General features: G+C 58.5%; 56 protein-coding genes and 1 tRNA gene (1 of these 57 running past the window's edge). 36 read left to right on the top strand and 21 right to left on the bottom strand.

Features of this window, described 5'->3' with window-relative positions; genetic code table 11:
* Positions 1-22: 22 nt before the first annotated feature.
* From KORM41_RS17120 to KORM41_RS17110, 4 genes are all read left to right on the top strand, one after another.
* Entirely contained in the window at positions 23-2806 is a 2784-nt protein-coding gene (locus KORM41_RS17120) for a bifunctional aconitate hydratase 2/2-methylisocitrate dehydratase (RefSeq protein ID WP_068151081.1), read from the top strand.
* Between the two features lie 166 nt (positions 2807-2972).
* Positions 2973-3104 (top strand): hypothetical protein, encoded by a 132-nt coding sequence (locus KORM41_RS22400; protein ID WP_269448987.1) that lies wholly within the window; start codon positions 2973-2975, stop codon positions 3102-3104.
* 66 nt (positions 3105-3170) lie between these two features.
* Positions 3171-3941: a type 2 periplasmic-binding domain-containing protein gene (locus KORM41_RS17115; protein WP_068151078.1), complete on the top strand. Its 771-nt coding sequence runs from the start codon at positions 3171-3173 to the stop codon at positions 3939-3941.
* 9 nt (positions 3942-3950) lie between these two features.
* Positions 3951-4196, top strand: coding sequence for a DUF3303 domain-containing protein (locus KORM41_RS17110; RefSeq protein WP_068151075.1), 246 nt, complete (start codon positions 3951-3953; stop codon positions 4194-4196).
* Here the strand turns inward: KORM41_RS17110 and KORM41_RS17105 are convergent.
* Positions 4193-4999, bottom strand: a complete 807-nt coding sequence (locus KORM41_RS17105) for a type 2 periplasmic-binding domain-containing protein (protein WP_068151072.1) — start codon at positions 4997-4999, stop codon at positions 4193-4195. The genes KORM41_RS17110 and KORM41_RS17105 overlap by 4 nt on opposite strands.
* The gene (locus KORM41_RS17100) at positions 4980-5252 is read right to left on the bottom strand and encodes a BolA family protein (protein WP_068151069.1); all 273 of its coding nucleotides are present in this window, start codon (positions 5250-5252) and stop codon (positions 4980-4982) included. The genes KORM41_RS17105 and KORM41_RS17100 overlap by 20 nt, the downstream gene beginning before the upstream one ends.
* Before the next feature lie 155 nt (positions 5253-5407).
* Here KORM41_RS17100 and cobS point away from each other — a divergent pair, with 155 nt between their 5' ends.
* The 3 genes from cobS to KORM41_RS17085 are packed head-to-tail and all read left to right on the top strand — an operon-like array spanning position 5408 to position 9297.
* Positions 5408-6415, top strand: a complete 1008-nt coding sequence (cobS, locus tag KORM41_RS17095) for a cobaltochelatase subunit CobS (protein WP_068151066.1) — start codon at positions 5408-5410, stop codon at positions 6413-6415.
* Positions 6416-6436: 21 nt separating this feature from the next.
* Positions 6437-8296: a cobaltochelatase subunit CobT gene (gene cobT / locus KORM41_RS17090; RefSeq protein ID WP_068151063.1), complete on the top strand. Its 1860-nt coding sequence runs from the start codon at positions 6437-6439 to the stop codon at positions 8294-8296.
* Between the two features lie 5 nt (positions 8297-8301).
* Positions 8302-9297: an esterase-like activity of phytase family protein gene (locus KORM41_RS17085; RefSeq protein WP_068151061.1), complete on the top strand. Its 996-nt coding sequence runs from the start codon at positions 8302-8304 to the stop codon at positions 9295-9297.
* A 73-nt stretch (positions 9298-9370) separates the two neighbouring features.
* Here the strand turns inward: KORM41_RS17085 and rpmB are convergent, their stop codons facing one another.
* From rpmB to KORM41_RS17070, 3 genes are all read right to left on the bottom strand, one after another.
* Positions 9371-9658, bottom strand: a complete 288-nt coding sequence (gene rpmB, locus KORM41_RS17080; RefSeq protein ID WP_068151058.1) for a 50S ribosomal protein L28 — start codon at positions 9656-9658, stop codon at positions 9371-9373.
* Between the two features lie 136 nt (positions 9659-9794).
* Positions 9795-10310, bottom strand: a complete 516-nt coding sequence (locus tag KORM41_RS17075) for an O-acetyl-ADP-ribose deacetylase (RefSeq protein ID WP_068151056.1) — start codon at positions 10308-10310, stop codon at positions 9795-9797.
* Complete coding sequence (locus KORM41_RS17070; protein WP_068151054.1) at positions 10307-12064, bottom strand: amidase; 1758 nt, start codon at positions 12062-12064, stop codon at positions 10307-10309. Before KORM41_RS17070 ends, KORM41_RS17075 begins: the two co-directional genes overlap by 4 nt.
* Positions 12065-12255: 191 nt before the next feature.
* On the opposite strand from KORM41_RS17070, the gene KORM41_RS17065 reads away from it, so the two are divergent.
* Positions 12256-15165, top strand: coding sequence for a helicase-related protein (locus tag KORM41_RS17065; protein ID WP_068151050.1), 2910 nt, complete (start codon positions 12256-12258; stop codon positions 15163-15165).
* A gap of 129 nt (positions 15166-15294) precedes the next feature.
* Complete coding sequence (locus KORM41_RS17060; protein WP_068151047.1) at positions 15295-15687, top strand: RNA-binding S4 domain-containing protein; 393 nt, start codon at positions 15295-15297, stop codon at positions 15685-15687.
* Between the two features lie 6 nt (positions 15688-15693).
* Here KORM41_RS17060 and KORM41_RS17055 read toward each other — a convergent pair whose 3' ends face one another.
* Complete coding sequence (locus KORM41_RS17055; protein WP_068151044.1) at positions 15694-16149, bottom strand: hypothetical protein; 456 nt, start codon at positions 16147-16149, stop codon at positions 15694-15696.
* 228 nt (positions 16150-16377) lie between these two features.
* Between KORM41_RS17055 and fdxA the strand changes: the two genes are divergently transcribed.
* The 3 genes from fdxA to KORM41_RS17040 all read left to right on the top strand — a co-directional run bounded on the left by fdxA (position 16378) and on the right by KORM41_RS17040 (position 18709).
* A complete protein-coding gene (fdxA, locus tag KORM41_RS17050) occupies positions 16378-16713 on the top strand; it encodes a ferredoxin FdxA (protein ID WP_068151042.1) in 336 nt (111 codons plus the stop codon).
* 422 nt (positions 16714-17135) lie between these two features.
* Complete coding sequence (locus KORM41_RS17045) at positions 17136-17633, top strand: CarD family transcriptional regulator (RefSeq protein ID WP_068151039.1); 498 nt, start codon at positions 17136-17138, stop codon at positions 17631-17633.
* 194 nt (positions 17634-17827) lie between these two features.
* Complete coding sequence (locus KORM41_RS17040) at positions 17828-18709, top strand: RNA polymerase factor sigma-32 (protein WP_068151036.1); 882 nt, start codon at positions 17828-17830, stop codon at positions 18707-18709.
* A 63-nt stretch (positions 18710-18772) separates the two neighbouring features.
* Here the strand turns inward: KORM41_RS17040 and KORM41_RS17035 are convergent, their stop codons facing one another.
* On the bottom strand, positions 18773-19564 hold the full coding sequence (locus tag KORM41_RS17035) for a thermonuclease family protein (RefSeq protein WP_068151033.1): 792 nt from the start codon (positions 19562-19564) through the stop codon (positions 18773-18775).
* Positions 19565-19668: 104 nt separating this feature from the next.
* Here KORM41_RS17035 and KORM41_RS17030 point away from each other — a divergent pair, with 104 nt between their 5' ends.
* A complete protein-coding gene (locus KORM41_RS17030; RefSeq protein ID WP_068151030.1) occupies positions 19669-20601 on the top strand; it encodes an aminotransferase class IV in 933 nt (310 codons plus the stop codon).
* Complete coding sequence (locus KORM41_RS17025; protein ID WP_231727315.1) at positions 20601-21359, top strand: sulfotransferase-like domain-containing protein; 759 nt, start codon at positions 20601-20603, stop codon at positions 21357-21359. Before KORM41_RS17030 ends, KORM41_RS17025 begins: the two co-directional genes overlap by 1 nt.
* A 21-nt stretch (positions 21360-21380) precedes the next feature.
* On the opposite strand, the gene KORM41_RS17020 is transcribed toward KORM41_RS17025, so the two are convergent.
* On the bottom strand, positions 21381-22919 hold the full coding sequence (locus tag KORM41_RS17020) for a sensor histidine kinase (RefSeq protein ID WP_068151027.1): 1539 nt from the start codon (positions 22917-22919) through the stop codon (positions 21381-21383).
* A gap of 167 nt (positions 22920-23086) precedes the next feature.
* On the opposite strand from KORM41_RS17020, the gene KORM41_RS17015 reads away from it, so the two are divergent.
* Positions 23087-23163 (top strand) — tRNA-Arg (locus tag KORM41_RS17015).
* Positions 23164-23182: 19 nt separating this feature from the next.
* Here KORM41_RS17015 and KORM41_RS17010 read toward each other — a convergent pair.
* From KORM41_RS17010 to KORM41_RS16975, 8 genes are all read right to left on the bottom strand, one after another.
* Entirely contained in the window at positions 23183-23725 is a 543-nt protein-coding gene (locus KORM41_RS17010) for a hypothetical protein (RefSeq protein WP_156432032.1), read from the bottom strand.
* A gap of 433 nt (positions 23726-24158) precedes the next feature.
* Positions 24159-25574, bottom strand: a complete 1416-nt coding sequence (locus tag KORM41_RS17005; RefSeq protein WP_068151021.1) for a Dyp-type peroxidase — start codon at positions 25572-25574, stop codon at positions 24159-24161.
* Positions 25574-26149: a hypothetical protein gene (locus KORM41_RS17000; protein WP_068151017.1), complete on the bottom strand. Its 576-nt coding sequence runs from the start codon at positions 26147-26149 to the stop codon at positions 25574-25576. The genes KORM41_RS17005 and KORM41_RS17000 overlap by 1 nt, the downstream gene beginning before the upstream one ends.
* Positions 26146-26802 carry a hypothetical protein gene (locus KORM41_RS16995; protein WP_068151016.1) on the bottom strand — a complete coding sequence of 219 codons (657 nt, stop codon included), beginning with the start codon at positions 26800-26802 and terminating at the stop codon, positions 26146-26148. Before KORM41_RS16995 ends, KORM41_RS17000 begins: the two co-directional genes overlap by 4 nt.
* 11 nt (positions 26803-26813) lie before the next feature.
* On the bottom strand, positions 26814-28052 hold the full coding sequence (locus KORM41_RS16990; RefSeq protein WP_068151012.1) for a cytochrome P450: 1239 nt from the start codon (positions 28050-28052) through the stop codon (positions 26814-26816).
* Positions 28053-28176: 124 nt separating this feature from the next.
* Positions 28177-29076 (bottom strand): patatin-like phospholipase family protein, encoded by a 900-nt coding sequence (locus KORM41_RS16985; RefSeq protein ID WP_068151009.1) that lies wholly within the window; start codon positions 29074-29076, stop codon positions 28177-28179.
* A 30-nt stretch (positions 29077-29106) separates the two neighbouring features.
* Complete coding sequence (locus tag KORM41_RS16980) at positions 29107-30834, bottom strand: diguanylate cyclase (RefSeq protein WP_082720024.1); 1728 nt, start codon at positions 30832-30834, stop codon at positions 29107-29109.
* Positions 30835-31187: 353 nt separating this feature from the next.
* Entirely contained in the window at positions 31188-32159 is a 972-nt protein-coding gene (locus tag KORM41_RS16975; RefSeq protein WP_068151003.1) for a hydrogen peroxide-inducible genes activator, read from the bottom strand.
* 162 nt (positions 32160-32321) lie between these two features.
* On the opposite strand from KORM41_RS16975, the gene KORM41_RS16970 reads away from it, so the two are divergent.
* A complete protein-coding gene (locus KORM41_RS16970; RefSeq protein ID WP_068151000.1) occupies positions 32322-32954 on the top strand; it encodes a carbonic anhydrase in 633 nt (210 codons plus the stop codon).
* Positions 32955-32989: 35 nt separating this feature from the next.
* On the top strand, positions 32990-34636 hold the full coding sequence (locus KORM41_RS16965) for a SulP family inorganic anion transporter (protein WP_068150996.1): 1647 nt from the start codon (positions 32990-32992) through the stop codon (positions 34634-34636).
* Between the two features lie 68 nt (positions 34637-34704).
* Here KORM41_RS16965 and KORM41_RS16960 read toward each other — a convergent pair whose 3' ends face one another.
* Entirely contained in the window at positions 34705-35568 is an 864-nt protein-coding gene (locus KORM41_RS16960) for a crotonase/enoyl-CoA hydratase family protein (protein WP_068150993.1), read from the bottom strand.
* Between the two features lie 122 nt (positions 35569-35690).
* Here KORM41_RS16960 and KORM41_RS16955 point away from each other — a divergent pair, with 122 nt between their 5' ends.
* Positions 35691-36209, top strand: a complete 519-nt coding sequence (locus KORM41_RS16955) for an Mpo1 family 2-hydroxy fatty acid dioxygenase (RefSeq protein ID WP_068150988.1) — start codon at positions 35691-35693, stop codon at positions 36207-36209.
* A 2-nt stretch (positions 36210-36211) separates the two neighbouring features.
* Here the strand turns inward: KORM41_RS16955 and KORM41_RS16950 are convergent, their stop codons facing one another.
* Positions 36212-37669: a phospholipase D-like domain-containing protein gene (locus KORM41_RS16950; protein WP_068150985.1), complete on the bottom strand. Its 1458-nt coding sequence runs from the start codon at positions 37667-37669 to the stop codon at positions 36212-36214.
* A gap of 154 nt (positions 37670-37823) precedes the next feature.
* Here KORM41_RS16950 and ccmA point away from each other — a divergent pair, with 154 nt between their 5' ends.
* The 12 genes from ccmA to KORM41_RS16890 all read left to right on the top strand — a co-directional run bounded on the left by ccmA (position 37824) and on the right by KORM41_RS16890 (position 46675).
* Positions 37824-38507 (top strand): heme ABC exporter ATP-binding protein CcmA, encoded by a 684-nt coding sequence (ccmA, locus tag KORM41_RS16945; RefSeq protein WP_068150981.1) that lies wholly within the window; start codon positions 37824-37826, stop codon positions 38505-38507.
* Positions 38504-39196 (top strand): heme exporter protein CcmB, encoded by a 693-nt coding sequence (gene ccmB / locus KORM41_RS16940; protein ID WP_231727314.1) that lies wholly within the window; start codon positions 38504-38506, stop codon positions 39194-39196. The genes ccmA and ccmB overlap by 4 nt, the downstream gene beginning before the upstream one ends.
* Positions 39197-39271: 75 nt before the next feature.
* Entirely contained in the window at positions 39272-39991 is a 720-nt protein-coding gene (locus KORM41_RS16935; RefSeq protein WP_068150973.1) for a heme ABC transporter permease, read from the top strand.
* Entirely contained in the window at positions 39991-40170 is a 180-nt protein-coding gene (gene ccmD, locus KORM41_RS16930) for a heme exporter protein CcmD (RefSeq protein ID WP_068150971.1), read from the top strand. Before KORM41_RS16935 ends, ccmD begins: the two co-directional genes overlap by 1 nt.
* Positions 40170-40649 carry a cytochrome c maturation protein CcmE gene (gene ccmE / locus KORM41_RS16925; protein ID WP_068150966.1) on the top strand — a complete coding sequence of 160 codons (480 nt, stop codon included), beginning with the start codon at positions 40170-40172 and terminating at the stop codon, positions 40647-40649. Before ccmD ends, ccmE begins: the two co-directional genes overlap by 1 nt.
* The gene (locus KORM41_RS16920; protein ID WP_068150963.1) at positions 40646-42616 is read left to right on the top strand and encodes a heme lyase CcmF/NrfE family subunit; all 1971 of its coding nucleotides are present in this window, start codon (positions 40646-40648) and stop codon (positions 42614-42616) included. The genes ccmE and KORM41_RS16920 overlap by 4 nt, the downstream gene beginning before the upstream one ends.
* Positions 42617-42618: 2 nt before the next feature.
* A complete protein-coding gene (locus tag KORM41_RS16915) occupies positions 42619-43149 on the top strand; it encodes a DsbE family thiol:disulfide interchange protein (protein WP_068150961.1) in 531 nt (176 codons plus the stop codon).
* Positions 43146-43610 carry a cytochrome c-type biogenesis protein gene (locus KORM41_RS16910; RefSeq protein WP_068150958.1) on the top strand — a complete coding sequence of 155 codons (465 nt, stop codon included), beginning with the start codon at positions 43146-43148 and terminating at the stop codon, positions 43608-43610. Before KORM41_RS16915 ends, KORM41_RS16910 begins: the two co-directional genes overlap by 4 nt.
* On the top strand, positions 43607-44695 hold the full coding sequence (gene ccmI, locus KORM41_RS16905) for a c-type cytochrome biogenesis protein CcmI (RefSeq protein WP_068150955.1): 1089 nt from the start codon (positions 43607-43609) through the stop codon (positions 44693-44695). The genes KORM41_RS16910 and ccmI overlap by 4 nt, the downstream gene beginning before the upstream one ends.
* 152 nt (positions 44696-44847) lie before the next feature.
* Positions 44848-45207 carry a hypothetical protein gene (locus KORM41_RS16900; RefSeq protein WP_068150954.1) on the top strand — a complete coding sequence of 120 codons (360 nt, stop codon included), beginning with the start codon at positions 44848-44850 and terminating at the stop codon, positions 45205-45207.
* A 49-nt stretch (positions 45208-45256) separates the two neighbouring features.
* Positions 45257-45781, top strand: a complete 525-nt coding sequence (locus tag KORM41_RS16895) for an NUDIX hydrolase (protein ID WP_068150951.1) — start codon at positions 45257-45259, stop codon at positions 45779-45781.
* Positions 45782-45886: 105 nt separating this feature from the next.
* Positions 45887-46675, top strand: coding sequence for a sulfotransferase domain-containing protein (locus KORM41_RS16890; protein WP_068150947.1), 789 nt, complete (start codon positions 45887-45889; stop codon positions 46673-46675).
* Here the strand turns inward: KORM41_RS16890 and ispZ are convergent.
* Positions 46672-47304: a septation protein IspZ gene (gene ispZ / locus KORM41_RS16885; protein WP_068150944.1), complete on the bottom strand. Its 633-nt coding sequence runs from the start codon at positions 47302-47304 to the stop codon at positions 46672-46674. The genes KORM41_RS16890 and ispZ overlap by 4 nt on opposite strands.
* A gap of 107 nt (positions 47305-47411) precedes the next feature.
* Between ispZ and KORM41_RS16880 the strand changes: the two genes are divergently transcribed.
* The 6 genes from KORM41_RS16880 (at position 47412) to rlmN (ending at position 53478) form a co-directional block, all read left to right on the top strand.
* Positions 47412-48713, top strand: coding sequence for an MFS transporter (locus KORM41_RS16880; protein WP_068150942.1), 1302 nt, complete (start codon positions 47412-47414; stop codon positions 48711-48713).
* Positions 48714-48821: 108 nt separating this feature from the next.
* On the top strand, positions 48822-49388 hold the full coding sequence (locus KORM41_RS16875) for an RNA methyltransferase (protein WP_068150939.1): 567 nt from the start codon (positions 48822-48824) through the stop codon (positions 49386-49388).
* 60 nt (positions 49389-49448) lie between these two features.
* Positions 49449-49970, top strand: a complete 522-nt coding sequence (locus tag KORM41_RS16870) for an invasion associated locus B family protein (RefSeq protein WP_068150936.1) — start codon at positions 49449-49451, stop codon at positions 49968-49970.
* Between the two features lie 163 nt (positions 49971-50133).
* Positions 50134-50397 (top strand): hypothetical protein, encoded by a 264-nt coding sequence (locus KORM41_RS22295; protein WP_231727313.1) that lies wholly within the window; start codon positions 50134-50136, stop codon positions 50395-50397.
* A 314-nt stretch (positions 50398-50711) separates the two neighbouring features.
* Positions 50712-52094 carry an MATE family efflux transporter gene (locus tag KORM41_RS16860; RefSeq protein ID WP_068151158.1) on the top strand — a complete coding sequence of 461 codons (1383 nt, stop codon included), beginning with the start codon at positions 50712-50714 and terminating at the stop codon, positions 52092-52094.
* 166 nt (positions 52095-52260) lie between these two features.
* Entirely contained in the window at positions 52261-53478 is a 1218-nt protein-coding gene (rlmN, locus tag KORM41_RS16855; protein WP_068150931.1) for a 23S rRNA (adenine(2503)-C(2))-methyltransferase RlmN, read from the top strand.
* A gap of 280 nt (positions 53479-53758) precedes the next feature.
* On the opposite strand, the gene KORM41_RS16850 is transcribed toward rlmN, so the two are convergent.
* Together KORM41_RS16850 and KORM41_RS16845 are read right to left on the bottom strand one after the other, a co-directional pair.
* Positions 53759-54493 (bottom strand): 2OG-Fe(II) oxygenase, encoded by a 735-nt coding sequence (locus KORM41_RS16850; protein WP_068150929.1) that lies wholly within the window; start codon positions 54491-54493, stop codon positions 53759-53761.
* 108 nt (positions 54494-54601) lie between these two features.
* Positions 54602-55206: the 3' portion of a flagellin gene (locus KORM41_RS16845; RefSeq protein ID WP_068150925.1), read on the bottom strand. Its footprint extends 226 nt past the window's final position; 605 of the gene's 831 nt are visible here — the last part of the coding sequence; its start codon lies beyond the right edge, outside the window; the stop codon is at positions 54602-54604.

Raw genomic sequence — 55206 nt, 5'->3', positions numbered from 1 at the left:
ACACTTTTATGTCAGGATAGTCATGGGTTTGTACGCTGAATATTTGAATGAGATCGAAACTCGAAAATCACAGGGACTGAATCCGAAGCCCATCGATGATGGCGCGCTTGTGAAAGAGCTCATTGCCCAGATCATGGATCAAGGCAATGAACACCGGAAAGATTCACTCCATTTCTTCATCTATAACACCCTGCCGGGCACCACCAGCGCGGCTGGCGTGAAAGCCATGTTCCTCAAGGACATCATCCTCGGGACGGCTGCTGTTGAAGAAATCACCCCAGACTTCGCCTTCGAGCTTCTGTCGCACATGAAGGGTGGCCCGTCTGTTGAGGTTCTGCTCGATCTTGCGCTCGGTGACGATGCGGCGATCGCGGCCCAGGCGGCGGACGTCCTGAAGTCGCAGGTATTCCTGTATGAGGCGGATACTGACCGCTTGGCAGCTGCCTACCAGGCCGGCAACGCAGTGGCGAAAGAGCTTCTGGAAAGCTATGCCAAGGCTGAATTCTTCACCAAGCTTCCGGACATCGAAGAAGAGATCAAGGTTGTCACTTACATTGCCGCTGAAGGCGATGTGTCGACTGACCTTCTCTCTCCTGGTAACCAGGCGCACTCCCGCTCGGACCGTGAGCTGCACGGTAAATGCATGATCTCGGAGAAGGCACAGGCTGACATTCAGGCGCTGCAGAAACAGCACCCTGATGCGCGCGTGATGCTGGTGGCGGAAAAGGGCACCATGGGCGTGGGTTCATCCCGGATGTCCGGCGTGAACAACGTGGCGCTCTGGACCGGCAAGCAGGCCAGCCCATATGTTCCGTTTGTGAACTTTGCCCCCATCGTTGGCGGTACCAACGGTATTTCGCCAATCTTCCTGACAACAGTTGGCGTGACGGGCGGTATCGGCCTTGATCTCAAGAACTGGGTCAAGAAGCTGGACGCAGACGGCAAACCGGTTCTGGATGCAAACGGCGATCCGGTGCTGGAGCAGGTCTATTCTGTCGATAACGGCACGGTGCTGACGATCAACACCAAAACCAAGAAGCTCTATAGCGAAACCGGCGAAGAGCTTGTTGATATCTCTTCTGCACTGACAGACCCGAAGGTTGAATTCATCAAGGCCGGTGGTTCTTACGCTGTTGTGTTCGGCAAGAAGCTGCAAACATTCGCAGCCGAAACGCTGGGTGTTGAGGCACCTGCAGTTTATGCGACCTCCAAGGAAGTATCGCATGAAGGCCAGGGCCTGACGGCTGTTGAGAAAATCTTCAACCGCAACGCTGTTGGTTCCACACCGGGCAAGGTGCTGCATGCCGGTTCCGACGTTCGCGTGAAAGTGAACATCGTTGGCTCGCAGGACACCACAGGCCTGATGACCTCCCAGGAACTGGAGGCGATGGCCGCGACTGTGATCTCGCCAACCGTGGATGGGGCTTACCAGTCAGGCTGTCACACCGCGTCTGTGTGGGACAAGAAGGCACAGGCCAATATCCCGAAGCTGATGAGCTTCATGAACAAGTTTGGCCTGATTACCGCGCGCGATCCGAAGGGTGTTTATGCGCCCATGACCGACGTAATCCACAAGGTCCTCAATGACATCACGGTGGACGACTGGTCTGTGATTATCGGCGGCGACAGCCACACCCGCATGTCCAAAGGCGTGGCTTTTGGTGCCGACAGTGGCACCGTGGCGCTTGCGCTCGCAACCGGTGAAGCCACCATGCCGATCCCGGAATCAGTGAAAGTGACCTTCAAGGGCACGCTCAAGAACCACATGGACTTCCGCGATGTGGTGCACGCGACCCAGGCGCAGATGCTGAAGCAATTTGGCGACAACGTGTTCCAGGGCCGTGTGATCGAAGTGCATATCGGCACCCTGTTGGCTGACCAGGCCTTCACCTTCACCGACTGGACGGCGGAGATGAAAGCCAAGGCGTCCATCTGTATCTCTGAAGACGAGACGCTGATCCAGTCGCTTGAGATCGCGAAAAGCCGTATCCAGATCATGATCGACAAGGGCATGGACAATGCGGCCCAGACCCTTCAGGGCCTGATCGATATCGCCAACAAGCGGATCGCCGAGATCAAATCCGGCGAGCGTCCTGCGCTCCGCCCAGACGATAACGCGAAATATTTCGCGGAGTTCGTTGTGGACCTGGACCAAATCGTTGAACCAATGATCGCTGACCCTGATGTGAATAACGCAGACGTATCCAAGCGCTATACGCACGACACGATCCGCCCTGTTTCCTTCTATGGCGGCGAAAAGAAAGTCGATCTCGGCTTCGTTGGCTCCTGTATGGTGCACAAGGGCGACATGAAAATCGTGGCCCAGATGCTCAAGAATATCGAGAAGCAGAACGGCACGGTGGAGTTCAAGGCACCGCTGGTGATCGCGCCGCCAACCTACAACATCGTTGACGAGTTGAAGGCTGAGGGCGACTGGGAAGTCCTGCAGAAATATGCAGGCTTCGAGTTCAACGACGACGCGCCAAAGAACACGGCTCGCACCAAGTATGACAACACGCTCTATCTTGAGCGCCCGGGTTGTAACCTCTGCATGGGCAACCAGGAAAAGGCGGAGAAGGGCGACACCGTGATGGCAACATCCACGCGCCTGTTCCAGGGCCGTGTTGTGGAAGACAGCGACGAGAAGAAGGGCGAAAGCCTGCTCGCGTCCACCCCTGTTGTGGTGCTTTCCACCATTCTTGGCCGCACGCCAAAGATCGAAGAGTATGAAGCCGCGGTTGAGGGCATCAACCTCACCCACTTCGCACCGCCGCTTGGTAAACCACCGGTGACGCATCAGCTCTAAGATATCGGGCAGTCCCTTGATTGCCTGACATCAAAAATTAGCCGGCAGCGTGTCTCCAAATGCGCTGCCGGTTTTCATTCCGGCGTTACCAAATCACCTCATTTTTTTCATCTGTCTGCCTTAATTGGACGCGAGACTGATCGCGTCATAATTAAGGAAAAGACCCATGGCGGATATGGCAGGCACAGATTTTTTGATGGCGCTCCTTCTTCTGGCGACAACTTTTGGGGGGCTGGTGTTTTCCCGCCACCATGCCAAGCGTTACTTTATGAGCACCAAGGGGCCAAAGCCCTATTGATGGCATTTTAGCCGTGGGTCTGGTAGCATTACCGCAAAATGCGATCATGACGCTCAGGGGAATTCAATGAAACTCGGCGGACGCTTTCAGGCAGGACTGGCGCTGTTGCTGAGCTCCCTGACGGCTACCGCATCCGACGATCAACCTATCACAATCACCTTTTATGATTTTCCGCCCAAGATGCTGATGCAGGACGGTAAGATGTCCGGCATACGGTTTGACGAGATGAACCGCATCGCCGATGAGGCGGGGCTCAGTGTTACTTGGGTTGAAACCACGTTGAAGACGGAAGCCGACCTTTTGAATGCCGGTCTCAGGAAGTTTTGCGCGACGGGCAGGGCATACAATAGCGAAAGAGCGAGGCTGTGGACCTATGTGCCCTATGCGCTGGACCTGCTGCCAAGGCATGTTCTGGTGGCAAGCCGCGTGTCAGCCGCGAAGGTCGTGCAACATGGCTCGGTGAAGACGATGCTGTCTGACAGCAATCTTCGGGGTGTTTTTGTTAAAGAGTTCATCTACGGCCCGAATGTTGATCCGTATCTGGACAGTGCAAAGGCCGAAGTCTCTTATCGGCCGCAACAAATTGAACAGGCGCTGGATATGGTGCGGATGAAGCGGGCGGACTTTACCCTTGTGCCCATCCATATCTGGGATGCTTTTCGGAGCAAGTTTGACCAGCCCCTCGACCTCATTGCCATTGACGGTCTGGGCACGATTGAAGAACAGAATCTCTATGTCGTCTGCAGCCGAAGCGTTGCCCCTGAAATCGTGAATGCACTATCGGGCGCGATGCGGCGACTGGGGTATAAGCCGGTAACGCTGCCGCCGGTGCAGTAGGATGGTCAGATGCGTTATATGGTGATTGAAAAATTCAAAAACGGGGCCGGGCCGGTCTATGAGCGCTTTCATGCGAAGGGCCGCATGATGCCCCTGGGGCTTGAGTATATCGACAGCTGGCTCGCGGAAGACCGCCTGGTCTGCTACCAACTGATGGAAACGAAGGACCCGGATCTGTTCAAGGCCTGGACAGACAAGTGGGGCGACCTGGTCGACTTCGAAATCATCCCTTTGGCGGCAGAGCGCAGGCCCTAACGCAGTTTTGGCAGCAGGCTTTCCAGCGTGCCCGTCTCCTTCAACTCCGCAAGCCGACCATTGATATGGCCAACCAGTTCTGCAACATCTCCGCCGGACCAGCACATCATGCTTTCTTCAAGCTCCAGCAGGGTGAAGCTGGCGTCATAGGCAAAGAGCGCATGAGTTTTATCCTGCAGCAGGGCCACGTCGTTATCATAGGCGAACACATGGTTCACGCGCCCGTCGCTCAAGAGGCCAAGCGCTTCCTCGGCTGTACCGACCTTAACGAAATCGCTTGCCTTCAGCGCGTCTGAATGGAAGCGCAGGTCGAAAAACAGAACCTGGTCCACAGCGATTTTCTGGCCCTGAAGGTCTGTAAAGCTACGCGCAGGTGCTTCATTGCCGCGCGTGAAGGCATGAACCTCCAGCACATTGAAGGGCGCTGAAATATGCAGGCTGGACCAGTCAGTGGGTGAGATGGCCGTGTCGCGCGGCCTCGCATGCCCCGGCGCGCTGACGCCGCCGAAGATGCATTGATATTCGCGGCGAAGCCACAGGCGCGGCCCGCGGTACCCCGGCAGGATGGTGACAGTGTTGGCGACCGGCGCGTCCTCGAGGAGCGCATCAAGCAGCTGCTTGTAGGGCAGTGCTTTCCCGGGTTCAATCAGTCCCGGCATTTCCTGAACCACAATGGAAATGGGCTCACCCGCGCGGGCGGGTGCCGCCAGGGCCAGAAGCCCCGCCGAAAGCCCAACAAGCCCGAAAAGTATGTGATGCCTGACCCCCAAAAGCCGCCAATCCTTAATCTGTGTCCGGTACATCCGCCTGGATCGACAGCGCGTGAATTTGCTCTTTCAGCTCATCCGCCAGTGCATGCATGACCATGCGTTGGCGCGTAACCCGGTTCTTGCCTTCAAAGGCTTTTGATTTGATCACTACGCGGAAATGGCTTTCGCCGCCGTCGCGGTATCCTGCGTGCCCGCGGTGGCCTTCTGACTCGTCAATCACCTCAAGATGCGTGGGTGAAAGGCTGTCATTCAGTTTTTTTACAATTGTTTCGGTGACTTTGCCCATAAACGCCTTATTTTCTCTACACAAAAGGTTGAAGAATTTTCGCCCGATCCCGGTGGTTTTCGGTTGACCCAAAGGGCCTGAGACCCCACTGGTAATGCAAATGCTCATTCTTTAGAATGGCTTTCAAGAGTTTATAAGACAAGAGGATGTCTCGTATGAGTGCCGCGACTGCTGAGAAATTGCCCAATCTGACCCTTCCGGAAAAAAAGGTTTCTGTGCGGGAGACGTTCGGGCTTGATCTCGATATGGAAGTGCCTGCGTTCGAGGAACGGAACGAGCATGTGCCTGATATCGATGAAGCCTATGTGTTCGATCACGACACTACGCTGGCCGTTCTTGCAGGCTTCGCCCACAACCGCCGGGTGATGATCCAGGGCTATCACGGCACGGGTAAATCCACTCATATCGAACAGGTCGCGGCGCGCCTTAATTGGCCGACGATCCGCGTAAACCTGGACAGCCACATCAGCCGGATCGACCTGGTGGGCAAGGATGCCATCGTGCTTCGGGACGGCAAGCAGGTCACCGAATTCCAGGAAGGCATCCTGCCGTGGGCGCTGCAAAGCCCGACTGCGATCGTGTTCGATGAATATGATGCCGGTCGCCCGGACGTGATGTTCGTGATCCAGCGGGTGCTGGAAGTGGAAGGCAAGCTGACGCTTCTGGACCAGAACCGCGTGATCCGCCCGCATCCGGCCTTCCGTATTTTCGCCACGGCTAACACCGTGGGCCTTGGCGACACCACAGGTCTTTATCACGGCACGCAGCAGATCAACCAGGGCCAGATGGACCGCTGGAATATTGTGGCGACCCTCAATTACCTGCCGCATGACACGGAAACGGAAATCATTCTGGCCAAGGAGCCAGCCTACAACACGCCTGAGGGCCAGGAGATCATCTCCAACATGGTGCGCGTGGCGGACCTTTCCCGCGCAGGCTTCATGGCGGGTGATATCTCCACCGTTATGAGCCCGCGAACGGTCCTGACCTGGGCGCAGAATGCGGCGATCCTGGGCGGCGACATTGCCTTTGCCTTCCGTGTCAGCTTCCTCAACAAGTGTGATGAAGCCGAGCGTCCGATCGTGGCCGAATATTACCAGCGCTCGTTCGGGCAGGACCTGAAGGAAAGTGCGTCCAATCTTGTGATGGGTGGTGCGTCCTGAGCACCGCCGGAGTAGCTTCTCATGGCAGACGGTAGCCAGTCAGCAAAAGAGACGTTCGAGCATGCGCTCGCGGCCGTGACGCGCGCGATTGCGGAAGACCGTAATCTTGAGGTCAAGTTCACGGCTGACGTGCCGGGGATTGTCGCTGGCGAAGCCCGCGTGCCCTACCTGCCGCATGTGGTGCGGGCGAAAGACGTGGCTGAAGTGCGCGGCCTTGCCGACTCGCTCGCGCTCCGTCACCGCTATCATGACACCAAGCTGCACAGCAAGCTGGCCCCGGGCGGTGCGCTGGCCCGCGCCATTTTCGATTCGGTCGAAAGCGCGCGGGTGGAGGCCATCGGTGCCAGGCAGATGCCCGGTATGAAGGCCAACCTGGCAGCCCTTGCGGAAAAGAAAGCGGTTGAAACCGGGCTCGCGCGCCCAACCGACGATGAAAGTTCGCGGCTGGCCGACGTGCTGGGCCTTCTGGTACGCGAACGGCTCACGGGTGCCACGCCACCGGAAAGCGCCCAGGTTGCGGTTGAAAGCCAGCGCAAATGGCTTGAAGAATCGGTCGGCCATCTTCTGGACCAGCTTGAAACCAAGGTTGAAGACCAGAAGGGCGCTTCAGTGCTGACCCGCACCATCATCGCCGAGCTGATCGGCAATAATGAGGGCGAGAAATCAGACGACGACCAAGAGGATGAACCGTCTGATGACGCTGAGGACGGCATGCCCGATACCCCAGACGGCGAGCCAGGCGAAGACCAGGATGGCGACGCAGACGGCGCCGAAGGGTCTGATGAGCAGGAAGGCGAAACCGCGGAAGATGAGCAGTCCTCCGAAGCCGCGATGGACGAAGTGGACGACAGCGAAGCTGAGGCCGGAGAAGGCAAGCAGGAAGGCACCATTCCGTGGCGGCCGAACCGCCCGCTCGACAATCTGCCGAACACGCCATTTTATAATATCTTCACGGAAGAGTTCGACGAGGTCATCAAGGCTGAAGAGCTGTGTGACACCGAGGAGCTGGAGCGGCTGAGGAAGTATCTCGACCAGCAGATGGCGCACCTGTCGGGCGCGGTGTCGAAGCTGGCGAACCGCTTGCAGCGCCGGCTTCTTGCGCAGCAGCGCCGTCATTGGCAGTTTGACCTTGAAGAAGGCATCCTGGATAGCGGCCGTCTGGCGCGCGTGGTCTCGAACCCCACCAAGCCGCTCTCATACAAGCTTGAAAGCGATACTGAGTTCAAAGACACGGTGGTGACGCTTCTTCTGGATAACTCCGGTTCCATGCGTGGGCGGCCGATATCCATTGCGGCAATTTCCGCCGATATCCTGTCGCGCACGCTGGAACGCTGCGGTGTTCGCGTGGAAATCCTCGGCTTCACCACCAAGGCCTGGAAGGGCGGCCAGAGCCGCGAGAAATGGCTGCAGGCCGGCAGGCCCAAGAACCCGGGTCGTTTGAATGACCTCCGGCACATTATCTATAAAACGGCCGATGCGCCCTGGCGCCGGTCGCGCCGGAACCTGGGGCTGATGATGCGCGAAGGGCTCCTCAAGGAAAATATCGACGGCGAAGCGCTCATGTGGGCGCACAATCGCATGATGGCGCGCACGGAAGAACGCCGCATCCTGATGGTGATCTCTGATGGCGCGCCGGTGGATGACAGCACGCTTTCCGTCAATTCAGGCACGTATCTTGAGAATCACCTACGCCAGGTGATTACCTGGATCGAGGACCGCTCGCCTGTGGAGCTGATCGCCATCGGTATCGGCCATGATGTCACACGATACTATAAGCGCGCGGTTACCATCCTGGATGCCGAGCAGCTTGGCGGCGCCATGACGGAACAGCTGGCGGCACTTTTTGAAGAAACGCCACCCAAACCGAAACTGATCAGGTAGCGCCCGTGAAACAGCATCGTTCCAATATCCTGCTGGCTCTGGTCCTTGTGGTCGCGGGGTTGGCATTTGTCTTTAAAAGCCAGTTGCTTGCGCCAGACCTGGGGGAGGCGCTGGCGGCACCTGCTGGGATCGAGCTGCGGGCTACGCCGGTACCGCTGAATGAAGCCGACCCGGGACAAAAGCGTGTTGGTGCCCTCACGTACGTTGCGGGCTGGGCCCTGACGTCACCGCATGACCGCTTTGGCGGTTTGTCCGGCCTGACGATCTCGGAGGATGGTAAACTGGTTGCCATCAGCGACCAGGGCGATTGGTTCATCGCCGGTTTCAATCCAGCGACCAGTGAGCCCGTCACGGATGCCGAGCTGGTGCCCTTTGATCTCAATATACCCGAAGACAGCAAGAAGAAGTTTGATGCCGAAGGATTGGTTCGTGCGGGCGACGGCTTCCTGGTTTCGTTCGAACAGCGCCACAGGCTGGAAATGGCGAGGCCGGGCGGCATTCCCACGCCATGGGCACCCGCAGCCATTATGGATTTCGCCGGTATTACTGAAAACGGCGGCATGGAAGCCATCAGCTGGACTCAGGATGGCCGCCTGCTGGCATTCGCTGAACGCGGTGTGGATGTGAATGGTCTGTCGCGCGTGTGGCTGGTGGGTGAAGATGGTGTCGATCTGCTCTCTTTCAAGCGCCCGAAGAATTTTGCCCCCACAGATGCGGCCTTGCTTCCGAACGGGGATATCCTGCTGCTGACACGCTTCTACTCGGTTGTCGACGGTGTGGCGATCAAGCTGCTGCGCATTTCGGCAGAAGATATTCGCCCCGGCGCCACGCTTGTGGGGACGGAACTTGCGCACCTATCCCCGCCGCTGACGGTGGACAATCTGGAAGGCCTTGATGTGGGTGTGGCCCCTGATGGCACGACGCTCGTCTATATGCTGTCCGACGACAATTTCAGCTCAAGCCAGCGAACGCTTCTGTTGATGTTTGCCCTTGAAGGCTGAACACTCATAATGAAAAAGCGCCGCAGCATCTCAGCCGCAGCGCTTCATGAAACTTGTGCTTTACCAAAAGGTCTTATGCAGCAGCTTGTTTCTTCTTGATTTCCTTCTTCAGCTTCAGCGCCTTCGCAGACAGGTCTGCGTCGCGAGCCTTGAGGAGGAAGTTGTCCAGACCGTTGTTGTGTTCAACGGAGCGCAGAGCGTGCGTGGAAATACGCAGGCTAACGGAGCGACCCAGAACGTCGGACAGGAGAGTTGCTTTAGTCAGGTTCGGCAGGAAGCGACGACGAGTTTTGTTATGTGCGTGAGACACATTGTTACCAGTCATTACTTTTTTGCCGGTCAGTTCACATACGCGCGACATGATCTTTATCCTTGTTTTTCTATCGGTTTTTCAATGCCTTAGGCATAACCGACGAATCTTTATGACCAAATATCGCTAAGACCGTTTCGGCATTAGCTCGCGGGGTATTAAGCGATTCGCACTGGGGGGTCAAGCCTTAATGGCTGTTTTCTGCGGTTGCCGTGCTGTAGTGATGCGCGTCGGCATCGTTGAAACAGACCATCCGTACATCTGAAAGGCTGGTGCTGGGGTGCTCATCAAGCCAGCCTTGTATGGCGTTCGCAGCCACGCGGGCAGCTTTGTCAATTGGATAACCGAAGATGCCGGTGCTGATGGCGGGAAAAGCGATGGATATGAGCTTGTGCCTGTCCGCAAGGTCGAGGCTGTGGCGGTAACAACTGGCGAGCAAATCGGCCTCGCCCTGATCGCCGCCGTGCCAGACGGGGCCGACTGTGTGGATAACATGGTGGGCTTGCAGGCCGTGGCCACCGGTGATTTTGGCGTGGCCAGTCTCACAGTGTCCGATAGCCTGGCATTCCGCCGCAAGGCCCGGCCCAGCCGCCTGGTGGATGGCGCCACACACCCCGCCGCCCGGTGCCAGTGCCTCATTCGCGGCGTTGACGATGGCGTCCACCTCCAGCTTGGTGATGTCGCCCACAACCACGCGGATCATGATGGCAGGGTCAGGCTTGGGCGGTTCTTGGCGAAATTCAGGTTGCGTTCCAGGAGCCAGCCAAGGCCGATCAGTTGGTCTTCCCGAAGCATATTGCCCCACAGCGTGATGGTGTGCGGCACAGTTCTTGGCTTGCCGGCTTTTATCTCCTGGCCCGCGAGCGGCATGGTGGGTCGCTCTGTCATGCCGACAGGCAGGGTCAGGCTGGGATGGCCGGTATAGTTGGTGGTAATCAGCATGTCGCCCGCGAAATTCGGGCAGACAATGATATCCACTTGCCGGTATTTTTCGGCCATCATTTCCATCACCTGGCGGCGAAAGCGGGTCAGTTGCAGATATTCGACAGCCGAGTGGAAGCGGGCCGCGCGGAACGTGCTGGGCCAGGCGCGGGCCTCCTGCCAGCTGAGCTCATCGTCGCGGCCTGTCAGCGTCAGATCCTCAAACGCTGCGGCAGCCTCCACCTCAAGCGTTCCAAGAAGCGAGCTATAGGGCAGCTTCGGCAGTGAAATCTGGACCAGTTCATAGCCAAGTTCCTTGATCTGGTCGAGCACCATGCGGTCCAGGTCTGTTGCATCCTCGCCGAACCAGGCGGGGTCATAGCCAACGCGCAGCGTTTCCGCCACGGCTTCCCGGCCAACATAGCGGAAGCCCCAGTCGTAGGAGCTCGGGTCATCTTTGTGGCCACCATTGATGGTGCCCAGCACCAGCGCGGTGTCCTCGACGCCCCGGCAGATCGGCCCGATTTTGTCCAGGCTCCAGCACAGCGCCATGGCGCCGGTGCGCGCGACGCGTCCGAAGGTGGGCCTGAGGCCGGTGGTGCCGCAGCGCGCGGACGGTGACACGATTGACCCCAGGGTTTCCGTGCCGATGGCGAACGAACACAGGGCCGCCGCCACTGCAGACGCCGATCCGGCGCTTGAGCCCGATGAGCCTTCGGCCATGTTCCAGGGGTTTCTGGTGATGCCGCCAAACCATTTGTCGCCGTACGCCAGCGCGCCAAGCGTTGTTTTGCCCAGGAGGATGGCGCCAGCCTCTTCAAGCCGCTTTGTTACAACCGCATCTGTCAGGGCCACCCGGTCCTTGTGGGTGGCGGCCCCCCAGGTGGTGCGCACACCGGCGGTATCCAGAAGGTCCTTCAGCGCATAGGGGATACCATGCAGCGGCCCCTTGTAGCGCCCCGACCGAATATCGATATCGGCCCGGTAGGCGGCTTCGCGTGCACTGTCCGTGAGGAGTGTGACAAAGCATTCAAGCTTGCCCGCATGCGCCTGAATGCGCCCAAGGTAAATGTCCGTCAGGCGGCTGGATGTCAGCTGCCCGGTTTTCAGCCAATGGCTTTGTGCCGCCAGTGGAGCGAAGGCGATGTCGTCCGCGCTTGCGGGTATCGGCCCGAAATCAACCGAACCCAGTTCCACGCGGTTTTCCTGTATCAGGTATTTTTCGCCCGGCAGACGGGGGTCGAACACCAAGGCCGGTGCGTCGTCATTATCCAGCGGCACCTTGGCGCGGCGGGCGCGCACCCGGTCGATCATATTCTCAAGCTTGTCAAAAAGTAGCGCGCGCTCTTCGGGCGTATATTGAACGGCCAAAACCCGTTCTGCACCTGCCAGGTCCTGCGGGCGCGGCAATGGGGGTTCGCCGGATTGGGGCGCTGGGGTGTCCTGACCAAGCGCTGCCCCGGCCACGGCAATGCCGCCAAGCGCGGAGGCGCCTTTCAGAATCTGGCGTCTGTTCAGTTTTTTATCCTGGCTCATTCGCTTGCACTTTTTTCTGCACACATGCCCCACAGGGGCTATGGCTGAATTTCCATATTCATTTCAACAGACTAACGCGCACAGTATGAAGGTTCAATTAATGGGTAAAATGCAACCTTATTATTCCGTTGTGCCTATCGGCGCGGTTCTTTAAAACTCGGCCCATTCCATTGTTCCAACAGGCGTAGTTTATGGCTGGCATCATCAAAGCAGTACTTGGCCCCACCAACACGGGCAAGACCCATTATGCGGTGGACCGGATGATGGGCTATGCCTCCGGCCTGATGGGCTTCCCGCTCAGGCTTTTGGCGCGCGAGGTCTATGACCGTGTGGTGGCGATCAAGGGCAAAAATCAGGTCGCGCTGTTGACGGGCGAAGAGCGCATTGTGCCCGAGGGCGCGCGCTATTTCCTTTGCACAGCTGAGGCCATGCCCCGAATGGCCGCCACCGATTTCATCGCGATTGACGAAATCCAGATGGCCGCAGACCCACAGCGCGGCCATATTTTTACTGAACATCTGCTGCACAGCCGCGGGCGTCACGAAACGCTGCTTCTGGGTGCGGAGACCATGCGCCCGCTCATCAGGAAGCTGATCCCCGAAGCCGAGATCATTACCCGCCCGCGCTTTTCAGAGCTGAAGCATATCCGGCCAGCCAAGATGCGCGCCCTGCCGCGCAGGAGCGCCATTGTCGGGTTTTCCTCATCTGACGTTTACGGCATGGCAGAGCTGATCCGCCGGCAGAAGGGCGGCGCCGCCATCGTGATGGGCGCGCTTTCGCCCCGCACGCGGAACGCCCAGGTGGAAATGTATGCCTCCGGCGAAGTGGACCACCTTGTGGCCACCGACGCCATCGGCATGGGGCTTAACCTTGATATCGGGCATGTGTCCTTCGCGGGGCTCAGTAAATTCGATGGCCGCACCTTCCGTGACCTGACAGCTGCTGAGGCCGCGCAGATCGCCGGTCGCGCCGGCCGCTATAAGAAGGACGGGACGTTCTCGACACTCGGGGGTGGGGGTGAACCCATGGATCCGATGATGATCGCCCAGATCGAAGAGCATGAGTTCGAGCCCGTCAAACGGCTTTACTGGCGGAATCACCGGCTTGATTTTTCGACGATTCCCCGGCTTGTGCGCTCGCTGGAGGCGCCTGTCAGTACCGAAGGCCTGCACCGGGTCAGGGACACGGTTGACCTGATGGCGCTGAAGAAGCTGGGCGCCGACGATGAGATATCAAGGCTTGCCACGACCAAGGAATCTGTCGAAAGGCTTTGGAATGTTTGCCAAATTCCTGATTTCCGCAAGCTGAGCGTGGAAGATCATACTTCACTTTTGCGCAAAATATACGTCGACCTGATGGGGCCGGCCGGTACCATCCCGCATGACTGGATTGCCCGGCAGGTCAAGCGGCTTGACAATACAAGCGGCGACATAGATACCTTGGCCGGTCGAATTGCCAGTATCCGTATATGGACATACGTTTCCCACCGGAAAGGCTGGCTTCGGGATGCGGCCCATTGGGCCCATGTAACGCGCAGTGTGGAAGACCGCTTGTCGGACGCGCTGCATGAAAAGTTAACACAGCGATTTGTGGATCGCCGCACGGCGGTCCTCATGCGCTCGCTTAGGCACAGGGATACGCTTAGCGTGAGCATTGATAACGAGACGAACCAGGTTTCTGTCGAAGGACATGAAATCGGCGAACTGAACGGTTTTTCCTTCCGCGTGGAGGCCTCTGCCGCCCCGGACGAACAAAAGACACTGAAGGCTGCAGCGGAAACCGCCCTGCAGGCAGAGCTGACCCGCCGGGCGAAACTGTTCGCCAATGTGGGCTATAAAACGCTCTCCTTCGATTTTTCCGAAGGCCTGGCAAACCCGAAAATCATGTGGGAAGGCGCGCCGATCGCGACCGTTCACGACAGCGGCGCCCTGTTTGGCCCGCGCGTGAAGCTGGTTGCTTCAAGCCTTCTGCAGGGTGAAAACGCCGACCTGGTTGTTGAAAAGACCCAGGAATGGCTGGACACGCGGATCGCTGAAAAGCTTGAGCCGCTTATCAAGCTGGCGCAGGAACTGAACGGCGAGACCGAGGCCCCTGAAGGTGCGGCGCCGCTCTCGGGCCTGGCGCGCGGCGTGGCCTACCGCCTTCTTGAAAACTACGGCGTGATGAAACGCACGGAAGTGGACGGCGACCTTCGCCAGCTGGACCAGGAAGCGCGCAAGGGCCTGCGCCGGTTCGGTATCCGCATTGGTGCGTCCTCGCTTTACATTCCACTTGTCTTGAAGCCACACGCCATCGAGCTCCGCCTGATGATGTGGGCGATGGCAGGCAAGCTGAACGGCCTGCCGGGCCTGCCGACACCGGGCATGGTGTGGGTGGAAACGGAAGCCACGGCCCCGAACACTTTCTATGAACTCGCGGGCTTTACCGTTGTGGGCAAGAAAGCCGTTCGTATGGACATGCTCGAGCGTCTCGCAGACGCCGTGCGGCCGCTGGGCCAGGGCGGCGACTGGTTCGAAGTAACGCCAGAGATCATGGGCCTTGTGGGCCTGTCTGGCGAAGACTTCGCCGAAGTGATGGCGGCTGCGGGCTACAAGCACGAAGTGCGTCAGGTGCCGGCGCCATCCAAAGAAGAAGCAGCGAAGGAAGAAGCCGCGCCAGAAGCTGCTGCTGAAGCAACGCCAGAGGCAGCGCCGGAAGCTGAGAAGGCTGAAGAGGCGACGGCTGAAGCGCCTGCGGAAGATGCCAAGGCTGAGGAAGCCCCCGCAGAAGAAACCAAAACCGAAGAGGCTCCAGCCGAGGCTGCAGCACCAGAGGCTGAAGCAGCCGCTGAAGGCGATGCCGAACTGGTTGAGCGTTATTTCTTCGCCTGGGCACCAAAGCGCAAGGCACGTCCACAAGGCGGCCGCCCACAGGGTGAACGCAAGGGTGGTGGCAAGCCACAGGGTAAAGGCGGCGATCGTCGGGGTAAAGGTAAGGGTGGCAAGCCATCCGGTCCACGCACCCACACGGCGCGTCCACCGAAGCGCGAAAAGAAAGCCGATCCGGATTCGCCTTTCGCAGCCCTCGCGGGCCTCAAGGAATCCCTTGAGAAAAAGAAATAAGCACGCTTTGGTCGTCATTGTTATGGCAGCATGCGCTCTGTAACTACCATCGTCACTCGCCGGCTTGACCGGCGAGTCCATGGATTCGCCAATCAAGTTGGCGAATGACGAAACTGTGGAGCATTCTGAATGACTGAAACGGGCGATAAAATCCGGCTGGACCTCTGGCTCTGGTACGCCCGTTTCTTCAAAACCCGCTCGCTCGCCAGCAAGGTCTGCAAGGCGCATAAGGTGCGCGTCAACGGCGAGCATTCAAAGAAAGCCTCAACCACTATTACGCCCGGGGATGTGCTGACCTTCCCGCAAGGCCCGCACGTGCGCGTGGTGAAGGTATTGGCCTGTGGTGAGCGCCGCGGGCCAGCCACGGAAGCCCAGGCGCTTTATGAAGACCTGTCGCCCATTGAAGAACAGGTGAAGGCCAAACGCGAGGAAGCCAAAACCGCCCCCGCGCTCCGCGAAGCAGGCTCCGGCCGCCCCACCAAGGCCGAACGCCGCGCCATCGACAAGCTGATGGACCGTTAGGCCGCCTTATTCATAAAGTACTACGTTTTCGTGAAACCAGCGAAGGCCACAGCTCATCTCCTGCGACGAGAGGCTGATGGTTGTTTTGTTGACTGTTCCCTTGCGAGGTCCCATCTCGCGCACAAATATAAAACTCCCAGGCGCGGTGCCTTCATACACTCCTTCGCCGATTTCACGGGATAGCTGAGACTTAAAGTTCCCCAGGAAGGCAAAGGGGTTATAGGTGCCGTCAATGGAAATTCCTGAGCATTCGGCTATTGTGAGACGAAGATTCGATGAATCTATGCCGTGAGTGATCTCAATGCCCGTGACTGGGTGATTAATGTGTATAAATGTCCCGCCAAACTTGATGCCACTATCGGCATAGACTTGGCTGTAGGTGTCTTCCTCCGACCAATCACATGCGGACAAGCAAAGGCATAACAAAAATGCTGCTGTGAATGAACGAAGGTTTCGATTCATGAGTGCCCCCATCTTTTAAGAATGTTAATGTTACATCATAACATTAACATGTCCAGTCATACGTTTGGACCGCTAGGCAAGCCAAACATTCGCGTGAGTTAAGAATCGCTTGCACATAAAGGCGTTGCGAGGGGGGATTGTTTTGGGCATAAAGCGAACTAATGATTATATCGCACAGCCGCCTTCCAGCCCGGCTGAATGCGAACAGGCACAGTTAAGGAGACACTCATGACGTATATTGTCACTGAGGCATGTATCAAATGTAAATATATGGACTGCGTTGAGGTTTGCCCGGTGGATTGTTTCTACGAGGGCGAGAACTTCCTCGTGATCAATCCGAACGAGTGTATCGACTGCGGCGTGTGTGAGCCTGAGTGCCCGGCCGAAGCCATCCTGCCTGATACCGAAGACGGGCTCGAGGAATGGCTCGAGATCAACACCAAATATTCCGAGGAATGGCCGAACATCACGGTCAAGGGCGAAACGCCTGCTGACGCGGATGACTGGAAAGGCAAGGAAGGCAAGAAAGAGCTTCTGTCGACCAATCCAGGCAAGGGCGACTGATTTTTCGCCTGATTTATTGCTTTTGCAGCAATGATTCCTGAGGGGCTCGGCCATATCGGCGGGGCCCTTTTTCGTGTAAAATCGTCTAAAATCCAGCAATAGAGCCAAATACAGGCATCTTTCCACTGTCATATTAGTGAAATTTGTGGTATAAGACGGTGATTGACGCGGCAATAAGGGCGCCAAGCCTTTAGCTGTGTGGTGGCTGGAACCGCCTATAATTGAAACGCTTTTTAAAGCCTGTTTGCGCTCCCGGAGCTGGGGCAGCAACGGTTTTTTTTGGCCCAGTGCAGGGTCGGCGCAATTTTATTGCCCGCCCGGACAGCCTCTGCCGACCCCAAATGGGGAAACGTGCATGCCCGAGAGGACGTCCAACCCTACACAGGTAGGCCGGCTAATGTAAAGAAGGACTAAGGACCACTATGGCAAAATCAAAACATCCTTATGCAGTTGGCGACTATATCGTTTACCCGAAGCACGGCGTAGGCCGCATTACCGAGCTTGAGACCCAGGAAATCGCCGGTCTCGCACTTGAGCTCTATGTCATCCGCTTTGAAAAAGAGCGCATGACGCTTCGCGTTCCAACGACCAAGGCGGAAGCCAGTGGTATGCGTCGCTTGTCTTCGGACGCAACGCTCAAGGAAGCCTTCACGACGCTTAAGGGCAAAGCGCGCATCAAACGCACGATGTGGAGTCGCCGGGCGCAGGAATATGAAGCAAAGATCAATTCCGGTGACCTGGTTTCCATCGCGGAAGTGGTGCGCGACCTGCACCGCGGCGCTGACCAGCCCGAGCAATCCTACAGCGAACGCCAGATTTACGAGTCGGCCCTTGGTCGCCTCGCGCGTGAACTGGCTGCGGTCGAAGACATCGACGAAGCCGCAGCAATGGTGAAGCTCGAAAAAGAGCTGGCCGCTTAAGCAAACGGCTCAGACCACGTTCAAAAAGCCCGTCCCTGGTGATCCCGGGGGCGGGCTTTTTCGTATGGAAAGACACAATCCCGTGACAAAGGAACGCTAAACTAAGAATCCCCAAAAAAGTTGCTGCAATTTGAATCTTTTAGGGTCATAATGCGCGACATTAATCGATCACATTAATTCTTGGGAGGGAATGAATGAGTCGTGGAAACTGGGCCACCGGTGATGACCGGAAGCTTATTCGCTTTGCTATGAAGGTCCCTATGCTGGACCGGGATGAGGAAGGCGAACTGGCGCTTTCCTGGCAGCAGGAGCGCGATGAACACGCGCTGAAAAAGCTGACCGAAGCGCACCTCCGCCTGGCCATCGCCGCTGCAAGCAAATATCGCCATTACGGCCTGCCTGTCGCTGACCTGATCCAGGAAGGCACCGTGGGGCTGATGGAAGCCGCCTACCGGTTTGAGCCGGAGCGGGATGTGAGATTCTCTACTTATGCAAGCTGGTGGGTGCGCGCCGCTGTGCAGGACTATGTTCTCAGGAACTGGTCGATCGTGCGCACGGGCACAACAAGCGCCCATAAAGCCCTCTTTTTCAACCTGAAGCGCCTGAAGGCCCGCATGGGTGTTGACCCGGACCGGCCGCTTTCCATGGGGTCCCGCAACCAGATCGCGGACGAAATGGGCGTGCGCCTGAAGGACGTGGAAGCCATGGAAGGCCGCCTGTCGGGTGTTGACCGGTCGCTGAACGCGCCGGTGGCGGATGAAAGCGCCCAGGAATGGCAGGACCTTCTGGTGAGCGAAAGCCCGCGCCCGGATCAGGAATATATGGAAAATGTCGATGGGGCCAAGAAGGCCGCGCTGATCGAGCGCGCCATGGGCAGCCTGACAGAGCGTGAGAGCTTCATCATTCGCGAGCGTCAGCTCCGCGAAGAGGGTGTGACGCTGGCCGTGCTTGGTAATCAGCTGGGTATCTCCAAGGAGCGTGTTCGCCAACTGGAGGCGCAGGCGCTGGGCAAGCTGAAGCAGGCGCTGATTTCTGAGGTGGGCGACCCACGCATGGCGGGCCTTGCCAGCGGCTAGGCCTTTTGCCTCTCCCACAATTCACAGAAGCCGGGCTCGTCGCCCGGCTTTTTATTTGCCGGCTTATGGCGCGATGGTGCGGAGTTGCCCCGGCCCCTGAAGGAGGAGCCTGGGCCCGCCCTTGAAATCGATCCAGCCGCGCACTTCCACGTCCTTGCCTTCCAGCGCCAACGGATCCAACCCGGCCTTGTCAAAGTGCCGCTTGGCGGAGCCCGGGATTTCAATGGTGAAGTCTGTGCGCCAGTCCTCACCGAAATTCAGATAGATGGTGGGCCCAACCTCATTGGCGCCCACAACCCGCCCGCGTACGATCTGGAACCACCCGGTGCGCACATCCGGCCCCAGTGCATCGACCGCCTTCAGGTTATCATAGGCCCACAGGCCCTTGCCGTCCGCGCGGGCCTGGTCTTCGGCCCTATAGAGCACTTCCAGCCCCCGTCTGCGCGTGGGCCGCGGGAAGACAAACACATGGCCGTCTTCAACCAGCATATGCTGTAGCCAGCGCCCGTCTGCCAGCAGCGCATGTGCTACCAATTCGCCTTCGCGATTGGTCTTCGCACCTTCACAGTAAAGCGTGATTTCCTGCCCATCGGTCAGCGCGAGGAGTGCCGCGCGCGCTGCTTCGGCGTGCGGCCAGCTCTTGTAGGGGTCGCCCTTTTTCCATAGCTCCGGCCCCTTGACCAGCGCCAGCTTGACGGTTTGGCCGTCGGTGGTGGTGAAGCGCGCCCCGCCAATGGCACCCGTCCCGGTGACCTTGCCGCAATCCTCCAGGCCCGTTCGGTCAAGCTCGACCGCGCCAGCGGCTTGCCCAGACAGCATCGCGACCAATATAAGGATTGCCCTTGATGGCATCATGTTTCATCCTCCCCCTGACTTGCCCATCGGACCTGGATGACTGTAGCCCTTTTGGGCCAGGCCGAGAAACAGAAAACAAAAGAGAAAGCATAAAGAGAAATCTTATGGCGCACGGTACGCACGACTATGAAGACGACCCCCGCAACCGCGATATTCAGATCAATGTGAACGGCGATTATTTCGCCCGCGAAGACGCCAAGGTTTCGGTCTTCGACAGTGGCTACATTCTGGGTGATGGCGTGTGGGAGGGCCTGCGTGTTCATGGCGGTGTGATTGCGTTCCTCGACCGGCATATGAAGCGGCTTTATGAAGGCGCAAAGGCGATTGATATGGATATCGGGCTGACGCCGGCTGAGCTCAAGGCCCGCCTCTATGAGACCATAGACAGGAACCAGATGACGGAGGGCGGCCATATCCGCTTGATGGTTACCCGCGGTATCAAGGCCACGCCCTACCAGGACCCGCGCGTGACCATCGGTGATCCGACCATCGTGATCATTCCTGAGTTCAAATCGCCGCTCAAGACCACGCTGGAGAAAGGCCTGAAGCTCTTTACCGTGCATGTGCGCCGCGGCGCGCCGGACGTGCAGGACCCGAAGCTCAATAGCCATTCGAAGCTCAACTGCATTACCGCCTGCATCCAGGCCGCCAAGGCGGGCGCGGACGAAGCCCTGATGCTGGACCCGCACGGCTTTGTCGCCACCTGCAACAGCACGCACTTCTTCATTGTGCGTGACGGCGAGGTCTGGACCTCAAGCGGGAAATACTGCCTGGGCGGTATCACCCGCTCCATGGTGATTGAATGCGCGCGTGACGCGGGCATCCCGGTGTACGAGAAAGATTTCAGCCTGACCGATGTATATGGCGCGGACGAAGCATTTGTCACTGGCACCTTCGCGGGCCTTGTACCGGTGGGGGATGTGGACGGCCGCACCATTGGTGATGAGGGCGCCGCCATGCCCGGCCCGATGGTTGAGCGCTTGCGCGGGCTATACAAGGCGCGGATTGAGGCCGAGGTCGCGAAGGGGCGCAGCTGATGACAGACCAGATGACCGGCGAAAGCATCCGCATCGCCATGTGGTCCGGCCCCCGGAATATCTCGACCGCCATGATGCGGTCGTTTGAAAACCGGGCCGATACCATCGTGGTGGATGAACCCTTCTATGCCGTTTACCTGAAGGAAACGGGGCTTGACCACCCGGGGCGTGACCTGATCTTGAAGGAGCAACCCACCAGCTGGCAGGCGGTGGTGGATGACCTTCTGGCGCCCCTGCCGGCGGGCAGAAGCATCTTTTACCAAAAGCATATGTGCCACCATATGCTGCCCTCGATCGGCCTTGACTGGACGAAGGGCTTCAGGAACGCCTTCCTGGTGCGGGACCCGCGTCATATGCTGGCGAGCTATATCAAATCGCGGCCGGACGTGACGCTGAAGGACCTGGGCCTGGAGCGCCAGCTGGAGCTGTTCCACATGGTCGCGGACCGTATCGGCAAGGCGCCGCCGGTGATCGACAGCGCCGATGTGCAGGCGGAGCCAAAAGGCGCGCTCATGCGGCTTTGCGAGGCGCTCGATATCCCATTTGATGCGGCCATGCTTTCGTGGCCCAAGGGGCCGCGCGATAGTGACGGTGTCTGGGCGCCCTGGTGGTATGCGGGGGTGGAACGGTCAACCGGCTTTGCCGGCCGGAATGATGCCTCCCGCGAGGCAGAATTTGAAAAGCTGGACGACAGCCTCAAGCGCATCGCTGACGCCGCCATGCCCATCTATGAGGAAATGGGCCGCTACCGGATTTGACCGGGCCCTGCGCGCAGCTGGTCAGGCCTGATCTTTGGTGCCGTAGAGTGGGAAGCCCAGCGTGACGGTGGTGCCTTCGCCCGGCACGGAGCTGATGGCGAAATCGCCGCCAAGCAGTTCCATAAATCGGCTGACAAGCGGCAGGCCAAGGCCGGTTCCGGTGTGGTTGCGCGCATATTCGCCCTGCACCTGACCAAAGAGAGACAGGGCTTTCTGGATGTTCTCGCGTGTCATGCCGATCCCGGTATCGCGTACCACCAGCTGGTAGCGGCCTTTCACGACATGGCCGGAAACCATGATCTGTCCGCCGGGTTCGGTGAATTTCACCGCATTAGACAGTAGGTTGATCAACACCTGGCGCATGATCCGTTCGTCGCTATAAAGCTCTGCCGGCTCGCAAACTTTGGTCAGTTCGATCTGCTTTTCATTGGCCTGCGCCTGGATGATCTTGCAACTGGCGTCCACCACCAGAATGGGGTCGACCTTCTCGGCATAGATATCGAACCGTTCGGCCTCGAGCTTGGAAATATCAAGGATATCGTTGATGATAGACAAGAGATGCTCGCCGCTTTGGCGGATCAGTGTCAGATATTCCTTGTTCTTCTCGCCTTCCACCTTGCCGTAAAGCTCAAGCGACATCAGCTCGGTAAAGCCAAGGATGGCATTCAGCGGCGTGCGGATTTCATGGCTGGTGGAGGCCAGGAAGGCTGACTTGGCTTTGTTGGCGCCTTCAAGCTCCCGGAACAGCTGGTTGGCACGGCGCATGAAACGCGCCATGGCCAGCACCACAATCAGCAAGAGAATGGCGGCGGGCAGCAGCATCTTACTGATCATCTCTGATCCGGGCGCCGCCGTTTGCCATGTCAGATACCGCACAGGTTTACCGGTGAAATCTATGACCGGTAATGTTGTATCCGCGCGTCCCGGGTGGTCGAGCAGAGACAGGCCTTTAATGGCGTTGGCCGCGCCCATCCCCTGAAGGCGCATTTCAGACAGGTGGGCGATGAAAATGATCGCCGGGTGACCATGTTTTGCCACCTCGTCATCAAGGTCATTTGTACCTGTGTTCTGGACAAGGCTCGCGCCGAACGCCAGCAACTGGCCGTCAGCCAGGAGGTAGCCGGACTGGCTGACCGGTTCCCGTGGTTTGGGTTCCGGCAGCGACCGGACCAGATCCTGAAAGCCGCCATCCAGAAGCACATGGGGCGCTGGAAGGTCTTCAACAAAACTGGAATAGACCAGGCTGCCGTCCGGCCGGACAACCAGCAGGCCATGGATATCCTCAATGCCGCTGACAGACTCGCCGATGGTGGTGTCCATCCATTCGATGTCTTCTTCAAGCGTGATGTTGGTAACGGCTTCGTCCCACCAGGCATTGTCTTCAGCCAGGACCCCAAGGGACTTGGGAAGGGAGGCGATATCCTGCTCAATCACTTTGGCTTCAGCATCCAGTGCCGCGTCGTCCTGCAGTGATGCGGCAACAATTACAACACCAACGAACGCCGCGATACTGGCGGCAACCGCAATGAAGACCGGTGCGACAAGTCGGTGAAAATCCACAGTGATTCCTCAACAGGAGCTACAAGGATATCAGACGCGGAATAGGTTAATATTCTGTAAGAAGAGCGCAGTTTTCTGCATTTTTTGCGCCTGCCGCCGCGTGCCTGCTTCGACATGGTTGACCCGCTTTTGGATTGCGGCTAAACCGCATAGGCATGCCATGGCATGGCCCCGTAGCTCAGCAGGATAGAGCACCAGATTCCTAATCTGGGGGCCACAGGTTCGAATCCTGTCGGGGTCACCACTATTTTAACAGGGGCGGTTCATCGAGTCCCGTTTCTATTAAGCAGCCGCAACTGGTAGGCGAAAACCACGAGCCCGAACAGTGCAAGTCCTACTAACCAGGGCAATAAATTGCGGTCTGATGCGAAAGTGGCTTGTGAATCGGCGTAGCTCAAAACCTCTTGTTGACCGTTACTGAGCGCAAGGACTGTTTGGTATTTTCGCTGAATGCCAAGCTCATTGATGCTGGTGTCCAGTTGGAAGCGGACGGTTATAACCCCGTTTGGTTGCCGAAGCGCATCTTCGATAGCTTGTCGTTTGCGGCCATAGAGTGGCATATACTGAAAAGTATACGGGCTATTTGAGAGATTGAAGAGGACATCTTTTCGTTGTTCTTGGATTTGAGTTACGCTGCCTGTCGCAATATCTAGCTCTTGTTCTTCGGGCCAAGCCTTGTTTGATTTGGCCCCGTCCACCAATAGCATGACAATTCCTAGGAACGCTGACGCAACAATTCCCAGCCAGAGCTTGCCTTTGCCCAGCTTCTTGGCTTCGTTGAGTAGATACCGTTCAATTCGGTTCACTGTTTCCCCCATTTAATTTCTTCACGGAAATTCATGATGTCCCCCAATCTAGAATGCGATAATTTTATCCGCATTCAGGTCGAAGTTGGCCATGTATTTCCTAAAACTCTCTGAGGAACTCATCGAGGACCAGGTGAAAGTTCATGGCAATTCTTTTTGGCAGCGAGGGCAGTGTTTCGGTGCCCAAAAGGGGTTCGAATAAAAGGCGTTCCTCAGTACAAGGTGTTTGTTGCAGGCTGGGCAACGAGTTGCCCAGACCGTAAATACCAGTAAATTACCCCCACCAAGCCAACCAATTGCGACAACCAGGAAACCCCATTTGTACCCGTTACTGATTAGTACCATCGAGATAAACAGTAGCACCCACCCATAAGCAAAAAGCTTTAGATTGTTCCGCCACATTTTCTTTGTCGTTTGGGGAGCCATATAAAGCTTACCGCCGCCAGCCTTCCGCGTCGGAGGCGAGGGCCGTGAAGGCGCTGATGCTTGGCAGGAAGAAATAGTCCCCGCCCTTGCACACCACGAACTGTTGCAGCGCGTCGCACACCATTGTTTCGCGTCCGGCGGCATTGTCGCCCGGGATCACCATCTGGTCGTGCCCGCACTGGGTGCCGATAATGGGGTCGCGGTCATTGCCCTGGTCGAACTCATTACCGTAGTTCACCCACTGCTGCTGCACAAATTCGAACTGGCGCGAGATGCTGGCGTTCAGCACAATAAACATCAGGCCCTGGCCCTCCTCGCCGTTCACTTCCGCCTGTGTCTTGCCGGTGGGGACCAGCTCACCATAGGTGATGGCGCGACGAAGAATGCGGTGCCGGTCCACCAGCAGCGAGCCGAAATCAGCGCCGAAGCTGTCGCGCGGGTTGGTGCGCCGCATGTGCGAGCCCAGGGGGCACACCCGGCCTTCGGGGTCTGATGAATATTTGAAATCGAAATCGTCATGGGCTGGCATCAGCGGCGTGCCGTCGCGCCGGCGGCCCACCATGCGGCTGGCGATATCATCTGCGTCAGCATCCAGTTTCTTGGCCTGGCCCTTCATATAGTCCCGCCACAAGTCCACATTCTGTTCGAGCTTCCTCAGCACCATGAAGGACCCGTTTCTTGAAAAGCCGTCCGGCTTGGGCGCGAGCGGGATCTCGCCATTGGTGTCCACATGGCCCAGGAGGAACTCGCCCGCCGGGAAGTCCTCCCACTCGCCTTTCGCATTGATGCGTCCGCCGCCGGTGATGTGCTTGTCATTCAGCCCTTTGATCGGCGGGTTGCCGATGCCGTCCCTGAAGCCGAAATGCTCCAGCAGCACAGGTTTTTGCGGTTGGCTGTCTTTGTCTTCGAGATAGACCGGCACATCGGGGCTGGAGACAAGGCGGCTGACATCCTGGCTGCCGACAATGGAAATACCTTTTGTCTTGGATACCCAGGTGGTGAAGGCCTTGTCCCAGTCCTTGAGCTGGGCGTCGGTGCGAGCATAGACGCCAACCCACAGGTGAACCTGGTGACCTTCCCAGATGTCTTCCCAATGTTCAGGGGCGCTGTCGCCCGCGTCGCCATTGATGCTGGCCCGCCTGCGCATGCCGTCGCGGAAATCCTCCGGCAGGCTATAAAGGAGGTCGTTATCGAGCTCGAGCGCCTCAAGGCCTGCGCACGTGAAGGCGGCGTTTACGCACACATCCGGCTTGACTGTCTTGAGGTCATGAAAGCTGGTGAGCGGGCAGAGGTGCTTAAGGAGCGCGCGCCCCGCCTTGTCGCTCTTGTAGTTCAGGAAGAAAAAGCGCCCCTTGGGCCACGCCAGGCCAAAACCCTTGAAAATGCCCTGGATGTCTTTGGTGTTGATCGTTGTGCTGCTCATCAGAAACTTCCCGGCTTTGGCAGATTGGGGGTGGCGAGGTCCGCGCGGCTTTTGCGCCAGGCGGCCTGCAGCTCTTTGTCGCTCTTGCCCTGATGGGCCGAGACAAAGTCCGCGAGCGCGTTCTTGCGTGTGAGCATCAGAAGCGTGTCCCCCACGCTCAAGTCAAAACCCGCATAGCCAAGCGGGTTACTGAAGCTGCAGGCGTCAATATAGCGCCGGAAAAAGACAGCACCCTTGAAGTCCGGGTAGCCGATGCACTGGCCCCAAACATTGTGGACGAAGTCAGCATCGCGCCTGTAGAGGCTGTCGAGAAAGTCATCCACGCGGCCGTCGATATCGATCGCGAACAGAAGATATTTGCTTTTGAGCGCAGCACCTGACGTGTCGCCCATGGGCGGCACAGCCTGATCCAGAATCTGGATACGGGCCATATGCACCATCGGGCAATCGGTGAAGGGGCTATCGTCCTGTTCATGCGCCAGCAGCGTTTTGCGAATGGTGGCCTCACGCCCGTCCGGGTCATTGCGGCGATGCTCAATGGGTGAGATGACGGTCAGGAAACTGTGATCGGTCATTGGCTCAGCTCCATCGGCACGGCGCGGTGGGCAAGCGCCTCGTGTTTTTCTTCAAGCCCGGTTTTGCCAAGCCACGGCGATACCTGATTGACGAAGGCGCGGTAGCGGCGACCGAACTCGGCGTCGTCCATCTCGTCCTTCGTGTCTTCAAGGAAAGCTTCAAGTTCAGCGTTCAGCTTGGTGGCGGCATCGATATCGCGCACGGTCGCGCCTGGGTAGGCGTTGTAGTAAAGATGCTGTGGCGCGGTGAAATAATGGATATAGCGCTTGAAAAGCCGCATCGGCCAGGGTCCGGGGAAGCCTTCGCTGGTGTACCACAGCATATTCAGGCCCTTGGAGACCGCATGGATGCGGCCGAAAGCGTCGATATACTGGTCCCACGATCCATTGAAGTTGGTGGTGAAGACATAAAAATCGTAGGGCCAGTTGTCTTCAACCGGCTGGTCTTCGCTCAGGCGCGGCAGCTTGTTGCCCTTGATCAGAATCCAGCGGGCGAAATGGATGAAGGCCAGCTGTTTGACCACCCCGAGCGGCAGGTGATGGAACACGAACAGGATGGCGTTCGTCAGGAAGCGGCCCCACCCCTTTTTGACCGGCGTGATCACGGTCAGGGGGTTGGACTTGCCCTTGAAATGAATGGGAACAAGCGGCATGGCGCACCCCCTTAATTTTTATAAGAAAGATTGAAGTTCCAGGGGAAATTCCCGTTATAGATCATCTTGCCCCCAGCCTTCGGCTTGCGCTTGAAGATGGCGGTGAAAATCTCTTCCATCATGGTGTCGGCGATCTTGTCGCCCACGCAGTAATGGAAGTGATAGCCATAAACCATATAGACGTCGGGCGACCGGTTCGGATCGAACTTGTTCGGGTCGACAATCCGGCGCTTGTCCTTCATGGCTGACATGCCAGAGATATAAATCAACTGATCTTTCTTGATCTTGTATGTCTTCTTGGACCCGATGCCGATTTCCTGGTCCACGGGCGCCGTGCGCCACAGGCCGGGCAGGATATAGCTGATCCGCAGCGCTTCATGGACCGAGCGCAGCATCAGGTCGCTGTCGTCTGCTTCGGCGGCACCGATCGCGGTCGCATAAGCGTCACGGTTGTTCATGATGACGTCAAGCGCATGGCCGTTCGCCAGCGTGTTGGTGGGCAGGTATCCCATGATCATGCCCATCAGGTAGGACCTGAGCGCCTGGTCGTCGACGATCTTGTCCTTGTGGCAGCGGCCGATAATCGTGGTGTCCGGCAGCGGGTTCTTATGGGCGGCGGCGATGGCGCCGTCGATCACTTCCCACACGATCTTTACCGCTTCCTGTGCGGCAGCGACCACCTTGGGTGCGGTGGACTGAGCGCCAAAAAGGAAGCCTGCCACATGCATGCAGCCATTAAAGAAGGCTGCGCGCTTTTCCAAAGGGATGGGCACACCGTAATAGCGGTCGATCACTGCTTCGGTCACCGGCACCATCAGGTCCTGGATCGCGTCGATCTTGCCGTTTGCCTTATCAAGCCGGTCATTGCTGACCTCATTCGCGATCTCGCCAACGAACTTCAGGTCTTCGGTGCGCCACAGCTTTTTCACATTTTCAAGAGTTTCCCAGTAGGCGGGCGTGTCTTTCATCGCCAGAAGGAAGGTTGGTTCCCAGTCCAGATAGTCCACCTGGCGCTGGTAGGGCACCGGGAAATCCTTCTGGCGGCTGAATACTTCCTGCACCAGGTCGAAGCTGGTGACGATGACGGTATTGGTGAAAGGAAACCGGAACGCGGGCGCGAAACGCCTGAGAATGGCAAAAGTGCCTGGAATGATCCGGCGGACAACGAGTGTGGTCAGGAACTGGGCTATTGGTCCTGGTCGTTTATCCTGATGGCTGGATAGCTTCTCTGTCCCCGCAGCTGGCTTCATGCGGTAACCCCCTGATATGTGCCTATCCATATGCCGCCCCCACGGCATGTTTGTGACTTTCCGTCACAGGATGAGACTATCCAACCTGCGCGAGCCTGTCCAGTTTCCTGAACAGGCGGTCAGCTTAAAGGGTTGTATCCAGGCTTGACCGCGCCTTTAAATATCGCTCTGTTGCTTGGTAACCGGCGGTATAGAGCTGATCAAAATTCTCTGCAGAAAGGCCAAGGTCTGTGGCCTTGAACCCAAGATCGTCAATCATCACGCTGCGACGGGTTTGCTCAGGGTCTCGGTCGAAATCGATTGTCTGGGCACTCAGGAGCGTGGCGAACAGACTTTTGGTGAATTCAAAAAGATTGTCCAGTTCCAGGTCTTCGCGTTCGTAGCTGCGACCACTGAAACAGAAGCCAAGCGTGCGGTCGTCCACGCCGCCGGGCCCATCAAAGGCATTGATCGGATAATTATAGACAGTGCCGCCATCTACATAGATATGGTTGTTCGGGATGCTGTCGGGGAATTGCCAGGCGGCATACATCAGCGGGATCGACATGGAGGCCCGTACAGCCCCCACAACAGACGCATCAGGTGTTGCTGCGGCCGAAAATTCGCGGGTGTTGCGGATATTCAGGTCAGTCGCGAAAACCTTCAGGTCTCGCGCACCCTCGTTCGCCAGCTGGGCGAATGTCATATTTTCCGGTAGGTCCAGGCTGGTGACTTGCCTCGCGATCCAGTCATATAGCACTTCACCCTTATAGAGCCCATAGTGGGTGGCAATGCGGATCGGATTGGGCTTGTCTTCAAGGGTTTTGAATTGAAGTGACTTAAGGGCGTCCCGAAGGCCGTCCGATGAATAACCAAGACTAAGGAGGAGAGCTGCAAACGCGCCTGCCGATGACCCTGCAACCTTTGTCACCCCCTGCATGAGGTCCCGCTCTTCAAGAAGTTTCAGCGCGCCGGCATAGGCAATGCCGCGCACACCACCACCTTCGAAAACCAGATTTTCAATCCTGGTGTCGCCCGATGTCATGACGCCCCCCGTTGTCTATCTTGTCTATTTTCAGGCGGGGGCGGTATCGGCAGCGCTTGCCGGGGCAGGCTGGTCCTTGGCCTGCGGGCGATAGGTGGCTACACAGTTGCGACCTGCGTCCTTGGCCCGGTAGAGCGCCTCGTCCCCGGCGTCGAAAAAGTCGGCGGCGGTGGCGAATTTGCTGTCATGGCAGTTGACCACACCGATGCTGATAGACACTGTTTTGAGCGCCGGGTCCCCGGCAACCTGTTCCCGCAGCCGCTCGGCCAGAAGGATTGCTGCTTCCTTGCTAGTACGGGGCAAGAGCACTGTGAATTCTTCTCCGCCATAACGGTATGCCGTTCCTGGGCGGCGGATCTGGGTATTGAAGACCTCTCCGAGGTGACGCAGAATTTCGTCCCCAGCGGCATGGCCGAACTGGTCGTTGAAATCCTTGAAGTTGTCCACGTCGATGACAAGAAGCGACAGCTCAGCTTCGGGGCGGGAACTGACATTGAATTCCGCCTGCAGCTCTTCATCGAAATGGCGCCGATTGGCAAGGCCCGTCAGCGTGTCGATGTGCGACTGGTGCCTGAGCTGCTTTACCCGCACGCCCAGGGCTGCAGACAGGAAGATAAATTCGAAGAAAGACCCGACCTGGAAGCCGTAATGGGTGATGAAATTGTGCGGCAACAGGCCAAAGACCTTCAGCAGGTAAAGCAGAAGCCCCACAAGGAACACAGACCAGGCCATCAGATAATAGCGTGCCGCTGCTTCGCCGCGCAGGTGGGCTGTGACACCCATCGCCAACACGAGGCCAAGAGCAACCAGGTTAAGAATTGCCAGCGGCATCACCAGGGCGCCATAGCCGACGAAAGGCACCAAAAGAAGGATTGGCATCAGGACAAGCTGCAGGCCGGTAACGGCGCGATGTAAAAACGGCGACAGGCTTTTGATGCCCAGAAGCGACCTTGAGAACTGCAGCAGGAATATAATCGACAGCGTCAGCAGGATAGGTCGGCTGATCTGTCCAAATTCTGGTGCGTCTGGCCACAGATACTGGAACGCCAGGCCATTGAAAGCCATCATGTAGCTGCTATAGCTCAAGATGTATGTCAGGTAATAGAGAAACGCCAGATGGCGATCCACCAGATATAGAAGTGAAATACACAGCGCCAGCAACAGGAAGCCGCCGAAATAGGCACCGAAGGCCAGATACTCAAGTTCGATCTTGGGTAACAGGGAATGCTGGCCGTATAGCGACAGGCCGATATTGACAGGCCCGTCCGTACGAACCCGCATGTAGATGGTCTGCTGTTCGCCGGCCTCAACCGTCAGTGGGAAAAGGAAATCGCGGTGGCCGATGGGGCGGCTGTCGAAGGCGCGCCGGTTGCCAGTTTCCCAGCTTTGAATCAGTTCCTTGCCGGAGAAAACCCAGACATCGACATAGTCAAGGAGCGGATAGTCGAGCTTGAAAGTCACCTTGTCGGCCTTGTCGCCGCTATTTTTCACGCTGAAGCGCACCCACCAGGCGGATTTCGAAAAACCATAGTTGGCAGCACCCCTGTATAGGGGTTCGAACCGCGCATCGAAGAAAGCGTCCCTGAGGTCGGTCTCGCTGAACTGATAGTCAGTATCTTCCAGGATATCCAGATGCGGCGTAACATCGATGACTGACCGGAGGCCGTCTATCTCCACAGGTGCTGCAGCCTGGACTGACTGCGACAGCGTCAAGAGCGCAAAGCACAGGGATGCCAGCATCAATTTCCAAAAAGCCATAGTCGCTTTACCACACTTTATTCATCACAAGCAGGAACAAGGGTTCCCAATCCGGCCTCATACGAAAGTTGATGCCCCCACCAAGGTCTTCTTGAAGCCAATCTAGCAAAACAATTTGATAAAGCCCTCATTTTTTTTGGTATTTCGCAACTAATGCATCCGTTAATTGGGATGTGTCCGAGAAAAACTATATAATTTTAGTATGGATTTGGATGCTCAGTACAGGCTTTTTGTCTGGTTCACGCTATTTATTGTTCGAAAGTCGCGCAAATAGGCTATTGTCCCGCATGTGCCTTCGGTACAGGCGGTATGATAAAAGAGCCGGCATGCCCTTGGTTGTGACGTGACGGCTATCAGTCCGCTGCAGCAGATCCGCCTGCGGATTGGGGCGCCGCCACATGCAGGCATTCCGACAGTTTTTCGCGGCAGACGCGGCGCATTTGGCTGGCGAGCGAGCGGTATAGCTGTCGCTTTGCTGCTGTCGGTCGCCAGGCCAGCACCACGTCCCGGTCGGATGGGGTTTCGCTCAGTTCCAATACCGTGACGTCATTTCTGGGGTCGATCTCACTTCGGATATAAAGCGCGGGCAGAAAGGCAAGGCCAAAGCCTGTGCCGATCATCTGCCGCACGGTATCCAGGCTGGTGCCTTCATAATCGCGCATCAGATGGGCCCCGAACTGGTTCGCCATGGCTTGCATTTGCTCGAACAGCCGGTGCCGCTCTTCAATCGCGAGAAGCCGTTCCCCGCGGATGGCGCTGGCATTCACCATGCCCTTGCCGACAAGGGGGTGGTCCGGTGGGGCACACAGCTTGAACGGCTCGCCGAACAGGGGCTCGACCACCAGGCCGCCGATCTCAACCGGCATGGTGGTGAGAATCAGGTCGTAGCGTCCATCGATCAGGCCGTTTTCCAGTTCCCGGGGGGTAGCTTCACGCACATAAAGCCTCAGCGTCGGGTCTGCAGCATGAACTTCGGAGAGCACCTCTGGCAGGAAATAGGGGCCCAGCGTTGGTGGCACGCCCATCCGGTGAACGCCGCTGCCGCCAGTGCTGGCAAAGCGTGCCTGCTCGCGGATCGCATTCACCTCCGTCTCAATATTGGTGATGTGCGGGATCAGGTCCCGCCCTGCGGCCGTCGGAATCGTGCCTGACCGCGACCGCTCCAGAAGCGTCATGCCCAGCGCTTCCTCAAGGGCAGCGATCTGGGACGTGATAGTGGGCTGCGATACCCCCAGCTTCTGGGACGCGCCGCGGAAGCTGCCCGCCTTGATCACCGCCTGAAGGTAATTGAGCTGTTTAAGCGTTGGGTGTCCGATGTCTGCCATGGCTGCCTCATTCATGTGATAGCTATTATCTATCATAAAATATGAAAATATGGCAATTGAATTATCACATGACTCTCAATACATCGTATCCAGCGAAGTATTTCTGCCGTTCACCCGGTTTCTTCCCAGCGGGTGGGCGGCCCAGATTCCCAGGAGAGTATGATGGACAAAATTGTTGACGGCGTACTGAAGTTCAAACACGAAGTTTTCCCAGAGCGCAAAGAGCTGTTTGCGGATCTCGCATCGGGCCAAAGCCCTGAAGTGCTGATGATCACTTGCGCTGACAGCCGTATCGACCCAGGCATGATCACCCAGGCTGAGCCTGGCGACCTGTTCATCTGCCGGAACGCTGGTAACATCGTGCCTCCCCACAGCACCCACACCGGCGGCAACACGGCATCGATCGAGTTTGCTGTGGCAGTATTGGGCGTGACCGACATTGTTGTATGCGGCCACACTGACTGCGGCGCCATGAAAGGTGCCATCAACCCTGAGGCGCTGACTGAACTCCCGCACGTGTCCAACTGGCTGGCGCACAGTCGCGCTGCCGTTGCTGTTGCCCGCCGCAAGTACCCTGACCTTGAAGGCAAGGATTTCCTGAAGGCGGTTACGGAAGAAAACGTATTGCTGCAGCTTCAGCACCTGCGCACCCACCCTGTGGTGGCAGCAGGCCTGGCTGAAGGCAAGATCAAGCTGCACGGCTGGGTCTATGACATTGGTCACGGTGAAGTGCATGCCTATGACGCGGACACTGGCAACTTCACATCGCTGGCTGACCAGAAAGCCGTCGCGTAACGCGGCGGTCTCACAAAAGACAGCAGGACAAGAAAATGAAATTCATCCCCACTAGCAATTTGCGCGGCGACGTGATGGGCGGTCTGACGACCGGCATCGTGGCGCTGCCGCTGGCGCTTGCCTTTGGTGAAGCGTCCGGCGCTGGCCCGATTGCGGGTCTTTACGGCGCCATTATCGTCGGCTTCTTTGCTGCCCTGTTCGGCGGCACAGGCAGTAACGTATCCGGCCCAACCGGCCCGATGGTTGTTGTTTTCGCTGGCGTATTTGCAACCCTCGCCGGTGACCCGGCGCTTGTGTTTGCCGCGGTTGTACTGGCAGGCATCATCCAGATCCTGTTCGGGATCTTCAAGTTCGGCCAGTTTATCCGGCTTGTGCCCTATCCCGTTGTATCGGGCTTCATGAGCGGTATCGGTGTGATCATCATTGCACTTCAGATGGCGCGCCTGTTTGGTCACGAGCCAGAAGGCAGCGGCACGATTCCGGCCATTGCCTCCATTCCGGGTGCTGTGATGGACCCGAACCTGGTTGCTCTCGGCATCGGTGTGCTGACGCTTGCCATCGTCTTCTTCTGGCCGAAAAACCTGGGCAAATGGATCCCCGCACCACTTGCGGCCCTCGCCATCGCGACTGGCCTGTCGGTGATGTTCTCCGGTGCGCCGATCCTTGGTGACGTGCCAACGGGTCTGCCGTCCTTCATCATGCCGGCTTTTTCGCAGGATTCGCTCTTCGTCGTTTTTGAAGCGGCTATCCTTCTGGCGCTTCTTGGTGCGATCGACAGCCTGCTGACCTCCCTTGTGGCCGACAACATGACGCGTACGCGCCATGACTCGAATAAGGAACTGGTGGGCCAGGGCATTGGTAACGCGGTTGCCGGTCTCTTTGGTGCTGTGCCTGGTGCCGGTGCCACCATGCGGACGGTTGTGAACATCCGTTCTGGTGGCCAGTTCAAGCTTTCCGGCATGATGCACAGTATTGTGCTTCTCGCGATTGCGCTGGTGCTTGCCCCTGTGGCTTCCCTGATCCCACACGCCGCACTCGCGGGCATCCTGATCAAGGTTGGCTACGACATTATCGACTGGACGTACCTCAAGCGTGCCCACAAGGGCCCACGCTGGGACCTGGCGCTGATGGCTGTTGTGCTTGGCCTGACTGTATTCGTTGACCTGATCACCGCTGTTGCAGTGGGTGTGGTGCTGGCGGCTCTCGCCTTCATCAAGCAGCTCTCCGAGCAGCAGATCAAAAACCTGCAGGTGATCGACCGCGAAGTGGTTGACCCACAAGAGCGTGAGCTTCTGACCCAGCTTGGCGGCCGTGTATCCCTCTTTGACTTTGGCGGCCCGCTTTCCTTCGGTGCGGCGGCTGACCTTGGTCACCACGTACGGGAAAAGGCTGACGGCTCCACGCGTATCCTGATCATGGATTTCACCCGCGTACCGTTCCTGGACCTGTCGGCTGCGAAGGCTGTTGAAACCATCGTTGAAGATGCCACCCACGCCGGCAAAGGCCTGTTCTTCGTTGGTGCCTCGAAAGAGGTCCGGTCCGTGATCGATGGCCTGGCCATTGCAACGGCCATGTCGGACGATCACTGGTTCGACAACCGCAAGGTGGCTCTCAAGGAAGCGGCCAACCTGATTGAAAAAGATCAAACCGATACGCTGTCTGGCGCAGCTGTACCGGCCTAGTAATTCACTCTTCCTATCCAACTTGGGCGCCCTGCGAGGCGCCCATTTTTTTTGCCACAGGTGGCCGTTCAGGAAAAATCGGGCTCGGCGTCCCAGTCGAAACCCGCGGGCGCACCGCCAGAGATCGGGTCTTTGAAATCCGGGTCGCGTTTTTCCAAAAAGCTTTGCACCCCTTCCTTGCCGTCGCGGATGCTGGTGTGCAGCATGGTGCGGCTCTCTGCCTTATGCGCCTCCATCGGGTGGCTCGCGCCCATCATGCGCCACAGAAGCTGGCGGTTGAGCGCCACCGACATCGCGCTGGTGCGGGCGGAAAAGCTCTCCGCGATCTCCCGCGCGCGGGCCAGCAGCGCGTCGGGTTCGACAATCTCTGAAATCAGCCCGGCCTCAAGTGCTTCATCAGCCTTGAATACCCGACCGGTGTAGGACCATTCGGCGGCTTTCGCGATGCCCACAAGGCGCGGCAGGAACCAGCTTGAGCAGCTCTCCAGCGTGATGCCGCGCTCTGCGAACACGAAACCGAACTTGGCGAAGGGCGATGCGATGCGCACATCCATCGGCAGCTGCATGGTGGTGCCCACGCCCACGCTTGCGCCATTGATGGCTGCGATCAGCGGCTTTTTCATGCGGTACATCCGAAGCACCACGCGCCCGCCGGTGTCCCGGTTCCGCTCCATCTCCGGGGATAGCGGGTCGATGCTTTCGTCCAGCCCGAACACATTGCCGTCTGCCGAAAGATCCATGCCCGCACAGAAGGCGCGCCCGGCCCCGGTGAAGATGACGGCGCGCACGCTGTCGTCCGCGTCCGCGCGGTCCAGCACCTCTTCCATCTCCCGCCCCATGGTCGGGGTGAAGGCATTCATATTGTCTGGCCGGTTCAGCGTTACAGTCACAACCGGGCCGTCCTGTTCGTATGTCAGCGTTTCATAGCTCATTATGGTGCTCCCTGTTTGTCATAGAGACTAGGGCGCAGGGCGCATTTGGGAAGGGTGGTAGCGCTTGCCTTTCAAGACTGTTCAGTCCATTTTAGGCGAAATCCTGTGGGAGGGAGGCACGCATGAAAACTTGGTTTCTGGAACAACTGGCGATGTATTCGGCCTATCACCGCGACGGCCGCAACCAGGCAACGCACCATATCGGCGTGCCGATGATCGTTTTCTCGCTTCTGGTGCTTGCCAGCACCGTGCCCTTGATGACCTTCGAGGTCGGGCGCTTCACGCTTGCCGCCGTGCTTATCGGCGTGCTCCTTTTATACTATATCGTCAATGCCCCGCTTATCGGCACGATCGCGGTGCTGATCTATGGAGCGCTTTTGTATTTCGCGGAAGTGATGGCGCTTGAAGGCACAGTCTTTGCCGTCAAAAGCTTTGTGGTTCTTTTCCTTGTTGGTTGGGTCATCCAGTTCACCGGCCATATTTTCGAAGGCCGCAAGCCCGCGCTTTTTGACAACCTGACCCAGGTATTCATTGCGCCAGCCTTCCTGATCGCAGAGGTGCTGTTCATGCTGGGGCTGGAGCAGGCGCTGAAGGCAGACGTGGAAGCCCGCGCTGTCAAATATCTGCCGAAGGGTGAATAACCTTAAAGGTAAGGACTAAGAAGCCACAGCACGCGTCCCATTGCACGCTTGAAGGTGGAGCGGTTCTTGAAGTCTTCCGCCGTCATCAGCGTGGCGCCCGCCATGCGCTTGCGCACCCATTTGGTCATGGTCATGGCCAGCGCCGTGTCATAGCATTCCACATTGAATTCGAAGTTCAGCTTCAGTGACCGCGCGTCCCAGTTCGATGACCCGAACAGCACCCAGTCGTCATCCACGATCATCAGTTTGGTATGGTCAAACGGCGGATCGGACAGATGCAGATTGCAGCCGATCTGCACGAGCTGCCGCGCGCCTGAAAGCGACGACAGCGCAAAGAAGGGCAGGTTGTTCTGGCTGGGCACCAGAATGTCCACCTGCACGCCCCTGAGCGCCGCCTGCTTGAGCGCAGAGATCAGCGCCGGTTCAGGCAGGAAATAGGGTGTCACCAGCTGCACGCGTTTGCGCGCGCCCCCCAGTGCGCTTTCCATGATCATCGCGGTTTTGTGGTAATATTCGTCCGGCCCATCCGGGATGGCGCGGGCCGTTACACCAGGGTGTTGCGGCTCAGCTGGCGGCATCCACACGTCATCATCCAGGTCTTCCTTGGTGGAAAAGGCCCAGTCATCGGCGAAGGCTTCCATCATCTGGCTGACAATCGGGCCCTTCAGGCGAAAGTGCGTATCGCGCACACGCGGGCTGCCGTCTGATCGTTCCAGATGGTGTTTGCGGATATTCATGCCGCCGGCAAAGCCTGTGTTGCCGTCAACGATAAGAAGCTTCCGGTGGGTGCGCAGGTTGAAGAAGGCCAGCCGCCAGGACAGCCGCGCGGGGTTGAACACCGCCACGGGCACGCCGCGCCGCCTGAGAAGGTTCGACACAGGCTTGAGGCCATAAAGGTTGCCCACGGCATCCACCAGCACCCGCACCTGAACGCCGCGTTCGTGCGCGCGAGCCAGCGCCGCGACAAAGCGCCTGCCGGCCTGGTCGGCCTGGAAGATATAGGTGGTGAGTGCCACGGTGCGTTCTGCGGCATCGATCGCCTGGATCATGGCGTCATAGGCCTCGCGCCCACCGGCCAGGGCTTCAATGCTGTTGCCCATGGTCAGCGGCAGGTTGGTCACCCTGCCGCCAAGGCGCGCATGAGCCTGCCAGCGATTGGGGGCTTCGGGCACGCCTTCTGTCAGGCACGGGCCTTCGGGGTCGTGGGTGTCGGCGGACCGGGGCGCCATGCCCTGGCGTTCCCGCACGCGCCGGGCCCGGCGCCGGATGCGGCTGATGCCGAACAGGAAGTAGCTCAGAAGCCCCAGCATGGGCGCGATCCAGACAAGGCCGATCCATGTGATGGCCGACCGCACATCGTCTTTGGTGCGCAGAATGTGGACGCTGGCCAAAATCTGGGCCAGGAAAACAAAGCCCACAATCAGCCAGCCGTTAGGCCATATCAGTGCTTCCAGATTCATACATCCCCATTCCCGTAGTCGCTACAACACCATATAGGGGATTAGCCCACGGTGTGAAGGGCCAATAAGGAATTCGGTGCATGACCTTAGATAGCTGAAATTGCTGGCTGATTTCTTGCTTGAGCGGGGGATTGAATGGCGCTAGCGTGCGCCAATGGCCTTGACTTCAACATTCGCGACCGCGCCCAAGCCTTTGCGGGCAGACGACCTTGCCTGTTTCCGGGGCGGGCGAATGGTGTTCGACCATCTTTCTTTCGAAGTGAAACCGGGTGAGCTTCTGTACCTCAGGGGCAAAAACGGCAGCGGCAAATCGACGCTGTTGCGCCTGATTGCGGGGTTCTTGCGCGCCCAGGGCGGCACGCTCAAGTATGGCGATGAGGCTTGGGCGCATGGCGACGCGGCGCTTTCGGAAGCGCTGATTTACGCCGGGCACGACAATGCGCTGAAGCCCGTTTTGACGCTTCGGGAAAACGCGCGTGAGCTCATGCGCCTCATGACCGGCCGTGCGGTGGGCGACGTAGCGCTCGCTGAAGCCGCTGAAGTGTTCGCACTGACCGGGCTTCTGGACCAGCCTGTGCGCTATTTTTCAAGCGGGCAGCGGCACCGGTCCAACCTGATGCGCTTTGCGTACCTTTCGCGCCCCCTGTGGCTGATGGATGAACCCACCGTGGGCCTGGATGCCGAGAACCGCGATGCGCTCGCGGCTCTGATGCGCAAGCATCTGGACATGGGCGGCATGATCATCGCCGCGACCCATGACCCGATTGGCGTTGAGGGTGCGATGATCGACATGCGCGACTACCAACCGGAAATCGAGCTTGAGGAGGAATGGTTGTGACCTCGGCTCAGGAAACTTCCCTTAGCGGCATTTTCTTCGGCATCGTCAGGCGTGACGTGCGCCTTGCCTGGTCGCAGGGCGGCACGGGCACCATGGCGCTCAGCTTTTTCCTGATCGCCGTCACATTGTTCCCGTTTGGTGTGGGGCCGGAACCGCAGGTGCTGGCACGCATCGCGCCGGGCGTGATCTGGGTGGTGGCTTTGCTTGCCTGTCTGATCAGCCTTGATCGGCTCTATCAGGCGGATTTTGAGGACGGTAGCCTGGATGATCTGGCCCTGTCACCCCTCGGGCTGACAGGTGTGGCCGCGGCCAAGATCTTGGCGCACTGGGTCTCCACTGTGCTGCCGCTTGTTGTCGTCTCGCCCATCCTGGGCATGCTGATGAACCTGCCGGACGGCGCTTATGGTACGCTGCTGATATCGCTCCTGGTCGGCACGCCCGCGCTCAGTCTGATCGGCAGCATGGGCGCGGCGCTGACGGTATCGGTGCGCAGGGGAGGGGTGCTGCTGTCGCTTCTCGTACTTCCCTTATATGTGCCAACGCTGATTTTCGCCGTTGGCGCGGTGGACGCAACAGCCGGGCTGGTGGACGCTACCCAGCCGCTTGCGCTTCTGGGGGCCGCCAGTTTGCTGGCGCTTGTGGTGGGGCCGTTCGTCAGCGCGCAGGCGCTCCGGCTATCGCTTGAATAGCGCTGGGGATAACAAGGGTGTGTGAGGCATCAAGTCGCACTTGCGGCCAAAGGGGGTTCACTATAGGTAAGGGCCATGCATAGATTCGCCAATCCAGCCCAGTTCAACCGCCTGGCAGACAAGATTCTGCCATGGGCGAAACTTGTGCTGGCAGCATGCCTGATTTACGGCCTCTATCTGGCCTTCTTTGGCAGCCCGCCGGACCGGCAGCAGGGCGAAAGCGTGCGCATCATGTATGTGCATGTGCCTGCAGCCTGGATGGCCATGTTCTGCTATCTGGTGGTGGCGGGCGCAAGCTTCACCGAATTTGTCTGGCGCCATCCGCTGGCGATCCTGGCAGGCAAGGCCGCCGCGCCCATCGGCGCCACCTTTACGGCCCTTGCGCTGATCACCGGCGCGCTGTGGGGCAAGCCCACCTGGGGCACCTATTGGCAGTGGGACGGCCGCATGACATCGGTCTTAGTGCTGTTCTTCCTGTATCTTGGCTATATGGCCATCTGGCGCAGCATGGATGAGGAAGAAAAGGCGGGCCGCGCGGCTTCGATTCTGGCGCTTGTGGGCGTAATCAACCTGCCGATCATCAAATTCTCGGTCGAATGGTGGAACACGCTCCATCAGCCAGCGAGCGTCTTCCGCCTGGATGGCCCGACCATCAGCGGTGAGATGCTGTGGCCCTTGTTCACCATGGCCATCGCCTTCAAGGCCTATTTTGTCGTCGTGTTTCTCTATAGGATGAAGCTTGAGATCAACCGCCGCAAACTCAGTGTTTTGCGCATGAGCAGGGTGAACGGCTGATGACAGACCTTTTCGACATGGGCAGCGTTGGCCCCTTCGTGTGGGGCGCTTACGGCGTGACCGCGGTTGGGCTGGTGGCGCTTTTGGTCATGAGCTTGCGCGCCAACAAGGCGGCAGCTGAACAGGTGGAACGCATGCGACCCAAGCGGCGCAAGAAACCGACGGCGGGAGACAATTGATGGCGGGCTTGAAGACACGGAAGAAACAGCGCCTTGTGGTGATGATCGTGGCCGTGGCTGTGCTTGCGCTTGCGGCCTTCCTGATTGTGTTCGCCGGGCGCCAGACGGGCAGCTTCAATCTGTTCCTGCAGCCCAGCGAAGTGTTCCAGCAAAAAGTCGCCCCCGGCCAGCGCTTCCGCCTGGGTGGTCTGGTGGAAACGGGTACGTTCGAGCGCAAGGACGATGGCCTGACGTACGAGTTCCGTGTGACGGACTGTGCGGCGGATATTCCGGTGCGCTTCACCGGCATGCTGCCCAGCCTGTTCCGCGAAGGCCAGGGCGTGGTGTCCGAAGGCGCCTTGAATGCTGAAGGCGTGTTTGTGGCCGATACGGTTCTGGCCAAGCATGACGAAAACTACGCCGCCCCCGGCACCATGCCAAAGAATGAAGAGGCCTGCAGCCACCCCGAAGCCCTGACAGCGGGGCAGACCGGCCGATGATCGCAGAGCTCGGCCATTTCGCCACCATCATGGCGCTGATACTGGCGCTTCTGGGCGCAACCGTGCCGCATGTGGGCATTGCCCGCGCCGACAGCCGCCTGATGACGGTGGCCGACAACACGGCCCTTGGCCAGTTCCTGATGGCCCTGATCGCCTTTGGCGCGCTGACCTACAGCTATCTGATCTCGGACTTCTCCGTTTATGCTGTGGCTGCCAATTCGCACACGGCCAAGCCGCTCCTCTATAAAATCGCGGGTGTTTGGGGCAACCACGAGGGCAGCCTCCTTTTGTGGGTGTTGATGCTCACGCTTTTCGCAGCCGCGCTTTCGGTCAAGGGTAAGAAACTGCCGCAACGCTTCCGTACGCGGGTGATCGCGGTCCAGAGCGCCCTGGTGCTTGGCTTCCTGCTGTTCATCGTTTTCACCAGCAACCCGTTCCTCAGGCTTGACCCGGCGCCGATTGAAGGCAATGGGTTGAACCCCTTGTTGCAAGACCCCGGCCTCGCTTTTCATCCACCCATGCTGTACCTCGGCTATGTGGGCCTGTCGGTTGCCTTTTCCTTTGCGGTCGCAGCGCTGATTGAAGGTGAGGTGACCCCCCTTTGGGCGCGCTGGGTGCGGCCCTGGACGCTGGTGGCCTGGATGTTCCTGACAGCCGGTATCATCCTTGGGTCCTGGTGGGCCTACTATGAGCTTGGTTGGGGCGGTTGGTGGTTCTGGGACCCGGTCGAGAACGCAAGCTTCATGCCCTGGCTGGTGGCAACTGCGCTTTTGCATTCCGCTATCGTGGTCGAGAAGCGCGACGCGCTCAAAAGCTGGACGATCCTGCTGTCGATTGTTGCCTTTTCCTTCAGCCTTCTCGGGACCTTCCTTGTGCGCTCGGGCGTGATCACCAGCGTGCATGCGTTTGCCAATGACCCGGCGCGCGGTGTCTTTATCCTGGGCTTCCTGGTGGTGGTGGTCGGTGGATCGCTGGCGCTTTATGCCTGGCGCGCACCAAAGCTGACGCCGGGTGGCCTGTTTGGGCTCGTGAGCCGCGAAAGCGCGCTTGTGCTCAATAACGTCCTGTTGTCCACTTTTGCGGGCGTGGTGCTTGTGGGCACGCTTTATCCGCTGTTTTTGGAAGCGGCAAACGCCGGACAGATCAGTGTGGGGGCGCCTTTCTTTGAATATGGCGCTGTGGTGCTGATGAGCCCCCTTATCGTCGCACTCGGCTTCGGGCCCTTGCTGGCCTGGAAGCGTGGGCGACTTCCGCGCGCGGCCACAACGCTGTTGCCCGCCGCGATTGTGGCGCTGGTGGTTGGGCTTTACGTCTTTTGGCAGTCGGCGGGCGGTATCCTGATGACAGCTTTCGGTCTGGTGCTGGCCACCTGGCTTCTGGCGTCAGTGGTTCTGGAAATCGCTGAGCGCACGCAGCTTTTCAAAAACCCATCCGCCTTCCTGCGTCGGGTCAAGGGCCTGCCGCGCGCCAGCTGGGGTATGAGCCTGGCACATACTGGCGTTGCCGTGCTCCTGTTCGGCATCACCATTTCCGAGGCCTGGACCGAAGAAAAGCTTCTGGTAATGGAACCCGGGGACACAGCTACAGTGGGCGACTATGACATCCGTTTTGACGGTGTGAAACCGGTTGTCGGGCCGAACTTTACCGCCATTGAGGGCTATTTCTTCGCCAGCCACAAAACCAAGGGCGCGATTGGCACGCTGGACCCGCAGGACCGGCTTTATACGGACCCGGTGATGAACACGACCGAAGCGTCGATCCTGTCGCTGGCGTCGGGGGACCTCTATGCCGTGATCGGCGAAGCCGCGGGCGGCGGGCGCTGGTCTGTCCGGCTTTATTTCAAGCCCTTCGTTTCCGGCCTTTGGCTGGGTGCCGCGCTGATGGTGCTGGGGGGCTTCCTGTCGCTCAGTGATCGCCGGCTCCGGATCGGCGCGCCCAAGGCGAAGCAAGTGAAAGCGGAGGCCTGATCATGCAGCGGTTCGTTCCCCTTGTTATTGTGCTTTCCATGTTCGGCCTGTTCTTCTTCATGATGACAGACGAAGACCGCAACCCGAATGAGATCAAAAGCGTGATCATCGGCAAGCCCGCGCCGACCTTCTCGATTCCGGGCCTTGAGCCGGACGCGCCTGCGCTTTCAAGTGCGGACCTCAAGACCGGCCAGCCTGTATTTGTGAATTTCTTTGCCAGCTGGTGCGTGCCCTGCCGCGCCGAACACGAAAGCCTGATGGCGCTGGCGCGTGAGCATGGCGCAAGGGTGATCGGCATTGCCTATAAGGATACGCCTGACCGGGCGCTCGCCTTCCTGGATGAACTGGGTGACCCTTTCACCAAAACCGGCGCTGACCTTGATGGCCGCGTGGCGATTGACTGGGGCGTGACCGGCGTGCCGGAGACGTTTCTGGTGGACGGCAGCGGCACGGTTGTCTACCGCCACTGGGGCCCGATTGTGGGTGACGGGCTTGAAGCCAAGGTGCTTCCAGCCCTGGAGGCAGCCAAATGATGCGGGCATTTACTGCACTTCTGATCGCGATTGCGATGTCCGTGGCGGCGCTGTCTGTCGCGGTGGACGAAAAGCCGCTTGCGGACCCGGCCAAGGAAGCCATGGCGCGCGACCTGATGAAAGAGCTGCGCTGCGTGGTGTGCCAGAACCAGTCGATTGAGGATTCAAACGCCGATATCGCGCGCGACCTTCGGCAGATTGTGCGCGAACGGATCGCCATGGGCGACACGCCCGACAATGTGAAGGCCTATCTGGTGGACCGCTACGGCGACTATGTCCTCCTGGAGCCGCCCTTCAAGAAAAGCACCTATTTCCTGTGGGGATCGCCCTTCATCTTCCTTGGGCTGGTGCTTTATATGGTGCTTCGCTCGCGGAAAGCGCCCGTGGTGCCAAAGCCGCTGAGCGCGGATGAGCAGGCGGAGCTCGAAAAAATCCTTGGCAAGCGGGAGGAAGATAAATGATTTGGCTTCTTCTTGTCCTGACCGCACTTCTGGCAGCAGCCACATTGATCATGGGGCGTCGCCGCGGTGAAACCGTTGATCCGCTGGACCATTACCGTGCCCAGCTTGAAGAGATTTCGGAAGACGAGGCACGCGGCATGGTGGATGCGGAAAGCGCGCGTGCGGCAAAGCTGGAGGTCGAGCGCCGCATCCTAAAGGCTGCCAAACAGCAGACGCGGGCTGGCTCCGCTGCAGGAGATGGGCGCCTGCCTTTCCTGATTGCGGGCGCTGCCCTTGTTGCCGCCTTTGCGCTATACGGCTTTATGGGCCGCCCGACGCTGCCGGCCAAACCCGGCATGGTGGTCAGCGGGCTTGACCAACTGGTTGAAGAAGGCGGCATGACTTTCGGTGAAGCCATAAAGACCATCAAGAAGCACCTTAGGGACAACCCGCTGGATATGAAGGCCTGGGAGGTTCTGGCAAAAACCGCACGGTCAGTCAGGGATTTCTCAACAGCCGCAAACGCCTTCAGTAAACTGGCAGAGCTGGACCCTGCGAACGCTACGTGGCGCGCGCAGCAGCTTGAGGCGATGATCGCCATGTCGTCTGGCCAGATTTCGCCGTCCGCGCGCCTTGTGCTCGCGGGTCTGATTCAGGATTTCCCGGATCACGCGGCGGGGCAATATTATCTGGGCCTTGCCCGGCTTCAGGCCGGTGACGAAATGGGTGCGAAGGCTGCCTGGACCGCGCTTGCTGACAGGTCTTCGCCTGACGCGCCCTGGATGCCGATGCTCCAGCGCCAGCTTTCAACCCTTGGCGTGGCGCCGCCGAAGCTGACGCAGGACCAGATGGCATCGGTTGAGGGCATGACCGAAGAAGAGCGCCAGGCCTTTATCGCCAGCATGATGGAGCGGCTTGAAGCGCGGCTCGAATCGGCGCCGGATGACCCTCAAGGCTGGCTCATGCTGGCGCGGTCACACCTGACGCTGGGCGACAAAGAAGCGGCAATTGACGCCCTTGAACGCGGTCTGAGCCATGTTTCGGGCGAAAAGGCAGCTGGCCTGCAGGCGTTTCTTGACAATTTGCGTTCGGACCCCAATCTTTAACACTCTGGTCAGAATTGCGCAGTATGCTGCGCGTCAGGAGCTTTGACCCAAAAGGCTCCTGAGGAAACCGGAACATCAATCGGCCCGAAGAATTCGTCTGCCAGATTCAAGCGCTAAAATAGCCTTACCCGTGAGATTGAGGTCAAAAGACCATGGTCGACATTAACCCGAACGCCTCTGGGCTCCAGTCCCAACTGCAGGCGCAGCTTCAAAGTGGCCGCGGCCAGCGGGCAGCAGTCAACAAGCTCGACCTGACGCCCCGCCCGACGGACGTGATCGAGGAGCGCATCCGCGCGCGCCAGAGCGAAGGCAACCGTCAGGCACCGGCGCAGCAATCGGAAAAATCGAACCGCAGTGGAAACCTGTCGTCCGCGCAGGAGCTTGAGGCTGCGCAAAGCCGCGTCAGCGATATTGGCACGGGCCAGCGCGAAGCACCTATCGGGCGGCTTTCCGAGCAATTATCAAGCCAGCGCGATGTGCCGCTTGGGCAGATCATTGATATTCGGGTCTAGCGTAGATTAAGGGCTGGACAGGGCGCCGGTCCGCCTTAGATTTCAGGGTATGGCTGACCCAACAAGACCACCGAAGAATTTCCATCATACCGTCCCTGACGGCGATGAGCGTGAACGGCTTGTCTGCCGTGACTGTGGCTTTATCGCTTATGAGAACCCGCGCATCATTGCGGGCGCAGTGGTGGAGCATGACGGCAAAATCCTTTTGTGCAAGCGCGCCATTTATCCGCAAAAAGGCAAATGGACCATCCCAGCCGGCTTTCTGGAGATGGGCGAAGGCCCGGACGAGGGCGCTGTGCGCGAAGCCTATGAGGAAGCAACAGCACATATTGAGATTCGCGACCTTCTGGCCATCTATTCGGTCCGGCATATCAGTCAGGTACACATGATGTATCGGGCGACGCTCAATGCGCCAGACTTCGCACCGGGGTTTGAAAGCCTGGAGGTTGGCCTGTTCGCGTGGGAAGACATCCCCTGGGACGATCTGGCTTTCCCAAGCGTGCACTGGGTGCTTGCGCACTATCGGGAGGCCATGGGGAAATCCGGTTTCGCGCCTTTCACCAATCCTGTGTAGCGCCCAAGGCGGGCCATCACCCTGAAGTCTGCTCGGAAGGCTTTATTTGGGCCTCTAATGCGTGTATGTCAGGAACCTGATGTTCCCAAAAAATGTTGAATTCCTATGCTGCGCCGCCTGGCTGACCTGATTTTCCCGTCCGAACCACCAATCCGCTGTGTTGGTACCTACCACAAGACAGGCACGGTCTGGATGAGGCGGGTGTTCAAGGATATTGCGAAGGCTGCTGGTGCAGGCTTTGTGGATTTGCGGGATGTGCAGGACACTGCCTTTGAGCCGGACCACGGCACCATCTATCTTGAAGATCACACGGCTTTTCCCGAACCCTTCCTGACCAAGAAGGTGCGGGGCATTCGTATTATCCGGGACCCGCGGGATGTGGTGATCTCCGGCGCGCACTATCATGGGAAATCGGTTGAGCCCTGGCTTCATGAAGCTAAGCCCTTTTTTGATGGCAAGACCTACGCCGAGATGATCAATAGCTTTGACGCGATGGTAGATCGCTACCGGTTTGAAATGGACAATGTGGCCGCCGATACCATCGCGGCCATGACTGACGCCAAAGGCGACAGCGCGCAACAAGCCTTTCTGGACAGGAATTTCCTGACGGTCAGATATGAGGACCTGATTGAGGACACCGAGCTTGCCGAGTTCCGGAAAATCTGCCGGTATCTGAAGCTGCCGTTCAGGATAGCGTCGCCCGCCTTTCTCAAGCATTCACTGTTCAATAACAAGAATGCAGTCGGTGGGCACGGGCGGTCGGGCAAGAAGCAGCAATGGAAAACTGTGTTTGACCAGGCGCTGGGGCGTGCCTTTGCGGAGAAACACCAGCAGTCCCTTGAAATCCTGGGCTATGAAAAGGATGACAGCTGGATCGAGCGCCTGAAACCCTAGGGTTTTGGCTGGTCAGAATCGGGATCGTCTTCTTCCGGCATATGCTTCATCAGCATGGGCATGTGCGCCATCAGGAAGACAAAGTTCAGCCCTATATAGCCGAATGTCTTGAAATTGATCCAGAAATCGTCGCTTTGGGTGCGCCAGATCAGCTCATTCAGAAGCGCGGTCGCGATGAAGAAGATGGCATAGTTGCGTGTCAGCGTCCGCCAGGCCGTATCCGGCAGGTGGAAGGCCAGCTCCATGATCGATTTGATGTAAAGCCGCCCGGTCAAAAGGCCGAACAGCAGGATAGAGGCGAACACACCATTGATCAGCGTCAGCTTCATCTTCACAAAGACATCGCTTTGCAGCCACAGGGTCAAGCCGCCCATCACCATCACCACCACAAGCGTGAATTTGTGCATGGCGCTGACATGGCCCTGTTTCACTTTGGAATAGATGGCGGCAACAATAATCGCGATCATGAAGGGGATTGTGGCGTTGATGATACGCTCGTCGCCCTCGCCAATACGGAACGCCAGGAAAAACACCAGGAGCGGGCCGAAATCCAGCATGAATTTGCGCCAGCCGGTCAGCTTTGGCTTGCCTTCTGGGGTCAGTTCAGCTGTTGCCTTTTTGTCATCCATCGTGGTTTCGGTGCCTCATCGCAAATTTGTGATCACATTTCTCGCTTGCCGGTTCGCGGGCATGCTGGCTAGATAGCGCACCACCAACGCAGGAAAGCAGGCTAGTTATGCTGCAGGTTTTGAAAGATCGCAACTTCCGTATCTTCTGGATCGGGGAATTTATCTCCGTGATCGGGGATCATATCAGCATGCTTGCCTTCCCCTGGCTGGTGCTGCAGCTGACAGGTAGTGAATTCATGATGGGCTTGGTGTTTGCGGCTCAGGGCCTGCCGCGCGCGATCCTGATGCTGATGGGCGGCGCGGTGGTGGACCGCACCAGCCCCCGCAAGGTGATGCTTTATACCAACGTCATCCGCATGGGGCTGATGGCGCTGCTTGCTTATCTGCTGTTCATAGGCAGCGTCACGATCGTGATTGTTTTCGCCATTGCGCTGGCATTCGGCGTGGCCGACGCCTTCTTCTACCCCGCGACCACTTCGATTGTTCCCAGCCTGGTCAAGAAAGACCAGCTGAAGGAAGGCAACGCACTTGTCCAGACCACCATGTGGCTGGGCGTGATCATCGGGCCGCTGATCGCAGGGTTCGTGATTGCGGGCGAAGCTAGCCTGGGCACCCATTCCGTGGCCGCCCACACGATTGGCCTGGGCGACGACCAGCAGGGGCTGGCGCGCGCCTTCGCGCTTGACGGCCTGACCTTCTTTGCCTCTGCGCTCACGCTCCTTTTTGTGCGCACGCGCAATCTGGAGAAAGAAGATGAGGGCGGCACCTCCATGCTGGAGGAGATCAAGGTGGCTGTCCGCTTTGTCTGGTCCGTGCCCGCCTTCCGGCTGGGGTTCCTGGGCATCGCCGCGCTTGAGTTCTTCTTCCAGGCGCCGATTTTCGTGGGCCTGCCCGCGCTTGCTGACCTCAGGTTCGAAGAAGGTGCCTATATTTACGGCCTGCAGATCGCGGCATATGGCAGCGGGGCCTTCCTTGGTGCGTCCTCGGCCGGGATTTTCAAGGCACCTCGGGATGAGAGTGTCATCCGCATCATGTTCTCGCTCTTCTGCTTTTCGGGCGCGACGATTGCACTCATTGTGCTTTACCCGCCCTATTGGTGGGGCATGGTGGTTTTCTTTATCGCGGGCAGTGGCGACAGCTGGGTGTGGGTGCATTTCACCACGCTTCTGCAGAACCGTACGCCGGAAAAACTCCTGGGCCGGGTCATGAGCCTTCTCATGTTCATGTCGGTCGGCCTGTTGCCCATCGCCGCAGTAATCATGGGCACAGCGTTCGAGATCAACCTTGAAGGCGCGCTTCTTGTTGCCTCGGCGGCCATCATGCTGGCCTGCGGCGTGGGCGCCTTCCACCCCTATGCCAGCCGCTTCAGCGTTCCTGAAGGGGTGAAGGACGAGGTCACTGGTGTGTGACCAATATCCTCACGTCCTTGATATCCCGGACGACTATGGGTACATGGATGAGGAACTGGTCACCATCCTCAGGGAAAGCGTGGCGGCAATTTTAAGCTTGGAGTGACCATGCGCGGCTATTTCGGGATCGGGATCGACGGCCCGTCAAAAGAGGGCAATGTGGGCAATCTGGTGCGCACGGCCCATTCCTTTGGCGCGTCTTTCGCTTTTGCTGTGAACCCGATGAAAATCTCCCACACTGGCGAGCTCGTGACCGCTGATTTCGCCGACACGTCAAAAAGCAGCACGCAGATCCCCTTTTATAATTATGAAACGGCGGCAGATGTGCATGTGCCGCAGGGCTGCCAGCTTGTGGGCATCGAGATGACAGACGATGCCGTGGACCTGCCAAGCTTTCGCCATCCGGTGCAGGCTGTCTATGTGCTGGGGGGTGAGCGCACCAGTCTTTCCCCCGCCATGGCAGAGCGCTGCGACTATATGATCAAAATCCCGACAAAGTTCAGCCTTAACGTGGCCACTGCAGGTGCTATAGTCATGTATGACCGCCTGCGCTTACTCGGCGGTTTCGCCGAAAGGCCGGTGATGCCGGGCGGCAAACCGATAGAGAAGCCGGCCCATGTGCATGGCGGCCGTTTCAGCCGGATTGAACGCCGGTTGAAGAATGAGACCAAGTAAGGCATATGCTTTAGGGCGCACGCCGCAGATTTGAGAGTAAACCGGGAAAACAGGGAACCTATGAGACAGCTTAAGGCATTCACACTCACGGCACTTCTTGTCACCAGCTTCACCGCAGCGGCTATTGCGCAGGGCACCCCGCGCAAGCTTTCCACCCATCAGGATTGGGACGCCATGGTTGCGGGCTCGGGCTCAAGCAAGGTTTGCTATGTGATCTCTGTCCCGAAGAAAACCTGGATCAGCCGCAAGGGCGCCAGCCGTGGCGATATCTATATGACAGTCTCTCACCGGCCTGCCTTTGGCGTGACGGATGAAGTGAATGTGGTGGTGGGTTACCCGATCCGGCAGGGCAGCGAAGCGCGCATCAGCGTGGACGGCCAGAAGAATTACCAGTTCTTCACCGAAGGCTCGGGCGCCTGGGCCTATGACCCGAAGGATGATAGGAGCGTCGTGGCCGCCATGAAAGCGGGCATCAACCTCGAAGTCCGCGCCACCAGCCAGCGCGGCACCAACACCCGAGACACCTTCAGCCTGCGCGGCTTCACCGCCGCCTACAATGCGGCGTCGAGAGCCTGTCGGTAACATGTGTGGTACCTGCCTGTCTGATCGAAAAAGTCTTTGGACCGGTCCTGTTCCTGATGGGCAAGAACTGGCCCGGGCGTGCGGTGGCTGGCTGATTTTGCTCGAGTGCCCAGAATGCAGCGCACTTTGGGTTGAGACCGCGTATGAACCCCACTGTTCCTTTTTGTATGTGGTAAGGTGGCGCTTTTCAAAGGACCAGTTTATCGCTCTGGCGGCATATTTTCTGGAGGTGTCGCCGAACGACTACGGTGCCGATTTCTGTCGGTGGCATCAGCAGGAAGTGAGAAGCCTGGCTAGAGACGCGGATCAAGAGACGCTCGACGAGATCGAAGCGCATTACAGGCGGTCAAATGGTCGCGTGGACCTGCGACCAGCAGAAAACCCAAACCCCATATACATTGAAGAACTGCTGGCAGGCCAAGTCTAGAGGCCGACTGTCTTGCCCTGCCAGCCGCCATTCTGGCGGCGGGCGAAGACGAGGGCGTCTTCTATGCCGCCAGCCTGCGCGACCAATTCCCCGCCCGGTGCCCAGGTGCTGGACTTGCCTACTCGCCCGCGCCCGGTTTACAATCGGCTTTTTCGGGCGTATAAGCCGCGCATGGGCTCCAGCCGCCCGCCGCCCGCGGACATTGTCTTGGTGAAGTGCTGGATTCATGGACATGAATTTCCATACGGCCTTTCAAGCCGGTGGCAATGCGGGCAACCATCCCTGATTTGAGAGGCCAGACAAAGGAAATTTCCGTGTCTAATAATCTCTCATCCAGTAACCCTTATCTCACTGGATCACTGGGCGGCGTTTTCGCAAGAACGGCGCTCCCCATCATCATTGTCATGGGCATGAACGGGGCGGTGACGCTTATCGATGCCTTGTTCCTCGGTCTTTATGTGGGGCCTGAGGCGCTTGGCGCCGTGACGCTGATGTTCCCCATTTTCATGCTGCTTGTTGCGCTTTCGACGCTGGTGTCAAGCGGCATGGCCAGCCAGGTGTCGCGTGCCCTTGGCGCGGGCAATCATGATGACGCGCAGGCGGTTTTTGTGGGCGCGCACGGCCTTGCGTTCCTGATCTGCTGCGTGCTGATCGCGGCTTTCAGTGTGGTTGGCACCGACATGGCGCGCCTGTTCGCGGGCAGCGCGGGGCCGATGGCCGATATGGGCCATACCTATATCAGCATTATGATTGTCGCATCGCCCATCATGTTCACCCTGTCGCTAAATTCTGACGCGATGCGGAGCGAAGGGCACCTGGGCCTGATGGCGGGCATCAGCCTGATGGTCTCGGTGCTGAATATCGTCTTCAACTATGTGCTGATCGCACGGCTTGAGTTTGGCGTGGCGGGGTCTGCATACGGCACGGTGCTGGCGCAGCTTGTGGCCTTCGCCTGCGTGATCGCCTACCGCACATGGGGCCGCACAGTCATCAGGCCATCTGCCTTCCTGGCGCACGGCCTGCACGTGCGCTGGCGGGCAACGCTTGCGCTTGGCATTCCGCCCAGCCTCAATTTCCTGGGGGTGTCGCTCGTCTCCGCGGCGGTTCTGGCGTCGCTTCAGCTGGTGGAAACCAGCCAGTATGGCGAAACCGTTTCGGCCTACGGCATCATCACGCGCACCACCACCTTTGTGATCCTGCCGCTTCTTGGGCTGTCGCAGGCCATGCAGGCGATTGTGGGCAACAATTACGGCGCTGAACTGTGGCACCGCTCGAACCGCGGCCTCGGTCTCGCGATTGCGGTGGCACTGGCCTATTGCCTGTTGGTGGAAGCCGCGCTGATCACTTTCGCCAGCCGCATCGGATACATGTTCGTGGATGATGCCAGCGTAGTGGCGGAGATTGTGCGCATCATGCCGGTGATGGTGTCCATGTTCGCCATCGGCGGGCCGCTTCTCTTGCTCGCGAACTATTTCCAGGCCATCGGCAAGGTGGCGCAGGCCGCACTATTGGGGCTCACGAAACCCTATCTGTTCGCCATCCCGCTGGTGTTCCTGATGCCGAAGCTGTTCGGCGAGGTGGGCATCTGGTGGGCCGGGCCGGTGGCGGAGCTGTGCCTTTTGCTGCTGGCGGTGGTCACGCTGAATAACGCGCGCAAGCGGCAAGCGCTGAAGTGGGGCCTGTTCCGGCAGGCGTAATCAAGGGGCGGGGCTTCGGGAAACCGGGGCCTCGCCTTTTCTTTACAAACGCCGGGCGCAGGCGTATAAGGCGCGCCAACAGGATAACCCGCTGTGTGGTGGAACGCCCGCAGCCTGAAACGCCCTGGACCGGGACATACCCCCGGAAAAGGCAGGAGTTAACACGATGCAGATTACCCCGAACGGCCAGGAGCCGATCGTTTCCCCTCGTATTCCAGCTGCTGACGACAAGCTCAATATCCTTGGGCTCGACCGCGATGAGCTGAAAGCCGCCATTGCAGAGATCGGCGTGGCCGAAAAGCAGGTGCGCATGCGCACCACGCAGGTGTGGCACTGGCTTTATCACCGCGGCGTATCCTCGTTCGACGATATGACCAATATCTCGAAGGATGTGCGCGCGAAGCTGGCGGAGCATTTCACCATCACGCGGCCAGAGATTGTCGAAGCGCAATATTCAAACGACGGCACGCGCAAATATCTGATCCGCTTCGCTGATGGCAATGAGGCCGAAGCTGTTTATATCCCCGAGGAAGATCGCGGCACGCTGTGTGTGTCATCACAAGTGGGCTGCACGCTCAATTGCAAGTTCTGTCACACGGGGACCATGCGGCTTGTGCGCAACCTGACGGCGGCCGAGATTGTGGCCCAGATGATGATCGCGCGCGACGATTTGGGCGAGTGGGAAAACCCGACCGAAGGCCGACGCGTGACCAACATCGTGATGATGGGCATGGGCGAGCCGCTCTATAACTTCGACAATGTGAAGAAAGCGCTTGAGATCATCATGGACGAGGAAGGCATCCAGCTTTCCCGCCGCCGCATCACGCTTTCCACATCCGGCGTGGTGCCGCACATGGAGCGCTGCGGCAAGGAAATCGGCGTGAACCTGGCAGTATCGCTGCACGCGGTGCGCGATGATGTGCGGTCCGAGATCATGCCGATCAACAAGAAGTACGGCCTTGAAGAAGTGCTGAAGGCGTGCGCCAACTATCCCGGTGCGCACAACGCCCGCCGTATCACGTTTGAGTATGCTATGCTCAAAGGCGTGAACGACAGCGACGCCGACGCGCGCGAGCTGGTGCGTTTGATCCGCAAATACAAGCTGCCGGCGAAGGTGAACCTGATCCCGTTCAACCCATGGCCGGGCACGGACTATGAATGCAGCGACTGGGGCCAGATCCAGCGCTTCTCTGACCTTGTTTATGAAGGCGGCATTTCCGCCCCGATCCGCACCCCGCGCGGGCGCGATATCATGGCGGCATGCGGGCAGCTGAAGTCGGCATCTGAGAAGAAATCGAAAGCTGCGCTGGCACGGGAAGCAGAGGCCGCAGCGGCGGCGACTGCGACCACCGAGCCGCACCACACCTCAACCGGCCTGACCTAGGCCCTCTGGTTGGGATAGACGGGGTCTGATTTTAACTAACTGTTAACCTTTTCAGACGGAAAAGGTTAACGGCGACTCGACTCCGCAGGGCACGAGTCGCTGGCCACGGTGAGCGACGCAACATTCCCACACTCGAAGTCCGCGACGGAGCAAACGGTTGGTCATCATGCTGGGCTCAGATGGATCAGTGGTGCTCAAGGCAGGGGATGGTCTGGTTCAGGTGGTTGTGGGAATAGAAACGATCTCGACCAGAGAAACGTCCTGCTTGTGAATTGAGCCCTTATGCCTTCGGGTCTGTACCGGTCCTGAGCCAGCCGGTGATGCTGTAGCGTGCGCGGCGCGAGAAGGTGGACACCTGGCTCACCGCATGCGGCTTGGGGATCGAGAAGATATTGAGCGCGTTGAACGAGGGCGTGAAGCCGCCTTCCACATGCTTTTTCTTGTCGAAGAACTGTAAAATCCCGCCCCAGTCAGGCTGCCATTCCGGCGTCATGTTGAGGACAAACGCAGCGCGGCGGTCCTTGCCGTAGACATTGTCATCATGAATGGTGAGGAAGTCACCCGGGGAAAATTTTGTCAGCTGGGCGTCGGCGAAGGTGATGTCCGCGTGGCCCGTGACGGTGCGGACAAATTCGATGAACGGCTTGCTGTTGATGAACTCGAACAGTTTATTGAACGGCTTTGCGCATTCGCCCGCGTGGTAGGCATCATAAATGGGATAGTTGTCGTAGATATACTGGAAGCCCTTTTGCGCGCCCGCATAGGCAGCCATGCGGATGTCGTGAAGCTGCTGGTCGGTCATCGCCTTGCGCTGTTCGGGGAACACGTCAAAAAGCTTGTCGCCCTGGTTAAGGTGCAAAATCCATTCTTTGAAGTCTGCGATGGCGTCAAACAGGTCCTTGGCCGACTGGTCCGTCAGCACGCCCGGAATATGGATGCGCCCCGCCAGCTTGTAGGTGGCAGCCAGCGCCGGTGCCTGCAATTCGTTCGACAGTTCAAGATTGAGTGCGGACATGCGCGCCTTCCCGTTTCAGACCTATGAGCCTCATAGCCTGAATTGGGAAGTGGGTCAAAGGGCACAAGGCCGGGCGGGGGACGGCATTTGGCCGCACCCGGGCTTCACTCACCGTCTGCCGAACAACGCGAGGATGCTATTCGGTGCCTGGTTGGCGATATTGAGCGCAATGATGCCCAGTTGTTCCTTCACCTGCGCGGCCTGCAGGTCTGCTGCCGTTCGGGCCAGGTCGGCGTCCACCATGCGGCCGATGCCGCGCTCGATCACGTCATGCAGTTTGCTGGCAAATTCGCGCTGGATTTCAAGCCGCCTTGATGCCGTTCCGAAGTGGCCCATGGCGCGGTTCACATTGTCGATCGACTCGTTGATCTTATCCATCGAATAATTCTGGTCATCGGTCAGCGTGATAAGCGCCCCGCCGAACGCCAGGCTCTGATGGTCGAAATCCAGGGTTTCGCTACCGTCGGAGTTCGCCAGCGCGCTGATAATGTCATTGCCGCTGTCGATCAGGTTGGTGCCGTTGAAGCTGGCGCTTGAGATCATCAGCTTGATCTGCTCGCGGTAGGCATCCAGGTCAGCCGTGTAGGCTTCAATCGCAGCGTCATCATTATTCTGTTGCGCGCTCAGGAGCGACGCCATCTTGCCTTTCATCTCAATCAGGATGTCAGAGATGCTTTCGGTCGCGACAAGGGCGACATCCACAGCGCTTGTGG

The organism is Kordiimonas lipolytica, from assembly GCF_001550065.1.
Note: the sequence above shows the minus strand (reverse complement) of the source record. Positions and strands in the feature narration are given on the sequence as shown.

What these genes read in the sequence shown, in the direction of transcription:
- KORM41_RS17120 (WP_068151081.1), top strand. Translation starts at nt 23, where the DNA reads ATGGGTTTGTACGCTGAATATTTGAATGAGATCGAAACTCGAAAATCA.
- KORM41_RS22400 (WP_269448987.1), top strand. Translation starts at nt 2,973, where the DNA reads ATGGCGGATATGGCAGGCACAGATTTTTTGATGGCGCTCCTTCTTCTG.
- KORM41_RS17115 (WP_068151078.1), top strand. Translation starts at nt 3,171, where the DNA reads ATGAAACTCGGCGGACGCTTTCAGGCAGGACTGGCGCTGTTGCTGAGC.
- KORM41_RS17110 (WP_068151075.1), top strand. Translation starts at nt 3,951, where the DNA reads ATGCGTTATATGGTGATTGAAAAATTCAAAAACGGGGCCGGGCCGGTC.
- KORM41_RS17105 (WP_068151072.1), bottom strand. Translation starts at nt 4,999, where the DNA reads ATGTACCGGACACAGATTAAGGATTGGCGGCTTTTGGGGGTCAGGCAT.
- KORM41_RS17100 (WP_068151069.1), bottom strand. Translation starts at nt 5,252, where the DNA reads ATGGGCAAAGTCACCGAAACAATTGTAAAAAAACTGAATGACAGCCTT.
- cobS (WP_068151066.1), top strand. Translation starts at nt 5,408, where the DNA reads ATGAGTGCCGCGACTGCTGAGAAATTGCCCAATCTGACCCTTCCGGAA.
- cobT (WP_068151063.1), top strand. Translation starts at nt 6,437, where the DNA reads ATGGCAGACGGTAGCCAGTCAGCAAAAGAGACGTTCGAGCATGCGCTC.
- rpmB (WP_068151058.1), bottom strand. Translation starts at nt 9,658, where the DNA reads ATGTCGCGCGTATGTGAACTGACCGGCAAAAAAGTAATGACTGGTAAC.
- KORM41_RS17075 (WP_068151056.1), bottom strand. Translation starts at nt 10,310, where the DNA reads ATGATCCGCGTGGTTGTGGGCGACATCACCAAGCTGGAGGTGGACGCC.
- KORM41_RS17070 (WP_068151054.1), bottom strand. Translation starts at nt 12,064, where the DNA reads ATGAGCCAGGATAAAAAACTGAACAGACGCCAGATTCTGAAAGGCGCC.
- KORM41_RS17065 (WP_068151050.1), top strand. Translation starts at nt 12,256, where the DNA reads ATGGCTGGCATCATCAAAGCAGTACTTGGCCCCACCAACACGGGCAAG.
- KORM41_RS17060 (WP_068151047.1), top strand. Translation starts at nt 15,295, where the DNA reads ATGACTGAAACGGGCGATAAAATCCGGCTGGACCTCTGGCTCTGGTAC.
- KORM41_RS17055 (WP_068151044.1), bottom strand. Translation starts at nt 16,149, where the DNA reads ATGAATCGAAACCTTCGTTCATTCACAGCAGCATTTTTGTTATGCCTT.
- fdxA (WP_068151042.1), top strand. Translation starts at nt 16,378, where the DNA reads ATGACGTATATTGTCACTGAGGCATGTATCAAATGTAAATATATGGAC.
- KORM41_RS17045 (WP_068151039.1), top strand. Translation starts at nt 17,136, where the DNA reads ATGGCAAAATCAAAACATCCTTATGCAGTTGGCGACTATATCGTTTAC.
- KORM41_RS17040 (WP_068151036.1), top strand. Translation starts at nt 17,828, where the DNA reads ATGAGTCGTGGAAACTGGGCCACCGGTGATGACCGGAAGCTTATTCGC.
- KORM41_RS17035 (WP_068151033.1), bottom strand. Translation starts at nt 19,564, where the DNA reads ATGATGCCATCAAGGGCAATCCTTATATTGGTCGCGATGCTGTCTGGG.
- KORM41_RS17030 (WP_068151030.1), top strand. Translation starts at nt 19,669, where the DNA reads ATGGCGCACGGTACGCACGACTATGAAGACGACCCCCGCAACCGCGAT.
- KORM41_RS17025 (WP_231727315.1), top strand. Translation starts at nt 20,601, where the DNA reads ATGACAGACCAGATGACCGGCGAAAGCATCCGCATCGCCATGTGGTCC.
- KORM41_RS17005 (WP_068151021.1), bottom strand. Translation starts at nt 25,574, where the DNA reads ATGAGCAGCACAACGATCAACACCAAAGACATCCAGGGCATTTTCAAG.
- KORM41_RS17000 (WP_068151017.1), bottom strand. Translation starts at nt 26,149, where the DNA reads ATGACCGATCACAGTTTCCTGACCGTCATCTCACCCATTGAGCATCGC.
- KORM41_RS16995 (WP_068151016.1), bottom strand. Translation starts at nt 26,802, where the DNA reads ATGCCGCTTGTTCCCATTCATTTCAAGGGCAAGTCCAACCCCCTGACC.
- KORM41_RS16990 (WP_068151012.1), bottom strand. Translation starts at nt 28,052, where the DNA reads ATGAAGCCAGCTGCGGGGACAGAGAAGCTATCCAGCCATCAGGATAAA.
- KORM41_RS16985 (WP_068151009.1), bottom strand. Translation starts at nt 29,076, where the DNA reads ATGACATCGGGCGACACCAGGATTGAAAATCTGGTTTTCGAAGGTGGT.
- KORM41_RS16980 (WP_082720024.1), bottom strand. Translation starts at nt 30,834, where the DNA reads ATGGCTTTTTGGAAATTGATGCTGGCATCCCTGTGCTTTGCGCTCTTG.
- KORM41_RS16975 (WP_068151003.1), bottom strand. Translation starts at nt 32,159, where the DNA reads ATGGCAGACATCGGACACCCAACGCTTAAACAGCTCAATTACCTTCAG.
- KORM41_RS16970 (WP_068151000.1), top strand. Translation starts at nt 32,322, where the DNA reads ATGGACAAAATTGTTGACGGCGTACTGAAGTTCAAACACGAAGTTTTC.
- KORM41_RS16965 (WP_068150996.1), top strand. Translation starts at nt 32,990, where the DNA reads ATGAAATTCATCCCCACTAGCAATTTGCGCGGCGACGTGATGGGCGGT.
- KORM41_RS16960 (WP_068150993.1), bottom strand. Translation starts at nt 35,568, where the DNA reads ATGAGCTATGAAACGCTGACATACGAACAGGACGGCCCGGTTGTGACT.
- KORM41_RS16955 (WP_068150988.1), top strand. Translation starts at nt 35,691, where the DNA reads ATGAAAACTTGGTTTCTGGAACAACTGGCGATGTATTCGGCCTATCAC.
- KORM41_RS16950 (WP_068150985.1), bottom strand. Translation starts at nt 37,669, where the DNA reads ATGAATCTGGAAGCACTGATATGGCCTAACGGCTGGCTGATTGTGGGC.
- ccmA (WP_068150981.1), top strand. Translation starts at nt 37,824, where the DNA reads ATGGCCTTGACTTCAACATTCGCGACCGCGCCCAAGCCTTTGCGGGCA.
- KORM41_RS16935 (WP_068150973.1), top strand. Translation starts at nt 39,272, where the DNA reads ATGCATAGATTCGCCAATCCAGCCCAGTTCAACCGCCTGGCAGACAAG.
- ccmD (WP_068150971.1), top strand. Translation starts at nt 39,991, where the DNA reads ATGACAGACCTTTTCGACATGGGCAGCGTTGGCCCCTTCGTGTGGGGC.
- ccmE (WP_068150966.1), top strand. Translation starts at nt 40,170, where the DNA reads ATGGCGGGCTTGAAGACACGGAAGAAACAGCGCCTTGTGGTGATGATC.
- KORM41_RS16920 (WP_068150963.1), top strand. Translation starts at nt 40,646, where the DNA reads ATGATCGCAGAGCTCGGCCATTTCGCCACCATCATGGCGCTGATACTG.
- KORM41_RS16915 (WP_068150961.1), top strand. Translation starts at nt 42,619, where the DNA reads ATGCAGCGGTTCGTTCCCCTTGTTATTGTGCTTTCCATGTTCGGCCTG.
- KORM41_RS16910 (WP_068150958.1), top strand. Translation starts at nt 43,146, where the DNA reads ATGATGCGGGCATTTACTGCACTTCTGATCGCGATTGCGATGTCCGTG.
- ccmI (WP_068150955.1), top strand. Translation starts at nt 43,607, where the DNA reads ATGATTTGGCTTCTTCTTGTCCTGACCGCACTTCTGGCAGCAGCCACA.
- KORM41_RS16900 (WP_068150954.1), top strand. Translation starts at nt 44,848, where the DNA reads ATGGTCGACATTAACCCGAACGCCTCTGGGCTCCAGTCCCAACTGCAG.
- KORM41_RS16895 (WP_068150951.1), top strand. Translation starts at nt 45,257, where the DNA reads ATGGCTGACCCAACAAGACCACCGAAGAATTTCCATCATACCGTCCCT.
- KORM41_RS16890 (WP_068150947.1), top strand. Translation starts at nt 45,887, where the DNA reads ATGCTGCGCCGCCTGGCTGACCTGATTTTCCCGTCCGAACCACCAATC.
- ispZ (WP_068150944.1), bottom strand. Translation starts at nt 47,304, where the DNA reads ATGGATGACAAAAAGGCAACAGCTGAACTGACCCCAGAAGGCAAGCCA.
- KORM41_RS16880 (WP_068150942.1), top strand. Translation starts at nt 47,412, where the DNA reads ATGCTGCAGGTTTTGAAAGATCGCAACTTCCGTATCTTCTGGATCGGG.
- KORM41_RS16875 (WP_068150939.1), top strand. Translation starts at nt 48,822, where the DNA reads ATGCGCGGCTATTTCGGGATCGGGATCGACGGCCCGTCAAAAGAGGGC.
- KORM41_RS16870 (WP_068150936.1), top strand. Translation starts at nt 49,449, where the DNA reads ATGAGACAGCTTAAGGCATTCACACTCACGGCACTTCTTGTCACCAGC.
- rlmN (WP_068150931.1), top strand. Translation starts at nt 52,261, where the DNA reads ATGCAGATTACCCCGAACGGCCAGGAGCCGATCGTTTCCCCTCGTATT.
- KORM41_RS16850 (WP_068150929.1), bottom strand. Translation starts at nt 54,493, where the DNA reads ATGTCCGCACTCAATCTTGAACTGTCGAACGAATTGCAGGCACCGGCG.